The sequence below is a fragment of the Asticcacaulis sp. genome, assembly GCA_024707255.1.
In the GTDB taxonomy this organism is placed as follows: domain Bacteria; phylum Pseudomonadota; class Alphaproteobacteria; order Caulobacterales; family Caulobacteraceae; genus Asticcacaulis.
On sequence record JANQAC010000002.1, the window covers coordinates 968,244 to 1,025,914 of the forward strand.

The 57,671-nt window shown below is 60.1% G+C and carries 47 protein-coding genes, 2 tRNA genes and 3 pseudogenes (2 of these 52 cut by a window edge); 28 read left to right on the forward strand and 24 right to left on the reverse strand.

Annotation, left to right across the window (positions count from 1 at the left end; translation table 11 throughout):
* The 5 genes from NVV72_15855 to NVV72_15875 all read left to right on the forward strand — a co-directional run.
* Positions 1–387 carry the 3' portion of a TonB-dependent receptor gene (locus NVV72_15855; protein ID MCR6660740.1) on the forward strand. Its footprint begins 2,673 nt before the window's first position, so only the last 387 of its 3,060 coding nucleotides appear in the window; its start codon lies off the left edge, out of view; its stop codon occupies positions 385–387.
* A gap of 108 nt (positions 388–495) precedes the next feature.
* A complete protein-coding gene (locus NVV72_15860) occupies positions 496–2,052 on the forward strand; it encodes a tryptophan 7-halogenase (protein ID MCR6660741.1) in 1,557 nt (518 codons plus the stop codon).
* Between the two features lies 1 nt (position 2,053).
* Positions 2,054–2,770, forward strand: a complete 717-nt coding sequence (locus NVV72_15865; protein MCR6660742.1) for a SapC family protein — start codon at positions 2,054–2,056, stop codon at positions 2,768–2,770.
* On the forward strand, positions 2,763–3,782 hold the full coding sequence (locus NVV72_15870) for a cupin-like domain-containing protein (protein MCR6660743.1): 1,020 nt from the start codon (positions 2,763–2,765) through the stop codon (positions 3,780–3,782). Before NVV72_15865 ends, NVV72_15870 begins: the two co-directional genes overlap by 8 nt.
* Positions 3,779–5,263: a tryptophan 7-halogenase gene (locus NVV72_15875; GenBank protein ID MCR6660744.1), complete on the forward strand. Its 1,485-nt coding sequence runs from the start codon at positions 3,779–3,781 to the stop codon at positions 5,261–5,263. Before NVV72_15870 ends, NVV72_15875 begins: the two co-directional genes overlap by 4 nt.
* 182 nt (positions 5,264–5,445) lie before the next feature.
* Here the strand turns inward: NVV72_15875 and NVV72_15880 are convergent, their stop codons facing one another.
* The gene (locus tag NVV72_15880; GenBank protein ID MCR6660745.1) at positions 5,446–5,637 is read right to left on the reverse strand and encodes a hypothetical protein; all 192 of its coding nucleotides are present in this window, start codon (positions 5,635–5,637) and stop codon (positions 5,446–5,448) included.
* A 563-nt stretch (positions 5,638–6,200) separates the two neighbouring features.
* Between NVV72_15880 and NVV72_15885 the strand changes: the two genes are divergently transcribed.
* Positions 6,201–6,887 carry a hypothetical protein gene (locus NVV72_15885; protein MCR6660746.1) on the forward strand — a complete coding sequence of 229 codons (687 nt, stop codon included), beginning with the start codon at positions 6,201–6,203 and terminating at the stop codon, positions 6,885–6,887.
* A 226-nt stretch (positions 6,888–7,113) separates the two neighbouring features.
* Here NVV72_15885 and NVV72_15890 read toward each other — a convergent pair.
* A tRNA-Asn gene (locus tag NVV72_15890) sits at positions 7,114–7,189 on the reverse strand.
* A 346-nt stretch (positions 7,190–7,535) separates the two neighbouring features.
* Here NVV72_15890 and NVV72_15895 point away from each other — a divergent pair.
* A complete protein-coding gene (locus NVV72_15895; GenBank protein MCR6660747.1) occupies positions 7,536–8,831 on the forward strand; it encodes a methyl-accepting chemotaxis protein in 1,296 nt (431 codons plus the stop codon).
* 118 nt (positions 8,832–8,949) lie between these two features.
* Here NVV72_15895 and NVV72_15900 read toward each other — a convergent pair.
* A tRNA-Cys gene (locus NVV72_15900) sits at positions 8,950–9,023 on the reverse strand.
* Between the two features lie 202 nt (positions 9,024–9,225).
* Here NVV72_15900 and NVV72_15905 point away from each other — a divergent pair.
* The 4 genes and pseudogenes from NVV72_15905 to NVV72_15920 all read left to right on the forward strand — a co-directional run bounded on the left by NVV72_15905 (position 9,226) and on the right by NVV72_15920 (position 15,201).
* A complete protein-coding gene (locus tag NVV72_15905) occupies positions 9,226–9,855 on the forward strand; it encodes a protein-L-isoaspartate O-methyltransferase (protein MCR6660748.1) in 630 nt (209 codons plus the stop codon).
* A gap of 249 nt (positions 9,856–10,104) precedes the next feature.
* A complete protein-coding gene (locus tag NVV72_15910; GenBank protein ID MCR6660749.1) occupies positions 10,105–11,502 on the forward strand; it encodes a TolC family outer membrane protein in 1,398 nt (465 codons plus the stop codon).
* 189 nt (positions 11,503–11,691) lie between these two features.
* A complete protein-coding gene (locus NVV72_15915; protein ID MCR6660750.1) occupies positions 11,692–12,243 on the forward strand; it encodes a DUF2497 domain-containing protein in 552 nt (183 codons plus the stop codon).
* A gap of 121 nt (positions 12,244–12,364) precedes the next feature.
* A pseudogene (locus NVV72_15920) lies at positions 12,365–15,201 on the forward strand (valine--tRNA ligase).
* Between the two features lie 39 nt (positions 15,202–15,240).
* Here the strand turns inward: NVV72_15920 and NVV72_15925 are convergent.
* The gene (locus NVV72_15925; protein ID MCR6660751.1) at positions 15,241–16,464 is read right to left on the reverse strand and encodes a hypothetical protein; all 1,224 of its coding nucleotides are present in this window, start codon (positions 16,462–16,464) and stop codon (positions 15,241–15,243) included.
* A complete protein-coding gene (locus NVV72_15930; protein MCR6660752.1) occupies positions 16,464–17,684 on the reverse strand; it encodes a hypothetical protein in 1,221 nt (406 codons plus the stop codon). The genes NVV72_15925 and NVV72_15930 overlap by 1 nt, the downstream gene beginning before the upstream one ends.
* Before the next feature lie 314 nt (positions 17,685–17,998).
* Here NVV72_15930 and NVV72_15935 point away from each other — a divergent pair.
* Positions 17,999–18,382, forward strand: a pseudogene (locus NVV72_15935) (glycosyltransferase).
* A 166-nt stretch (positions 18,383–18,548) separates the two neighbouring features.
* Positions 18,549–19,076, forward strand: a complete 528-nt coding sequence (locus NVV72_15940; protein ID MCR6660753.1) for a GtrA family protein — start codon at positions 18,549–18,551, stop codon at positions 19,074–19,076.
* Between the two features lie 167 nt (positions 19,077–19,243).
* Here the strand turns inward: NVV72_15940 and NVV72_15945 are convergent, their stop codons facing one another.
* The 3 genes from NVV72_15945 to NVV72_15955 all read right to left on the reverse strand — a co-directional run bounded on the left by NVV72_15945 (position 19,244) and on the right by NVV72_15955 (position 20,939).
* Complete coding sequence (locus NVV72_15945; GenBank protein ID MCR6660754.1) at positions 19,244–19,675, reverse strand: glycine zipper domain-containing protein; 432 nt, start codon at positions 19,673–19,675, stop codon at positions 19,244–19,246.
* Between the two features lie 160 nt (positions 19,676–19,835).
* On the reverse strand, positions 19,836–20,318 hold the full coding sequence (locus NVV72_15950) for a glycine zipper domain-containing protein (protein ID MCR6660755.1): 483 nt from the start codon (positions 20,316–20,318) through the stop codon (positions 19,836–19,838).
* A 192-nt stretch (positions 20,319–20,510) separates the two neighbouring features.
* The gene (locus NVV72_15955; protein MCR6660756.1) at positions 20,511–20,939 is read right to left on the reverse strand and encodes a hypothetical protein; all 429 of its coding nucleotides are present in this window, start codon (positions 20,937–20,939) and stop codon (positions 20,511–20,513) included.
* Positions 20,940–21,110: 171 nt separating this feature from the next.
* On the opposite strand from NVV72_15955, the gene NVV72_15960 reads away from it, so the two are divergent.
* Positions 21,111–22,367: a class I SAM-dependent RNA methyltransferase gene (locus tag NVV72_15960; GenBank protein MCR6660757.1), complete on the forward strand. Its 1,257-nt coding sequence runs from the start codon at positions 21,111–21,113 to the stop codon at positions 22,365–22,367.
* Complete coding sequence (locus tag NVV72_15965) at positions 22,364–23,107, forward strand: glycosyltransferase (GenBank protein ID MCR6660758.1); 744 nt, start codon at positions 22,364–22,366, stop codon at positions 23,105–23,107. Before NVV72_15960 ends, NVV72_15965 begins: the two co-directional genes overlap by 4 nt.
* Here NVV72_15965 and NVV72_15970 read toward each other — a convergent pair.
* Both NVV72_15970 and NVV72_15975 read right to left on the reverse strand, forming a co-directional pair.
* Positions 23,031–25,247 carry a transglycosylase SLT domain-containing protein gene (locus NVV72_15970; protein ID MCR6660759.1) on the reverse strand — a complete coding sequence of 739 codons (2,217 nt, stop codon included), beginning with the start codon at positions 25,245–25,247 and terminating at the stop codon, positions 23,031–23,033. The two genes, NVV72_15965 and NVV72_15970, sit on opposite strands and share 77 nt — an antisense overlap.
* Before the next feature lie 250 nt (positions 25,248–25,497).
* Positions 25,498–26,163 carry a uracil-DNA glycosylase gene (locus NVV72_15975; protein MCR6660760.1) on the reverse strand — a complete coding sequence of 222 codons (666 nt, stop codon included), beginning with the start codon at positions 26,161–26,163 and terminating at the stop codon, positions 25,498–25,500.
* 297 nt (positions 26,164–26,460) lie between these two features.
* Here NVV72_15975 and NVV72_15980 point away from each other — a divergent pair, with 297 nt between their 5' ends.
* The 4 genes from NVV72_15980 to NVV72_15995 all read left to right on the forward strand — a co-directional run bounded on the left by NVV72_15980 (position 26,461) and on the right by NVV72_15995 (position 30,930).
* Complete coding sequence (locus tag NVV72_15980) at positions 26,461–28,149, forward strand: electron transfer flavoprotein-ubiquinone oxidoreductase (protein MCR6660761.1); 1,689 nt, start codon at positions 26,461–26,463, stop codon at positions 28,147–28,149.
* Positions 28,150–28,239: 90 nt separating this feature from the next.
* A complete protein-coding gene (locus NVV72_15985; GenBank protein ID MCR6660762.1) occupies positions 28,240–29,760 on the forward strand; it encodes a hypothetical protein in 1,521 nt (506 codons plus the stop codon).
* Positions 29,761–29,794: 34 nt separating this feature from the next.
* Entirely contained in the window at positions 29,795–30,031 is a 237-nt protein-coding gene (locus NVV72_15990; protein MCR6660763.1) for a hypothetical protein, read from the forward strand.
* 5 nt (positions 30,032–30,036) lie between these two features.
* Positions 30,037–30,930, forward strand: coding sequence for a 4-(cytidine 5'-diphospho)-2-C-methyl-D-erythritol kinase (locus NVV72_15995; protein MCR6660764.1), 894 nt, complete (start codon positions 30,037–30,039; stop codon positions 30,928–30,930).
* Here NVV72_15995 and NVV72_16000 read toward each other — a convergent pair.
* Both NVV72_16000 and NVV72_16005 read right to left on the reverse strand, forming a co-directional pair.
* Positions 30,868–31,335, reverse strand: a complete 468-nt coding sequence (locus NVV72_16000) for a DUF6157 family protein (GenBank protein ID MCR6660765.1) — start codon at positions 31,333–31,335, stop codon at positions 30,868–30,870. The two genes, NVV72_15995 and NVV72_16000, sit on opposite strands and share 63 nt — an antisense overlap.
* A gap of 61 nt (positions 31,336–31,396) precedes the next feature.
* Complete coding sequence (locus NVV72_16005; protein ID MCR6660766.1) at positions 31,397–32,710, reverse strand: permease; 1,314 nt, start codon at positions 32,708–32,710, stop codon at positions 31,397–31,399.
* A 128-nt stretch (positions 32,711–32,838) separates the two neighbouring features.
* On the opposite strand from NVV72_16005, the gene NVV72_16010 reads away from it, so the two are divergent.
* From NVV72_16010 to NVV72_16030, 5 genes are all read left to right on the forward strand, one after another.
* Positions 32,839–33,762, forward strand: coding sequence for a glycine--tRNA ligase subunit alpha (locus NVV72_16010; protein ID MCR6660767.1), 924 nt, complete (start codon positions 32,839–32,841; stop codon positions 33,760–33,762).
* A gap of 2 nt (positions 33,763–33,764) precedes the next feature.
* Entirely contained in the window at positions 33,765–36,041 is a 2,277-nt protein-coding gene (glyS, locus tag NVV72_16015; GenBank protein MCR6660768.1) for a glycine--tRNA ligase subunit beta, read from the forward strand.
* Positions 36,042–36,128: 87 nt separating this feature from the next.
* Positions 36,129–38,795, forward strand: coding sequence for a pyruvate, phosphate dikinase (gene ppdK, locus NVV72_16020; protein ID MCR6660769.1), 2,667 nt, complete (start codon positions 36,129–36,131; stop codon positions 38,793–38,795).
* A gap of 134 nt (positions 38,796–38,929) precedes the next feature.
* On the forward strand, positions 38,930–39,823 hold the full coding sequence (locus NVV72_16025) for an OmpA family protein (protein MCR6660770.1): 894 nt from the start codon (positions 38,930–38,932) through the stop codon (positions 39,821–39,823).
* 127 nt (positions 39,824–39,950) lie between these two features.
* Positions 39,951–40,622, forward strand: coding sequence for a hypothetical protein (locus tag NVV72_16030; GenBank protein ID MCR6660771.1), 672 nt, complete (start codon positions 39,951–39,953; stop codon positions 40,620–40,622).
* 16 nt (positions 40,623–40,638) lie between these two features.
* Here NVV72_16030 and NVV72_16035 read toward each other — a convergent pair whose 3' ends face one another.
* Together NVV72_16035 and NVV72_16040 are read right to left on the reverse strand one after the other, a co-directional pair.
* On the reverse strand, positions 40,639–41,592 hold the full coding sequence (locus NVV72_16035) for an NAD regulator (protein MCR6660772.1): 954 nt from the start codon (positions 41,590–41,592) through the stop codon (positions 40,639–40,641).
* Between the two features lie 4 nt (positions 41,593–41,596).
* The gene (locus NVV72_16040; GenBank protein MCR6660773.1) at positions 41,597–42,235 is read right to left on the reverse strand and encodes an HD family hydrolase; all 639 of its coding nucleotides are present in this window, start codon (positions 42,233–42,235) and stop codon (positions 41,597–41,599) included.
* Between the two features lie 139 nt (positions 42,236–42,374).
* On the opposite strand from NVV72_16040, the gene NVV72_16045 reads away from it, so the two are divergent.
* Positions 42,375–43,217 carry a universal stress protein gene (locus NVV72_16045; GenBank protein MCR6660774.1) on the forward strand — a complete coding sequence of 281 codons (843 nt, stop codon included), beginning with the start codon at positions 42,375–42,377 and terminating at the stop codon, positions 43,215–43,217.
* Between the two features lie 6 nt (positions 43,218–43,223).
* On the opposite strand, the gene NVV72_16050 is transcribed toward NVV72_16045, so the two are convergent.
* The 4 genes from NVV72_16050 to NVV72_16065 all read right to left on the reverse strand — a co-directional run bounded on the left by NVV72_16050 (position 43,224) and on the right by NVV72_16065 (position 47,792).
* Positions 43,224–44,381 carry an FkbM family methyltransferase gene (locus NVV72_16050; protein ID MCR6660775.1) on the reverse strand — a complete coding sequence of 386 codons (1,158 nt, stop codon included), beginning with the start codon at positions 44,379–44,381 and terminating at the stop codon, positions 43,224–43,226.
* Positions 44,382–44,537: 156 nt separating this feature from the next.
* On the reverse strand, positions 44,538–45,188 hold the full coding sequence (locus NVV72_16055; protein ID MCR6660776.1) for a hypothetical protein: 651 nt from the start codon (positions 45,186–45,188) through the stop codon (positions 44,538–44,540).
* A complete protein-coding gene (locus tag NVV72_16060) occupies positions 45,158–45,913 on the reverse strand; it encodes a tetratricopeptide repeat protein (GenBank protein MCR6660777.1) in 756 nt (251 codons plus the stop codon). Before NVV72_16060 ends, NVV72_16055 begins: the two co-directional genes overlap by 31 nt.
* On the reverse strand, positions 45,903–47,792 hold the full coding sequence (locus NVV72_16065) for a tetratricopeptide repeat protein (protein ID MCR6660778.1): 1,890 nt from the start codon (positions 47,790–47,792) through the stop codon (positions 45,903–45,905). The genes NVV72_16060 and NVV72_16065 overlap by 11 nt, the downstream gene beginning before the upstream one ends.
* Positions 47,793–47,992: 200 nt before the next feature.
* On the opposite strand from NVV72_16065, the gene flbT reads away from it, so the two are divergent.
* Entirely contained in the window at positions 47,993–48,388 is a 396-nt protein-coding gene (gene flbT / locus NVV72_16070) for a flagellar biosynthesis repressor FlbT (GenBank protein ID MCR6660779.1), read from the forward strand.
* Positions 48,378–48,770 carry a flagellar biosynthesis regulator FlaF gene (gene flaF, locus NVV72_16075; GenBank protein MCR6660780.1) on the forward strand — a complete coding sequence of 131 codons (393 nt, stop codon included), beginning with the start codon at positions 48,378–48,380 and terminating at the stop codon, positions 48,768–48,770. Before flbT ends, flaF begins: the two co-directional genes overlap by 11 nt.
* 56 nt (positions 48,771–48,826) lie before the next feature.
* On the opposite strand, the gene NVV72_16080 is transcribed toward flaF, so the two are convergent.
* The 3 genes and pseudogenes from NVV72_16080 to NVV72_16090 all read right to left on the reverse strand — a co-directional run bounded on the left by NVV72_16080 (position 48,827) and on the right by NVV72_16090 (position 54,647).
* A complete protein-coding gene (locus NVV72_16080; GenBank protein MCR6660781.1) occupies positions 48,827–50,221 on the reverse strand; it encodes an efflux transporter outer membrane subunit in 1,395 nt (464 codons plus the stop codon).
* Between the two features lie 2 nt (positions 50,222–50,223).
* A pseudogene (locus NVV72_16085) lies at positions 50,224–53,398 on the reverse strand (efflux RND transporter permease subunit).
* 88 nt (positions 53,399–53,486) lie between these two features.
* A complete protein-coding gene (locus NVV72_16090; protein ID MCR6660782.1) occupies positions 53,487–54,647 on the reverse strand; it encodes an efflux RND transporter periplasmic adaptor subunit in 1,161 nt (386 codons plus the stop codon).
* A gap of 257 nt (positions 54,648–54,904) precedes the next feature.
* Here NVV72_16090 and NVV72_16095 point away from each other — a divergent pair, with 257 nt between their 5' ends.
* Positions 54,905–55,504 (forward strand): TetR/AcrR family transcriptional regulator, encoded by a 600-nt coding sequence (locus NVV72_16095; GenBank protein MCR6660783.1) that lies wholly within the window; start codon positions 54,905–54,907, stop codon positions 55,502–55,504.
* A gap of 11 nt (positions 55,505–55,515) precedes the next feature.
* Here the strand turns inward: NVV72_16095 and NVV72_16100 are convergent, their stop codons facing one another.
* The 3 genes from NVV72_16100 to NVV72_16110 all read right to left on the reverse strand — a co-directional run.
* On the reverse strand, positions 55,516–56,307 hold the full coding sequence (locus NVV72_16100; protein MCR6660784.1) for an alpha/beta hydrolase fold domain-containing protein: 792 nt from the start codon (positions 56,305–56,307) through the stop codon (positions 55,516–55,518).
* Positions 56,308–56,586: 279 nt separating this feature from the next.
* Entirely contained in the window at positions 56,587–57,042 is a 456-nt protein-coding gene (locus NVV72_16105; GenBank protein MCR6660785.1) for a hypothetical protein, read from the reverse strand.
* Positions 57,042–57,671, reverse strand: partial view of an amidohydrolase family protein gene (locus NVV72_16110; GenBank protein MCR6660786.1) — the 3' end only. 2,676 nt of this gene lie beyond the right edge of the window; the window shows 630 of its 3,306 coding nt (coding positions 2,677–3,306); the start codon falls outside the window, past its right edge — the gene reads right to left on this strand; the stop codon is at positions 57,042–57,044. The genes NVV72_16105 and NVV72_16110 overlap by 1 nt, the downstream gene beginning before the upstream one ends.

Here is a 57,671-nt window from a genome sequence, read left to right on the forward strand (position 1 = left end):
GTCATCCTCAACTATACCAAGGTGGATGGCGATGCGACCTACGATCCGAGCAAGCCGTGGAATGTCACCCAGTTCGCCCTCACGGGCCTGAGCGACAGCGCCAACGCCGTAGCCTTCTATGACAAGAACGGCATCCAGGGGCGTATCGCCTATAACTGGCGCGCCAAGTTCCTGGCCGGCACCGGTCCGAACCCGACCTATGTCGATGACTATGGTCAGTTCGATGCCAGCGCAAGCTGGGAGTTCAAGCCCGGCCTGACCGCCTTCATCGAAGGCATCAACCTGACGAACGAGAGCCGTCGCGTGTTTGGACGCTCATATAACAACGTCAAGTTCGTGGCGCCTGGCTATGCCCGTTACTCGGTGGGCGTGCGTTACACCTTCTGATGAAGTTGGTGTAAGGCGTAAATGCGGAGAGAAGCCATCCCATGCGTGGGGTGGCTTCTCTTTCCTGCGCACGGTGATATGGTTTCACCGCGAGGATTAAAGAGTTAAATGGATAACCTTGTCAGGGACATCGTGATTGTGGGGGGCGGCACGGCCGGCTGGCTGTCAGCCTGTGTGCTCGCGGCTTCGGTGGCGCCCGGACTTTCGGTTACCCTGATTGAATCGCCTGATGTGCCGACCATCGGCGTGGGGGAGGGCACCTGGCCCACCATCCGCCAAACCCTGGCGCGTATCGGTATCAGTGAGGCCGAGTTCCTGCTGGCCTGTGATGCGTCCTTCAAGCAGGGCTCACGGTTTGATGGCTGGCGCGACGGTACGCCCGGCGATCATTATTACCACCCCTTTGTGCCGCCGCCGGAAAGCGGGTCCGGCGATTGTGTCGCCCTCTGGCGCGACAAGGGAGCAAATCAGTCGTTTGCTGATTTTGTCGGTCCGCAACCGGGCATCTGCGCGATGGACCTGGCGCCGCGACAACGCGCCATGCCGGACTATGCCGGCGCGCTCAACTATGCCTATCACCTTGACGCCGGTAAGCTGGCCCGGCTGCTGACGCGGCACGCCACGCAAACCCTGGGCGTGCGCCATATATCCGACCACGTCACAGAGGTGACGATGGCGGATAATGGCGATGTGGCGGCCGTTCAGACAAAGACCCATGGGGCCATCAGTGGCGATCTGTTCATCGACTGCACCGGCCATGCCGCCCGCCTGATCGACGGCTGCTATAGCGTGCCCCTCATCGACCGGCAGGCTGAGCTGTTCAATGACCGCGCCCTGGCGGTTCAGGTGCCAGTCGCGCCGGGCAGCGCGATCGCCTCGCAGACCACGGCGACGGCCCATGCCGCGGGCTGGACATGGGATATCGGTCTGCCGACGCGTCGGGGGATCGGCTGCGTCTATTCATCGGCCCATATGAGCGATGCCGAGGCCGAGGCTACGCTGGATGCCTATCTGCGCGCCAGGGCGGCGACCTCGCTCAATGCCGTGTCGTCGCGTCTGCTGAGTTTCCGTTCCGGGCATCGTGAACGGTTCTGGGAACGTAATTGCCTGGCTATCGGGCAGGCGGCGGGCTTCCTTGAACCGCTGGAGGCTTCAGCGATCGTGATGATCGAACTGTCTCTCGATGCTCTGGTGCGCAATTTTCCGCGCGATCTCGCCGCCATGGATGTGCAGGCGCGGCGCTTCAATACGCTGTTCCACTATCGCTGGGATCGCATCGTCGAATTCCTGAAGCTGCACTATATACTCAGCCGCCGTGAAGAACCCTACTGGCGGGCGCACCGCGCAGCGGCCGGCATTCCGGCCCGGCTGGCCGATCTGCTGGAGGTCTGGAAATACCAGCCGCCATCGACATTTGATTTTCCGCAGGTTGACGAGGTCTTCCCGGCGGCCAGCTACCAGTATGTGCTCTACGGCATGGGCTTTCCGCCGCCGGCAGCGGGCAGCATGAAAACCGGTGACGGTGAGGTGACCGGGCATGCCATAAGCCAGGCCACGGCGCGTGCGCGCGGGCTTGCGGCCGGTTTGCCGGGCAACCGCGCCTATCTCGATGCCCTGCGGGAAGCCGCTATGTTAACACCTGTTACTCAAGACCTGAAAGGCTGATATGTCCAACCACGCGATCCTGACCGCCGAAGCGCACCGTGACCTGCGCGTTTCAACGCACCGTGGCGCCGAGTTCGGTGATGACGTGATGTGCTGCATGACCGTGCCGGCCGAATTCAGGCAGGTGCAGAACGAATACCCGATCCTGTTCCGCATGAATGCGGAGCGGAACGGCTTTTCCGCCTTTGCGCTGTTCGGTTTCGAGAACGGCGAGAACCTGTTTCTTGAGGGCGGGCGCTGGGAGGCGCGTTACCAACCGCTGGCCATGGATATCCAGCCCTTCCTGATCGGCCGGTCGTCGCAGGACCAGGATTCCGGACAGGTCCATATCGATCTTGGCAGTGCGCGTATCGCCAAAATGGAAGGCACGAGGGTCTTCGACGAACTGGGCCGCCCGACCCCTTACCTGGAAACGATCGCCGAAAAGCTGGGCGAGCTCGATGAAGGCTACCGCGCCTCCGGGGATTTCTTCGCCACCCTGATGACATATAACCTGCTGGAACCGCTGGCGCTCGATATCACGCTCGATGACGGTTCAACCCACCGCTTCGTCGGTTTCCACGTCATCCACGAGGAGCGTCTGCGCGCGTTGCCGCCCGAAACCGTGGCCGAACTGCACGCCAAAGACTATCTGATGCCCGTCTACATGGCGCTGGCCTCGCTCTCCAATATCGGTCGCCTGGTCGAGCGCAAGAACAAGCGTCTGACGCATGGCTGATATTTTTTCCGGCCTAGCGCAGATACCGGAAATCACCGTTGCGGACGCGGCCGCGCTCGACGCCCTGCTGAAGGTGGCGGAAAAGCCATTTGTCGTGCGCCGGCTGGTGTCGGGCTGGCCGCTGGTCCAGGCCGGACGCAGGTCTTTCCGGGAAGCACGCGAATACCTGGTGCGTCATTGCCGCGACACCGGCTTTGTCGTGTCAGTGGGGGATGCGAAGTCGGACGGTCGGCTGTTTTATAACCGCGACATGGGCATGAATTTCCGCATGATGAAGGCGAAACTGCCGGAGATATTCGCGCAGATCGATGCGGTGGGGGGACAACCGGACATCCCGCCGGTCTATCTGGCCTCTATCGATGTTCATCAGTTCTTCAACGGCCTGCATGAGGAAAATCACGTCGATCTCGGCGACCGGCAATGCATGGCCAGCATCTGGATGGGCACGCAGACGCGCATCGCCGCCCACAACGATTTCCCTGACAACCTGGCCTGCGTGGCGGTGGGGCGTCGGCGTTTCACCCTGTTCCCGCGCGAACAGTTCCGCAATCTCTATCTCGGGCCGGTGGACAATACCCCGGCGGGGCGCGCCGTCAGCATGGTCGATTTCCACGCGCCGGATTTCGAGCGCTTTCCGCGGTTCCGTCAGGCCCTGGACCATGCGCAGATGACGGTTCTGGAAGCGGGAGACGCGCTCTTCATACCGGCCATGTGGTGGCATCATGTCGAGGGGCTGGAGGCTTTCAACGTGCTGGTCAATTACTGGTGGCGCGACACGCCGCGCTGGCTGGGCCAGCCCCAGGACGCGCTCAACCTGGCAATGATGACCATACGCGACCTGCCGGAGGACGAGCGGCAGCACTGGCGCGACATGTTCGACTATTACATTTTCCACAATGGCCCCGAGGTCGTCGACCATATTCCGGCGGAGGCGCGCAGCGTGCTGGCCCCGCTGACGCCGGAAAGCGCGGCGCGTATTCGCGGATTTTTGTTAAGGCAGCTCAGTCAATGAATGAAAAGTCCCCTTTGCACATCGTCGTGGCCGGCGGTGGCACCGCCGGCTGGATGGCGGCGGCGGCGATCGCCCGGACCATGGGCAGAACAGTCGATCTCACCCTTGTCGAATCCGACGCCATAGGCACGGTGGGGGTGGGGGAATCGACCATTCCGCCGATGGTCACCTTCAACCGGCTTTTGAACATCAGCGAAGCCGAGCTCATGCGCGCTACCGAGGCGACCTTCAAGCTGGGTATCCTGTTTGAGGGTTGGAAGGATGTGGGGACGCGTTATTTCCATTCGTTTGGCATTACCGGCAAGGATCACTGGTCGGCGGGTTTCCAGCACTTCTGGCTGCACGGCCTGCAAAACGGCCACACGGCGCCCTATGACGATTATTGCCTCGAACTGGTGGCGGCACTTCAGGGAAAGTTCGCGCACCTGCCGGAAAACCGGCTGAACTACGCCTATCAACTCGACGCTACGCGCTTCGCCGGTTTCCTGCGCGGTATAGCCACCGCTGAAGGCGCCCGGCGGATTGAGGGCCGGATCGCGCGGGTCGAGCTTAAGCTGGAGAGTGGCGATATAGCAGCCCTGCATCTGGAGTCTGGAGAGCGCATCGAGGGCGACCTGTTCCTCGACTGCACAGGTTTCCGGGCCTTGCTGATCGGTGAGGCCCTGCACGTCGGCTATGACGACTGGACGCACTGGCTGCCCTGTGATGCCGCTATCGCCGTCCAGACTGAGAATATCGCGCCGCCCAAGCCCTATACCCAGGCCATGGCGCATGACGCCGGCTGGCAATGGCGCGTGCCGTTACAGCACCGTACCGGCAACGGCATTGTCTATTGCAGTCGCTACCTGTCGCGTGAGGCCGCGCTTGAGCGCCTGCTGGGCAACCTCGACGGCAAGGTGATCACCGAACCGAACAATCTGCGTTTCACCACGGGGGCGCGCCGCCGCCAGTGGCATCGCAACTGCGTGGCCATCGGCCTGTCCAGCGGCTTCATGGAGCCCCTGGAGGCCACCAGCATCCACCTGATCCAGCGGGCGATCCTGCGCCTGATCCGGATGCTGCCGCAAGGCCGGATCAGCGAACGCGATATCCTGGAGTTCAACGACCAGCAAGATCAGGACATGATACAGATCCGGGATTTCCTGATCCTGCATTATCATGTCACCGAACGGCGCGACAGCCCGTTCTGGCGGCATTGCGCCTCCATGCCGATCCCCGACAGCCTGACCCAGAAGATCGAGCTTTTCCGCGAAACCGGCCGCGTCTTCCGCCGCAATGAGGAACTGTTCGCCGAGAATAGCTGGGTCCAGGTGATGATGGGGCAGGGCATCGTGCCGCACAGCTATCACCCCATCGCCGGAAAGCTGACGGAGGATGAATTGAACCGCCTGCTGACGGGCCTGCGAGACTCCGTGACCCGCACGGCGGCGTCCCTGCCGGAACATGCAACCTATGTCGCCCAGTATTGCGCAATGAGTTGATCGGGTGTTGCCTACTGGTATCGAAACCGGCTCCGCGCGTCGGACGCCGATAGACGGGCAAAACCCTGTAATAAGCTGAAGATTTATATGCGGTATGCAAGTATTGTAACGTGGTGCAATCTGTGGCGTATATGCGAATGGCTTTTATCAATGATGCCGTGTGGATGGCAAAACGTCACTATTCAGAAACTTTTGGATTGAACAATCGCGTTGTCGCGGGTTCCTAAACCGGACAAAGACGTCTCCAAGTACGAAAAATGCAGCTTTAAGGGTAAAGTAATGACCGTCTCATCTTCTTTTCCGAAGGTGTTGCGAAGCTTCATCTGCATGTCCGTTTGCGCTTTCGGTGGTGCTGCGGTCGTGGGGTGCAGCATGATTGAGCACGCCACAAAAATAAGAGTGACTGGACGGGTTTTGGTGAATGGCAAACTATATGAAGGTTCATCGGTCCAGGAGTACCGCTGTACAAAGGGCGGTGGACTCCTCGGGTCAATGAATGTTGCGCGCTGTCGTGTGCGGGGGAGGCCGTAGCTGTCGATATGGGGGATAGAGGAACGCTATTCATTACCTTGAAGAATAACGCTGACACGAAAAGTACGTTCGACCGGATGATGAGGGCGAAACCTTACTTGATAAGCAGGAGTTGGCCGCTGCCCGCTGATTCGATCCCTTTAATGGTTATGTTCAGGGACAAGGCAGACCCAATGTCTGTTATGAAGGTATCACCAGGCCACCTGGAAGCGGCGTTTGGGCCCGGTGTCCGGTTAGAAGCAGTAAGAGTTTCATACAGTGCTTCGTTCGTGACCCACGGAAGAATCGAGGAGCGGCTACCGTGGTTGAAACGGGTGGGCACTCGACCAATTTCCGGTCGCTTGACCCGCGTGTCTGACGATCTGTCGGATAATCTGTCTATCGTAGACTTTATCGGAGAGGCGGGATGATCGAGCAGGAGCTGAAGGAAGCTGCACGGCATTTGGCGCTTTGGCTGGAGCGGTTAAGCATTCGCTATGTTACGGCCGGTGTATTTCTGGCCGGGACAGTTACTTTAGGCGGATGCAGCTCCATTCACTGGCCGACTAAGTTAAAGCTGACCGCAATCATTGAAGTCAACGGTAGAGAGTACAAGGGGGCTTCAGTCCAAGAGTATTGGTGCGCAAAAGGTGGAGGAATAGTACGTTCCTTAAGTGTCCGAAATTGCTTGGTAAAAGGTGAGGCCGTCACAGTGGATCTGGGAGACGGACGATTTATATTTATACCGTTCTATGGTCGGAAAGACCTGACGGGTACATTTTATCAGTATATGCGACTTAGGCCTTCGGCTCTGAGCCGTCGCTGGGAAATACCAAGCGATCACGTTCCTGCCATCATATTTTTTAGAAACATAAATGATCCAAAATCTGCGGCCAATTTATCCCCGCAGCTTCTGCACGTAACGCTTGGTCGCGGGGTGCGCTTTAAGAAGTTCAGCGTAGAATATTCAACCGAAGCTCTGACGCGAGGGCGCGTTCAGGCCGCAATTCCATGGATTATCAAGCTCGACAAAACGCTTGGTGGGAACAATGTAATATTACCCGGCGCTGGTGTGTTGAACTACGATAAATCAAGCTTTCTCGGGGCTAAGTGATGTCCAGGGACGCAGGCCAGTGCTTGGTCTCATGATCTTGCCGTAAGCTGCCTTGTATGCCGCCTGAATGTCGTGAGGGATCACTACGGCTGGCCCATGAGCCTGATTTATGCCGCTCTAACTTCACCATGCGCACTGCCATTTGCTCTCCTGATTTGCACAGGAGCAAGACTAAAAATCTAACAATATTGGCAAGTTGTTGATATGCCTAAGACATAAGCCTTGCTGGCTCCCCGAACAGGACTCGAACCTGTGACAAGTCGATTAACAGTCGACTGCTCTACCAACTGAGCTATCGGGGAACACGCTGGCAAGGCGCGCCCTATAGCAAGGGTTTGAACTGCATGGCAAGCCCTAAGCTGAAAGTTTTGCACAATTCTGTGCGTGAAGTGGCTTTGCCCTGATTTCAAACGAAAAAAAGCCCGAAAAGAGCTTTCGGGCCTTTGGAGTTTGGTGATGGTGGGTGTCTTCAGATAAGCAAAGACAACGCCGTTATGAAAGGAGTCGGGTTAATGAGGGGTAAATGCGCCTGTGAGGGGAAAAATAAGCCGTAAGCCTGTTAGCTGTCGTCGTGCGGTAATTTATTCATGACAATTTAACCATGAGCAGAAAAGGGTCATTGCCTGAATAAAAGATAAGGAATCACCCGTGCGTCTGCCCCCGATCAAGGTTCGTATCCGTGCGCTGCTGGCGCTGTTTTTTGTGGGGCTCGGCCTGGCGACATTCGTGGCGCTGCATCACACCTCGACAGTCGGACATCTGCTGAACCATGGCCAGGGGGACTACATCAATCAGGTGCAGAGCCTTGAGAAAGGTTTTGCCGGCCTGATTTTGGCGGCGTCGGTTCTCGTCGGCCTGGCGGGGCTGGCGGCCGCCATCTATTTCGACCGCGAGGTTTTCTCGGTCATTGACCGCCTCAGCCACTATACCGACCGGCTGGCGCGCCGCGAATTCGATACGCCGGCGGAGGGCGCGCATCGGTCCGACGAAATCGGCCGTCTGGCCGCGGCGCTCGATGTGTTGCGCGCCAACGGCCAGAAGCTTGTGGGTCTGGAAGATGAGGCGGCGCGTCACGCTGAGGCGATCGCTGCCGAACGCCGGGCGGCGCTGCACGAACTTGGCAACAAACTGGAAAGCCAGGTGTCGGCCCTGCTTGAGGGGCTGACGCAGTCCTCGAAGGCCATGATCACCTCTTCGGACACCATGAGCCAGTCGGCCTTCGCGGCATCGGAAAGCGCCGCCAAGGTGGCCTCGGTGGCGGTCACGACCTCCCAAAGCGCGCAAAAGGTGGCTTCCACGGTGATGGAGTTGTCGCAGACCGCCAATGAAATTGCCGGTTCGACGCAATTATCGACCCAGGTGTCCGCCCGCGCCTCGGCGGAGGCCGAATCGACCTCGGCCCTGATGAGCCGCCTTGGCCGCAGCGCCGACGAAATCAGCGCGGTGGTGGACATGATCACCTCCATTGCCCAGCAGACCAACCTTCTGGCGCTCAACGCCACCATTGAGGCAGCACGGGCAGGGGAACACGGCGCCGGCTTCGCGGTGGTGGCCGCCGAGGTCAAGACCCTGTCGCAGCAGACGGAAAAGGCGACCCGCGAGATCACCGCCAAGGTGCAGCAAATCCAGAACGACGCCATGGAAGCGACGGGCGCAATAGCTGGCATTGTCAGCACCATATCCGAACTGCGCTCTGGCGCCGACGATATCGCTCGTTCCGTCGCCGCCCAGCAGATGGCCACCAGCGAGATCGCCGAAACGGTCGAACTCCTGGCGGAGGGGTCGCAAAGCGTGGGTAATGATATCGATTCGGTGCGCGATGTCGCCGATGAAACCGGGCAGGTGGCCAGCGTGGTTTTTGAAGAAGCCAAGTCGGTCAGCCGCGCGTCGGACCAGTTGAAGATGGAACTGGCCCGGTTCCTGGCCAATATGCGCGCGGCTTAGTTAGATTTCAGGCGCGGGACTAGGCGTGTCCCCCATGGCGCCTCGCAAAGGCTGGGGCGGCCAGTCGGCCTTGCCAAGTCCAGGGACTTGGAGTTCGACATTATTTTTTGGGAAAGTGTGGAGGCCTGACCCGGAGTCGAACCGGGCTTCACGGATTTGCAATCCGGTGCGTAACCGCTCCGCCATCAGGCCTCGCATAGAGCGGATGCGTTCGCTACCAGATCGCATCATCGCCCGCAATGATCTCAGGTGCAAATTTTCGGATAAATGTGCATAAGCCCGCGCGATTGTGCGTTTTTTGCCGGTGAATCTCAGCTTATGGCGATTGAAGCGCGCGCCGCTTGCTCTTATAAGCGGTGCAAAGCGTTCGATTAAGCCTCCAAGGATCAGCATTATGGATTTTCACGCCGCCCGTCAGAATATGGTCAGATCCCAGGTTCGCGTGAATGATGTCACCGACGCGGCCTTGCAGGTGGCCATGCGCCATATCCAGCGCGAGCGTTTGTGTGCGCCTTCTCAAGCGTTTGGCGCCTATGGCGAGGTCGAAACCCCGATCGCACCGGGCCGCGTTTTGATGAAGCCGCGCGATATTTCCAAGCTGTTGCAAACCGCCGAGCCCAAAGCCGGCGAAACGGTCCTGGCTTTGGCCGCGCCCTATGCCGCTGCCGTTTTGCAGCACGCCGGCCTGACCGTGACGGCGCAGGAAGCCGATCCGCGCGTCATGGCGGTGGTCGAGCCCTATCTCAAGGAACAGGGCGTCACATGCGTGACGGCTGATCTCAAAGCGCCGGCCGGTTCCGGCTATGACATCATCATCACCGAAGGCGCCGTGGCCGAAGTACCCGCCACATGGCTGAAGGCGCTCAAGGTCGGCGGTCGCCTGGCCGTGGTTGTGAAGGATGGGCCCGTGGGCCGGGCGCGCCTCTATCTGCGCATTGAATCCGGCATTTCCGAGCGCGATGTCTTCGATTCGGCACCATCGACCCTGCCGGGCTTCGCGCGTACCCCGTCATTCGAGTTCTGATACTGACAGAATTCGTCGGGCGGGCCCTTAGGGTGCGACATTAAAGTCGCCACCGCGCGTTGAATTTTGTGTATACTGGTAAAAAGCCGAACGTGAAAAATCCGTAACTCGCCAAGCCTGTAATCTTCTGGCAGTAGGATTTCAGAGGTAATCTTTAGCTTATTGCCGCAGCCGGGCCGCGCGTACATGCGTCTGGAAGGCAACAGGGCAGGCGTGTCGCCTGCCTTAATGACGTGGGGACATCTGTTTATGACGAATTCCAAGTTTGCGACCTTCGGCCTGGCCGCCGCGGTTTCAGTACTGGCGCTGACAATGGCTGTCAGCGCCCAGGCGGAAAGCCTGAACGACGCCATCGCCCAGGCTTATGCCCAGAACCCGACGCTGCTGCGCAGCCGCGCCACCCAGCGCGCCACCGACGAAACCTATGTCCAGACCCGCTCGCAACTGGGGCCGTCGCTGAGCGCCAGCGCCTCGGCCACCTATAATGACCTGCCCGGCTTTACCGGCGATCGCTCGTCCACCAGTGCCGGCCTGACTGCCAACCAGACGGTCTTCGCGTCCGGCGGCATCGCCTCTTCGCTGAAAGCCTCGCGCGCCAATGTCATGGCGGGCCAGGAGAACCTGCGCAGCACCGAGTCCGGCGTCCTGCTCGATGTCATCAGCGTCTATACCGCCGTCCGCCGCGACCAGCGCGCCCTGCAAATCTCGCATGACAATTACGATATCCTCAAGCAGCAGCTTGACCAGACCCAGGCGCAGTTCGATGCCGGCCAGTTGACGCGGACCGACGTGGCCCAGTCTCAGGCGCGCCTGTCGGCCTCGGCGGCAGCCCTGGCTTCGGCCCAGGCGCAGCTTGATTCCGATCGCGCCTCCTATGTGGCCATCGTCGGCCAGTCGCCGGTGGCGCTCGAAGCCGAGCCGGATCTGCCGGGGCTTCCGGCCGATTTTGATACCGCTCTGGCGGCGGCTGAAAAGAGCAATCCCGACCTGCAATCCGCGCAGTATGCGGCCGATGCCGCCAAGGCACAGGTGCGCGCCGAGCGTTCGGTCTTCGGTCCCACGATCGGGCTGTCGGCCAGTACAGGCGGTACGCAATCCGGCCTGGGCGTCGGAGATATTACGGATAACGATTCGTCGTCGGCCACGCTTCGCCTGTCCATTCCCCTGTTCAGCGCCGGTCTGAATGGCTCGCGCGTCCGCCAGGCGACGGAAAACTACAATGCCCAGCTTCAGGTGGTTGAAACCGCACGCCGGCAGGTGATTTCGTCGGTGTCGCAGGCCTGGTCGCAGATGCTGGCGGCAAAATCGGCCGTGGCCTCTAACCAGGAGCAGGTCAAGGCCGCCCAGGTGGCCGCCGACGGCGTCAAGGTCGAGCAGCAGGTCGGGCTGCGCACCAATATCGAGGTTCTGAATGCCCAGCAGGAACTGAAATCGGCGCAACTGGCGCTGATCGAAGCGGAGCGCGGGCAATATGTGGCGGGCAGCCAGTTGCTCTCGGTCATGGGGGGACTGACGGCCAAGGCGTTTGTGCCGGATATCCAGGTCTACGATCCGCAGGAACACTTTGACGACGTTAAGTCGAAGGGCTGGACGCCGCTTGAACCGGTGGTTCATGCACTGGACGGCCTGGCAGCCGGCGGCAACTAATCCGCATTGTGCCTTTATATTGGTCTGGAGAGGCCCACCGGGGAACTGGCGGGTTTCTTCACAAAAAATTCTTCGCCTCGGTGAAATTTGGCGGCAAAATCCGCCTAAACAGTTGCAAAATGCGGCGAACACGTGTCACCCTCTCCAAGGTTTCAGTTCCCGAACCCGATTCGCAGCAGTTAAAAAAACATGGCAGAACAATCCGCACACGAACCGACAATGGAAGAAATCCTCGCTTCCATTCGCCGCATCATCTCGGAAGATGACGCGCCGGAAGACGCGGCGGCACAGGCTGTAGCCGAACCTGAGGTCGAGGAGGAAGACGACGCCTTCGCCGCTGCGGCTGAGCCGGAAGCGGAGAGCGAAGAGGCGGCTGAAGACGATGTGCTCGAACTGACCGAAACCTATGAGGCGCCGGAATCGGTGTCCATCGGTGATATCGATGCCTACACACCCGCTGCCGCGCCAGAACCGGCTCCGGCACCGAACCCGGCACCCGTTCTGGCCCCCGCATCCGTTGGCGGCCTCGTTAGTGAGCGGACTGAATCGATTGCCGCATCGTCTTTCGGCGCCCTGACCAGCAACCTGCTGGTGCCGCACAGCGACCGCACTCTGGAAGATGTGGCCAAGGACCTGCTGCGTCCGATGCTGCAAGCCTGGCTCGACCAGCACCTGCCGGCGATCGTCGAGGAACAGGTCCGTCTTGAAGTCGAGCGGATTGCCCGCCAAAGTCGCCGCTAATCCATAGATTCTTTTGAGTTCATTTGTTAAGAGAGCGGCATCACAGCGGTGAGCCGCTCTTTTTTTAATTTAACGTTGCCCTACCGCTTCGCGGCTTGAGGGCTTTATCTTTGTCGAGACCATGCTGGAAAAAACCTTCGATCCCGCCGCCGTTGAGCCCCGCCTGTATAAAAAGTGGGAAGACTCCGGCGTATTTTCCCCGTCGGATGCGAAGGAAACCTTCTCCATCGTCATCCCGCCGCCCAATGTGACAGGCTCGCTGCACATCGGTCATGCGCTTAATAACACGCTTCAGGATGTGCTGACTCGCTTTGAGCGGATGCGCGGCAAGGCGGCCCTGTGGCTGCCGGGCACGGATCACGCCGGCATCGCCACACAGATGGTGGTGGAGCGGCAACTGGCCGCTTCGGGTACCAATGTCGGTCGCCGGGAGATGGGGCGCGAGGCTTTCGTCGCCAAGGTGTGGGAATGGAAGGCGGAATCGGGCGGCACGATCGTCAAGCAATTGCGACGCCTGGGCGCGTCGTGCGACTGGTCGCGCGAGCGCTTTACGCTCGATGATGGCCTTTCGGCGGCGGTGCGCAAGGTCTTCGTCACCCTGCACCAGCAGGGGCTCATGTACCGCGATAAGCGCCTGGTCAACTGGGACCCGCAGTTCCAGACGGCGATTTCCGACCTCGAAGTCGAGCAGAAGGAGATCGACGGCCATTACTGGCATTTCGCCTATCCGCTGGCCGATGGTGTGACCTTCGATTATCCCGTCAAGGATGAAGAGGGTAACGAGACCCTGGAAAAGCGCGACTATATCGTTGTCGCCACCACGCGCCCGGAAACCATGCTGGGTGATAGCGGCGTGGCCGTGCATCCGGATGATGAGCGCTACAAGGATCTGGTCGGCAAGTTTGTTATCTTGCCGATCACTGGCCGTCGCGTCCCGATCGTCGCCGACGACTACGCCGATCCGGCCAAGGGCTCCGGCGCAGTCAAGATCACCCCGGCGCATGACTTCAACGATTTCATGGTTGGTAAGCGCCATGATCTGGAGCAGATCAATATTCTCGACACCCAGGCTAATCTGCTGGCACTCGATCCGGTGCCGGAAGCCTATCGCGGCATGGAACGCTTTGCTGCCCGCAAGGCGATCATAGCCCGTGCGGAAGAAGAAGGCTGGCTGAAACAGGTCGAGAAGACGAAGCACATGGTGCCGCATGGCGACCGTTCCGGCGTCGTTATCGAGCCCTTCCTGACCGATCAGTGGTACGTCAATGCCGGGGAACTGGCCAAGGAAGCCATCAAGGCGGTCGAAGACGGCCGGACAGTCTTTGAGCCTAAGAACTGGGAGAAAACCTATTTCGAATGGATGCGCAATATTGAGCCGTGGTGTGTGTCGCGTCAGCTCTGGTGGGGCCATCGCATCCCGGCTTGGTATGGCCCGAAATTCGTAGATGGGATTCAGCGAGTAGGTGAGCTTGAGTGTTTTGTTGCGGAGACTGAGGCTGAAGCCTTCGAGCAAGCAAAGACTTACTATGCTGCTCATGACAGAGAAGTGTTTCTTGGTGATACTCGCGTGGACGGTTTAACGCAGGCGCAGAAAGCATCACAAGGGCAGAGAGCCGAAACTGAATGGACTTTTGTCGGAGATAAAATCCGTATTTCTCGTGACGAGGATGTGCTCGATACCTGGTTCTCGTCAGCGCTGTGGCCGTTCTCGACCATGGGCTGGCCGGATAATACCGAAGACCTCAAGCGCTTCTACCCGACGCACACCCTTATCACCGGCTTCGACATCATCTTCTTCTGGGTGGCCCGGATGATGATGATGGGGCTGCATTTCACCGGCCAGGCGCCATTCAAGCGTGTCTTCATCAATGCCCTGGTGCGTGACGACAAGGGCCAGAAGATGTCGAAGTCCAAGGGCAATGTCATGGACCCGCTGGTCCTGATCGACGAGTTCGGTGCCGATGCCCTGCGCTTTACGCTCACCGCGATGTCGGGGCAGGGGCGCGATATCAAGCTGGCCAAGCCGCGCATTGAGGGCTACCGCAACTTCTCTACCAAGCTGTGGAACGCCACGCGCTTCACCCAGATGAACGAATGCGCCCGTGTTGAGGGTTTCGATCCATCTACCGCCAAGCTGACCCTCAGCCGTTGGATCAGGGGCGAGGTGCAGAAGACGCTGGTGGCCGTGACCGGGGCGTTGGAAGCCTGCGCCTTCGATGATGCCGCCAATGCGCTCTACAAGTTCATCTGGAATGTCTTCTGCGACTGGTATCTCGAACTGGCCAAGCCGATCCTCAATGGTGACGATGCCGCCGCCAAGGCGGAAATCCGCGCTATGACGGCCTGGGTGCTGGATCAGGCCATGATCCTGTTGCATCCGGTCATGCCATTCATCACCGAAGAACTATGGGAAAAGACCGGTCACAGCGACATGCTGATCGCGCATAGCTGGCCGAAAGCCGATGCCGGCGCCATCGATGCCGAAGCCGATGAGGAAATCAACTGGCTGATCGACCTGATCAGCGGATTCGCTCGATCCGGTCGGAAATGAACGTGCCGGGCTCGGCGCGCGCGCCGCTCTCTTTAAGCGGTGCCTCAGAGGTAACGGCCAGCCGTTTGAAAACACATGAGGATTTGATCCTTTTCTTAGGTCGTTTGTCAGAGGTGAAGGTGGGCGAAGCGGCCACCGGTTCGGTTCCCTTCTTGGCCGGCGAAGCGACTGCCCATCTGGCGATTGCCGAATTTATCGACCTCAAGGCCGAACAGGTGCGCCTCGCCAAGGGCATTGCCGATTTCGACAAGACGATCGACGGCGTTCGCCGCAAGCTCGACAATCCGGAATTTGTCCGCAAGGCGCCGGAAGAGGTCATCACCGAAAACCGCGAACGCCTGGAGGAGGCGGAAAACGGCAAGGCCAAGCTTGCTGCCGCGCTGGAGCGGCTCAAGGCCGCCTCGTAAAACAAAAGCCCCGCAACCTGATGGCTGCGGGGCTTTTTTTTATATGCGTTGCGCCAGAATATCCTGCAGGACCGGCAATGGATTGCGGAACCAGCCGCGGATTCGTGCCCGTTCAGGCCAGGCAGTTAGCCCGGCGACGGCCAGCAGGATCAGGCCGTAGGCGAAGACCGCGACCGGCGCGCGATGGATGGCACGGATTTCCAGAATATTGCAGACGACGCAAAAGATCAGCGTGCCGGCGAAGGCCCAGCTTACCCATATGAAGGTTTTCTGGCCCAGCGGCTTCGCCATCATGACCACCATGGCCATGCAAGGCGCCAGGGCGAACATGTCATAGTCCATCAGGCGCGGATTGAGGAACTGCGCCGCGCCGAGACCGAATATGATTCGCTCTTTCGCCGTCAGGCCGCCCCATTCCGCCAGGACCAGGCTGGCCAGCCCCATGCCGATGACGAACAGGCCAAGCCCGATCAGGGTGATGGGCGAAGCCGTGCTCAGGCCCAGGGCCGAGGTGGTGGCGAAGAAGCCGATGCCGGGCTGTTCGAGGATGACGATGGCATTAAGCGCCGCGTGCCAGTCATCGCTGAAGCGGCCGGCGGTCAGGAACAGGGCCAGCAAAGCACTGACGGCCACTGTGGCTGATAACAGGAAGGTGCGCAGCCGGGCCATGAGGGGCCTGTCCTCAAGCAGCAGAACGATCAGATAGGTAACAAAAACCGGCTTGATCAGGGCGCCGCAGATAACGATGGCGATATAGGGCAGGCGCGATTTCGACATGTGCAGGGCGGCGAGAATGGTGAGCGCATGCAGCAGCAGGCCGATATTGCCGCAGGACATGACGCTGCCGACCATGGCCGCCAGGGTCATCAGGCGGAAATGCCAGGGCGCCTTTTCCATGGGTTTCATAATGGCATACCAGAACAGCCACAGCATGGCCGGCATATAGACCAGTGCAAAGGCCCAGCGCGCGCCTTCCAGTCCGAAGACCTGTTCGAGCGGCGCGAAAAACTGCCCCACCTGCGGGGCATAGACATAGGGCGTGGGGCGGATGCCGTCGCATATCGGATGCAGGCTGTAAGGGGATATGCCGCGCGAAACATTATGCGCCCCGCAGATCAGGGCATCGAAATCCGGCAGCCAGTAACGCGCCTTTGTCAGGCGGCTGATCAGGTTGCCGACCAGAGGAAACAGGAAGAACAGTGAGAAAAACCACAGATTTCTTTTGCGGGCGGTGAAACGTTCAAACCAGGTAAGCGAGTCCATCAGTTCACCGCCGTTTCGGATTTGCGTGCGAACGTCACATACGGCGCCAGGATGTGCGGCAGGCGCGTGCGGATCGTGTGCTGACCAAGCCAGAGCACGTACAGGCAAAGGCCGAGCAAGGCGATGGGCTCGCTGTAATCGGCCAGACCGGTCATGGCGCCGGCAAGGGCAAAGACGCACAGCGCCAGGATAAGGCCGCGGCCATTCCTGTGCGCATTTTGACCTTGCCCGGCCAGATTGGCACTTTTGTCGGCCAGGATCAGCAGACCTGGTCCGATGAGGCAGATATCCTCGCTCATGATACGCGGAATAAGCAGGGCGGCGAGGCTGAGGCCCAGCCAGATGCGCTCGCGGCGGTTCAGTTGCAGACCCTTGACCAGGGCCAGGCCGCTGAAAGTTATCAGACCGGCAAAGACGAGATAGGCAAGTTTGATGCTTACATGCGCCGGGTCCAGGCCAATCAGGCTGGTCCAGCCGAAGAAGCCGACGCCAGGCGTGACCTCGTAAACATAGTGCGACAGCAGAGCGTACCATTGCTGGGTCAGGGCGCCGCCGGTCAGGATGAAATGACCCAGCGGCAAGAGGCCGATGATGACGCCTGAGGCCATCAGACCGATACGACGCCTGAGCGGGATGTCGAGCAGCAGAATGACCATCAGGTAGGTAAGGAAGGTCGGCTTGACCCAGGCCGCTATGGCCACTGCCGCAATGAATAGCCACGGGCTGATCTCGATCGCCAGCGCGCCCACAAGGACAAGGCCATGCAGGATGACGGCAATATTGCCGAGCATGAAGGCGCTGCTGCTTAAGAAAACGGCAAAGGGCAGTTTGTCACGCCAGTGGCCGGGTGTCTTGCGGGTGAAGAGGGGGACATAGATTAGGGCCGCCGCCGCGGCCAGGTAAAAAACCAGGTAAAGCATCAGGAAGCCGGGCTCGGTAAGGAGGCGCTCTAAAAAGGCCGCCACCTGGGCCACGCCCGGCAAATACACGAAACTGGCGGCGCGCATTCCGGGGCATTGCAGATCCAGCGCATAGATGGGCGCGCCCTGTAACGCTTTCAGCCCGGCGCAGGCGACGGACTGGTATTCGGAAAAGATATATTTTGATCGATAGAGTTTGGCGATGATGCCAACGATCAAAGGCAGGAAGAAAAGAATCGACAACCAGTAAAGTGCTGGCGAAGTGTGGCCGGGGAGGCGGGGGAGGTTGAGTTTGACCATTGAACTCTTGGCTCTAAGCGGATATTGAGCATTTCTTGTTTGGGACTTATCGAGTCCGGACGGCGTTAGTTTGGCCTGATTGTTTCAGGTCTGATGCGGGTGTCGAATGGCCGGGTGGGGGGCCACCATAGATTTGCCATCCTCTGCGGTCTTAAGAGGACCAGGCGTTTTTTATTGAAGGCGGGAGGCCCTGACGGGCGGGGCGCCGGGGAGTTTCTTTTTTGACGAATATCGAGCGTGCTTCGGCCTTTACGGGCCAACCGGATCTCAGCCTGATCATCTGCACCCTGAATGAAGGCGCGGCCATTCGCAGTGTGGTCACAGAGATCAGCGATACCCTGGCGGGCATCAGTCATGAAATCATCGTCGTGGACGATAACTCGGCCGATAACACCGCCGCTGAAGTGCTTGATCTGGCCCGGACCCACCCACATGTCCGGCTGCATGTGCGCGTCAATGAACGCGGCCTGTCCTCGGCGGCCATCAAGGGCTGGGATATTGCCCATGGCAAATATCTCGGCGTCATGGATGGCGACGGGCAGCACGACCCCAAGGCGATCCGCGCCCTGGCCGAGATGATCATGAAGGGTGACAAGGACCTGGTTTGCGTATCGCGCTATATCGGCACCACGGAAACCGGCCTGAGCGGCATTCGTGACCTGGGCTCGAAGGCGGCGACCTGGGCCACCGGCCTCGTGCTGAAGGTGCCGCTTTCTGATCCGATGAGCGGTTGCTTCCTGATGACGCGCGAATATTACCAGTCGGCAAGGCCCAGGCTGACCGGCATCGGCTTCAAGATTTTGCTCGATATCGCCGCGTCCGCCCCAAAGAAACCGCGCTTCGGCGAGGTCAAGGCGGCGCTGCGTGAACGCCGAGGGCGGCGTTTCCAAGCTCGACCTGCGCGTCGTGCTCGATCTCGGCGCCCTGCTGGTGGAAAAGGCGACCGGCGGGCTGCTGCCGGCCAAGTTCGTCCTGTTTGCCGGCGTCGGCCTGAGCGGCGTGGTGGTCTACACCATCCTGCTCTATCTCGGTCACCACTTTCTGACCATGCCCGGCCAGTTCCCCATCTACCGCTACCAGTACAACAAGGAAGACCTGGTCAATTACAGCCTGGCGATCTGGCTTTCCATGACGTGGAACTTCTTCCTCAACAACCTGATCACCTTCCGCGATCGCCGCCTCAAGGGCTGGCGCATGTTTGGCGGCCTGATCCGTTTCTACATCGCCTGTTCGCTGGGCGCGCTGATCAGTCTGTGCCTGTCGCTGTTCATGAAGGATCAGTTGCATATTCATTATGTGGTGGCCGGCATTATTGCGACGCTGATTTCCAGTGTCTGGAACTACTGGGCGTCGACCCTGCTGTCGTGGCGTGACAAGAAGACCGGAGGCTGAGCCACCGGTTGCGATTAGAGCCCGACCCGATATGATGGATCTGGATCGTGCTCTAAGTTTTTGTTTTGACGCGCATCTTTGTCCAAAAAGTGCGTCACACTTTTTGGGATACGCTCTAAAAGGCCCGGACCAATCGGTTCCGGGCCCTTTCTCTATTGGGGAAATGCTTACCAGCGATCGTCGTCGCGGTCGTGGTGATCGTTGCGGTCGTCCCAGCGCTCGTGACGGCGGTCTTCGCGGCGATCCTGACGGTAGTCATAACGATCATAGCGATCATACCGGTCATATCGATCGCCACGACGGTCATCGTAGGCATAGCGCTTATCGTAACGGCACTTGGTATTGTTCTTGGCGATGGAAGACCCGACAGCCGCCCCGACAACGGCGCCAATCACCGTGCCGGTGCCCTTGTTGCGGGTATCCGCGGCGCTGCCTCCGATCAGGCCGCCGGCCACGGCGCCCAGCACAGCGCCTTCGGTCTGCTTGCCTTCGCAGGGGCGCGACCGGGCCGCGGCCATGCCGGGCAGGGCCAGCCCCGCCATGGTCGTTGCGATCAGAGCGGGAACAAGGATATGTTTCATGGAGGAGAATGGGGTCATCGCCTGGGTTCCTGTTTGCCCGGCAGAGTGCCGGTTTCATAATAGTCACCCTAGCGGGCTCAAGATGAACGGGACTTGATAAGTTCGTTCATCTCCGTTCATCTATGAGGCCGGTTAAAGAAAACCTCCGAACCTGAGGTTCGGAGGTTTGGCAGGTCAGTTACCAATGATCGTGGTGACGGTCATGGCGGTCATCCCGATCGTAGCGATAATAGCGATCACGACGGTCGTAGCGATCATGACGATCGTAGCGATAATAACGATCCCGGTAGTAGTAGCTGCGCGGTTCTACGTAAACGGTTCCGCCGTAATAGGGCCGTGACTGACGGTAGTAGCGGCGGTCGCTGTAACCATAGTCGTTATCGTAGCGATAGCCGTCATCATAGCGGCAATTGTCATTGCTGTCGTCGATGGCCGCGCCGGCGACGGCCCCGATCACAGCCCCGGCGGCCGTACCGGCGCCTCGGTCATGACGACCGGCGGCGGCGTTACCGATAGCGGCGCCGGCAATGGCGCCGACAATGGCGCCATCGGCATTGCTGTCGCGGTAGCACTGGGCGGCTGCGGGCAGGGCCATGGCGGCCGCAGCCGTGACGGCCGCGGCGGAGAGGACCAACTTGTGAGTCAATGTCATCCTGGACATGAAAATCTCCTTCTGTTACGGCGCAGATAAGCAAAATGGCGTCGTTGTGATGACCTTTATACAGGAAGCCAGATGAACGGGATTTGAGTGCTTCGTTCATGTCTGTTCATATTTTAACCATACTGCGCCTCCGGACGCGGTGACGAAATAGGCCTTATTGTTTGGCAGAATAAGCAGGGCGTAAGTCATAATTCAGTAATCGCGATCATCATCGCGGTTGCTGTAGCGGCTATGGTGGCGGCTGCTCCGGACGTATTCATGTTCGCCCTTCCAGTTATAGACGCGGTAATAGGCCCCGCGGCCGCAATAGCAGCTATAATCCCGGCCGTTGTAATCCCGCTCGTAGCTGCGGGAATAGCCGTAGCGCCGGCCAGTGCGGTAGGGACGGTCATACTGGGCGTGATAGCTGTCGTCGAGATTGGGGTAATAGCCCAGGCTGCCGCCGGTATAGCGCCCGTCTTCTTCGTAATAATAGGCCGGGCGCCCGTAGCCGTAACCGTCGCGGTCACCAGCATTAGCGGCCGTTGGCAGGAGTAAAGCCAGTAAAATCGCCAGAAGGATGCCGCCTATGAAAAACGGGCCAGCATGTAGCGGGTGGGGGGCATGTGAGAAACGGGACATCTGGTGAAACCCTGAAACTTTAGCGTCGGATATGGTTAATATCTCCCCTGAGGCGAAAAGTTCGGGTTGGCTTGTGATGGCGAAATTGCAAAATATCGATAAAACTTGCTTTTTGACGGCTGTGCTTTAAGCGGGCGTCTTTATTTAGCTTGGGTTTGGCTCGGAAAGACTATGGCGGAATTTGAAGCGCTCATCGGCAAGGTCGGCTTTCAGGGCGACGGCCTGACCGCCGGTGGCCTGGTTGTCCCCCTGACCCTGCCGGGCGAACGCGTGCGGGTGCGGCAGGGCAAAGCCAACGCTTCTAATGAGAATAAACTGGAACTGGTCGAGGTGCTGGAGGCCAGCCCAGACCGGGTAAATCCGCCCTGTGTCCATTTCTCAGCCTGCGGGGGCTGTGCCCTGCAACACTGGGATATCCCGGCCTATAGCGCCTGGAAGCGCGATATGGTCGGCAATCTGTTGCAGCGCGCCGGGCTGGAAACCGAACTGGCCCCCATCCTGACCACACCGCCCGCAAGCCGCCGTCGCGTAGGCCTGCACGCACGAAAGGTCGGAAAAAACGTCGAACTCGGTTTCAAGGCCCGCAAATCATGGAACCTGGTCGCCATCCGCGAATGTCCGGTCAGCGATCCGGCGATTGTCGCCGCGCTGCCGCAGCTCAAGGCGCTGGCGGCCTATCTGTTCGAACACCCCAAGTCCGCGCCGATCCTGCATATTACGCTATCACTTACGGGCCTTGATATCGATATTTCCGGCGTCGAGCATTCGAAATCCGGAGGGCTATCGGCCGATGCGCGCATGAACATTGCCATGTGCGCCGCCGAAGCGGATTTCGCCCGCGTCTCCATGGGCGAGGACATGCTCTACATGGCGCGCACCCCCAAGGTGCGTTTTGGCAAGGCCATGGTGGGCCTGCCGATCGGCCCCTTCCTGCAGGCCAGCGTACCGTCGGAAAGCGACATGGCGCGGCTGGCCATCGAGGGCATAGGTGAGGCGAAGAAAGTGGCCGATCTCTTCTGCGGTGCAGGCACCTTCACCTTTCCGCTGGCCGAGAAGGCTGTGGTCTATGCCGCAGATGGATCGGCGCCGGCCATTACCTCGCTTAAGGCGGCGATCGGCACGGCGCCCGGCCTCAAGACGATCACCGCAGAGATGCGCGACCTGTTCCGCCGGCCGATGCTGGCCGAGGAGATGAAGGGTTTTGACGCAATTGTTTTCGATCCGCCGCGCGCCGGCGCCGAGGCCCAGGCCGCCGAGATCGCCCGCTCGAATGTGCCGCGCGCGGTGGCCGTATCGTGCAATCCGTCGACTTTTGTGCGCGATGCTAACATCCTTGTGAAGGCCGGGTTTTCGCTGGACAGGGTGACGCCGATCGATCAGTTCTTGTGGTCCGGTCATGTCGAACTGGTGGGAGTGTTTTCGCGTTGATTTCCGTTGTCATGCCGACCCTGAATGCCGAAGACCACCTGGCGCGCACACTCTCCGCCCTGGTGCCGGGGGTGGTGCAGGGGCTGATCAAGGAGGTCATAATTGTCGATGGCGGTTCTGATGATGCCACGCTGGAAATCGCTGACTCGACCGGCTGCCGGATCATCCGGACGGATCACGAGCGCGGCCTGCAACTCTGGCAGGGCTGCCGGGCGGCGCGGGGCGACTGGCTGCTGATCCTGCATCCGGATCTGCAACTGGGCGAGGGCTGGATGGATCAGGTCCAGGCGCACATGAAGAATTTTCCCTTGCGGGCCGGATACTTCCACCTGCGCTTTGATGATCCGTCGATCCTGGTCGGGCTGTGGGCGGAAATGCTGGCCCTGCGCGCCCGCTGGCTGGCCATGCCGAGCGGGGACCACGGTCTGCTGTTGTCGCGGGCGCTTTACGACACGACCGGCGGCTACAAGGATCAGGTGGCGTTCGAGGATGTGGCCCTGTCGATGGCGCTCGGCCGCGCCCGTCTGCGTCCTATGGGGGCGTCGCTGACAACCAATGCCGACCGTTTCCATGCCAGGGGGCTTTATGGCGCGGCATTGCCAAGAGCTTTAGGTTCCTCGCCTATATGTTTGGGTTTCCGCCGAAACCGCCGGTCAAAAAAGCCTAGTTTTCGGCTAATGCGACATCACCGACCGGCGCGGCACCGGCTTCCTGTACCGGCGAGTCGGCCGAGAGGCTGATGATCTTCGCGTCGCCGGCCGCCTGGGCCAGGGTCTTGCTGTCCTTGCCCATGATCTGGCGATAGATCCAGTAGTTGGCGACGACTTCCTCGACATATTGCCGGGTCTGGGCCACCGGAATCGATTCCATCACCAGCAGGGAATCGGCGTCGCTGCCCAGGGAATCGACAGCGTCCTTCACCGGGCGGGCGCCCGCATTATAGGCGGCGATGGTGCGCAGCAGGTCGCCATCGATGATCGAGGAGTTTTGCAGGCGGTTGATATAGTTCTGGCCGACGCTGATATTGACGGCGGGGATAAGCAACTGCTTCGGCTTGGAGTTGAAGCTGTTGTCGCCCTGAACCAGGGCAGCCGTGGCCGGCATCAGTTGCAGAAGACCGTAGGCGCCGGCATAGCTGTGGGCCTGGGCGTTGAACTTGCTTTCCTTGCGGGCGATGGCAAAGATCAGCGCCTTGTCGACCTTGTAACCGCCTTTGGGGGCGATGTCGGGGATCGGATACAGCGACACATCGAACAGGTGGTCGGTCGGCTTCAACTGGTTGACGCGGATATGGGTCTTGGCGCCGAAAGCCAGCCAGCGGTCGCGTTCCTCGCGGTTGGGCGACGACTGGATCGCGGCCTGAAGCTCTGATTTGGCGTCTGAGTTAAGACCCACCTGGACGAGGGCATTGAGGCGCTGGGCGCGCGGATGGTTTTGTGTCCAGCTAAAGTCTTCGGTCAGGCTGGCGGTCAGCGCCGAGCGCTGCTCACGGCCGAAGGTGGGCGGCAGGCCTTTTTTCGCCAGGGAGATGGCCGAATCGACGCCCAGGCGTTCTTCGGCGAGCAGGCCGTAGAAGGTGAAGGGGAAACTGGCGGCCAGTTGCAGGAAGGTTTCAGCATCATCGGTGCGGCCCAGCTTTTGCGCGCTGCGGGCGGCCCAGTAGGCGCCGCTCGATTGCGTCCAGGCATTGGTGCTGGGATCGGAACTGACGAATTTGAATTCCGCCAGGGCTTCCTCATAGCGCTTGAGCCGCCAGCAGGCGAGGCCAGCCACCCAGTGGTCGCCGATCTGGCGGCCGAGCGTGACGGCCTGGGGCAGTTGCCCATTATTGTAGGCCGAACGCGCCGACTTGGGTGTCAGGTCGGTATCGCTGGACGGGGCAGCGGCATCGGGGCGGCTGACTGCGGTGCTGTCGGCAAAGCTTGTAGAGGCGGCGAGCTGGATGCCCGCGCCGCCGGTCAGGGCATCGCTGCGTTGGGCTGTGGCATTGGCCGCGAGCAGCGGGAAGGCCGGATCCGGCGCGCCTTCGGGCTTCTTGCGCTTGGCCAGTCCCCAGACCTTCATGGCCATGGGATGGTCGCCATAGGCGGCCAGCCAGGCGGTCAGTTCCTCATAGGTCGACTGATAACCGGCGCTGAACAGCTTGTGATAGAGGGCGTAGCCCATCAGGCGCTTGTCGGTCACCTGCGCCAGTTGCGCGTCGGCGCCGGCGTAATCGGCCTTGTCCATCAGATCGAAGGCCGTGCGGTAAAGCGCGGCGTCGGCGGGCGACAAGGCATCGGTCAGGGGAGAGGGGGCAATCGGCGTGCCCTGCCCGGCAACGGCATTGTAGGGCACGGGACCGGCGCTGACGGTCACAACCGGCGCTTCCTGTTTGGGGAAGAAAGGCGCCGGCAGGAAGGTGATCCGCTTGGATGCTTCAAGTTTGGCCACCAGTTCGCGGTCGGCCTTTTTCTTCTCGGCCTTTGCGGCGAGCTGGGCAACCTTGCATTTTTTTGTCTTGAGCTTGGCCTTGGTGCCGCAGGCGTCCGCCACTTCGGTCCGGCTGTTTGTTTTAGCGCCCGTCTTTTTCGATGTCTTCGCATCAGCGACATCGGTTTTTTTCTTTTTGCCCTTTGTGGGCGTATCGTCGGCAAGCTCGGTCTTCTTCTTGCCTTTTACCGGCGTCTTGTCGGCGATGTCCGTCTTTTTTTGCGTTTTGCCAGTGGACTTGGTGCTTGCCTTTACCGTCTTGGCGTCATCCGATGATTTCTTGGTGCTCTTCGTCGTTTCGGGCTTTTTTACTGCCGCCTTTTCCGTGGCGGGTTTCTTTTTCGCCGACGCGGCGGTTCTCAATTCAGGTTCGTGCTTTGTGGCCGCCCAGCCAGGCGTCGAGGCCATGAGGGCAAATCCAAGAACGGTGAGGCTGATGAAGGCGCGGTGGCGAAACGTCAAAACGGCTTCCCTTTGCTGGTGGCTGTCAGGCGCAAACAGGGCAAGCCTGACGCATTTACAAAAGCCGGGTGAGCTTATCTAAAATTAACTTTATGGCAACCCGCAAGGATTGCCCGTTAATAACTATATGTCATTGAGGTCACAAATAAGGCAACTCACGGAACCTGTGAGTTGTATCACAGTCTGTTGATACCGCTCACAGTTTAGCGCCGACCACCAGTTGCAGCAGGTCGCGCCAGAAAAGGCCCTTAGCCTGGGGCTGTTTCAGCAGGAAATTGGGCGGATAGCTGGCCATCACGGGCAGGGGCGTCTCGGTGCCGTAGCTTACCTGGCGACCACGCAGTTTAGCCAGGCTCTGGTCGAGGTTGAGCACGCAGGAAACGGCCGAGGCGCCCAGCAGCAGGATGGCCTTCGGCGCGGCCAGTTTGATCAGGGCGTGCATAAAGGGGGCATTGAGGGTGACGTCTTCCGTCGTCAGCGGTCGTCCGCCGGCCGGCCGCCAGAAGACACATGGCGTAAGCATGGTCTTGTCGAACACGCCCGCGGCTTTCAGCGCCTTGTCCATCATCTCGCCCGGCTTGCCGGCAAAGGCGCTTGAAGCTGTGTCCTCGTCCTCATCCGGGCATTCACCGATCACCAGCAGGTCCGGATCGGGATTGCCGCGAAAACGGACAATGCCTTTGCCGCCTTCATGGCTGAGCGGCATATGCTGGAAGGCGGCGAGTTCGGCGTAAAGTTCATCGAGCGTCCGTGCCGCGGAGGCGCGCTGGCGGGCTTCGTGCAGTACCATGGCCGGATCAAGGCTGGCCAGGCTTTGCGGCTTGAGCGCGCTCACATTGCTGCCAGAGGGCGCGGATGTCACATGAATTTGCGCAGGTGCCGCAGGGGCACGCTTAAATGCCTGTTTATTTTCGGAGAGAGTCCGATTAAGAGGCTCTGTTTCGTATGCGTCTTCCAGTTCATGATCGATCAGAAAGCCGAGATAGCTTTCGATCTCTGAACGGAGGTCATCAGACGGAATCATAACGGGCAGGGGCCTTGGCAAAAACAATGCGTTCACTCTTATCGGGAGCCGGACCAAAGTTCAAAGCAAAACCGATCTCCCTGAAACCGAAGATGTATTGAAGGCGCCAGGCGCCGTTTCAGGAGCGAGTGTTTGATGTCCGATACCCCAGAGACCGAACCGGTGATCGAACGCGAGGCCATGGAATATGACGTGGTCATCGTAGGCGGTGGTCCGGCGGGCTTATCCGCGGCAATCCGGCTGAAACAGCAGGCGCAAAAGGCGGGGCAGGACATCAGCGTCGCCCTGCTGGAAAAGGGCTCCGAAATCGGCGCGCATATTCTCTCGGGCGCGGTGATCGATCCGTCGGGGCTGTCGAAGCTTTTCCCCGACTGGAAAAATATGGGCGCGCCGCTGGAAACGCCGGTGACCGACGACAAGTTCATCTATCTCGGTCCTCAGGGCGCCATGGATATCTCGGCCCTGCCCAAGCCCGGCTATATGAGCAATCACGGCTGCTATATCGCCTCGCTTGGCAATCTGTGCCGCTGGCTGGCGGAGCAGGCCGAGGGGCTGGGCGTCGAAATTTATCCGGGCATGGCCTGTTCGGAAGTACTTTACGATGCCGAAGGCGCCGTGGCCGGTGTGGTGGCCGGTGTGTTCGGCATAGCTAAAGACGGTCATCACAAGCCGGATTATCAGCCGGGCCTGGAACTGCGTGCCAAATACACGCTGTTTGCCGAAGGGGCGCGCGGCTCCCTGTCGCAGACCGTCATCCGAAAGTTTGAACTCGACGCCAAAAGCGATGTGCAGAAATACGGCATCGGCCTCAAGGAATTGTGGAAGGTCAAACCCGAAAAGTTCAAGCCGGGCCTGGTGCAGCATACCCTGGGCTGGCCGCTGAATGACAAGACCGGCGGCGGCTCCTTCCTCTATCACTTCGGCGATCACTATGTTTCGATCGGCTTTGTCGTCCATCTCAACTACGAAAACCCCTACCTCTCGCCCTTCGATGAGTTCCAGCGCTTCAAGCTGCATCCGTCGATCCGCGAGGTGCTGGAAGGCGGCGAGCGCGTGGCCTATGGCGCCCGCGCGATCAATGAGGGCGGTTATCAATCGGTGCCGCGCCTGGTCTTCCCCGGCGGCGCGCTGATCGGCTGCTCGGCCGGGTTCGTCAATCTGCCGCGCATCAAGGGCAGCCACAATGCCATGAAGACCGGCATTCTGGCGGCGGATGCCGTGGTCAAGGCGCTGGGCTCAGTCGAGGCGCCGAAGGTGCTGGAAGGCTATCAGAAAGCCTATGAACATTCAGATGTGGCGAAGGAACTGAAACTCGTCCGCAACGTCAAGCCGATCCTGACCAAATTCGGCACCAATCTCGGCACCCTGATCAGCGGTGTGGAAATGATGCTGACCAATCTGATGGGCGGTTTTTCTTTCCTCGGCACCTGGCACCACAAGAAGAGCGATGCGCATTCGCTCAAGCCGGCGGCGCAGTTCAAGCCGATCGCCTATCCCAAGCCCGATGGCGTGGTGACCTTCGATAAGCTGTCCTCGGTGTTTATTTCCGCCACCAACCACGAAGAGGACCAGCCGGTCCACCTGAAGCTGAAAGATCCGCATATCCCGATTGACATCAATCTGGCCAAATATGCCGAACCGGCGCAACGCTATTGCCCGGCCGGGGTTTATGAGATTGTCGGCCTGGAAACGCGCGAACCGCGCCTGCAGATCAATGCGCAGAATTGCGTCCACTGCAAAACCTGCGACATCAAGGATCCGACCAATAATATCGTCTGGGTCTGTCCGGAAGGCGGCGGCGGCCCCAATTATCCGAACATGTAAACTTTTATGTTACGTATTTTAGCCCTATATTGAATGTATGTTTTTAAAAACGGGCATCAGGCAGAGGCAGATCGTAACGTGAAAAAGAGTGTGCTGCGGACATCCGGTTTGGGAGTGGTGCTGATCGGATTGGCCCTGGCCGGACAGGTTTATGCCAGTGAGAAGGTGGCGCCGCCGCGGGTCATCTATGGCGATGCGCGTCAGGAACTGAGCGTCTATCCCAGCCCCTATGCCAACTATCTGATCGGCCGTTTCGCCATGGCCCAGGGTGATGTCTCGACCGCCGCCCAGGCGATGAGTGCCGCTACGCTGGCGGACCCTTCCGACGGCGACCTGCGCGAAAAAGCCTTCCTGATCAGCATTCTGGGCGGCGATATCGACCGCGCCGCCACCGTGGCGCAGGGCATGACCGCGACCACGGATACCAGCCGGCTGATGGTGTCGCTGATTGGCGCCGTCAGGGCCGTCAAGTCGGACAAGGCCGCGCCGGCTTTGAAAGACATCGACGCCCTGCTCAAGGTCAACCCGCACGATCGCAATGGCCTGCTGTTGCGCCCCTATATACTGGCGATGAACGGCCAGTGGAAAGCGGCGCTGGATGAGTCGGGCGATGCGGCCCTGCAGGGCAATGACCGCGACCGCCTGTTGTCCTACCTGATCAAGGCGGACCGGGCGCGGATCAATGAACTGAAGGGCAATGCGGCCGAGGCCGAGGCGATCTACAAGTCGCTGTATCAGCCGGGCGCCGCCACTTTTATCTTCGGGCCTGACTATGCCGCTTTGCTCGAACGCCAGGGGCGCAGGGATGAGGCGAAGGTCATTTGGCAGGCGATTGCCGACCAGACTGGAGATGCCCTGGCGGTGCAGGCCCTGAAACGGCTGGCATCGGGCGACAGCAAGGCGCCGGCCTTGCCGGGACTGGCTGAGAGCATGTCACAGGCCCTGTTTGTCTCCTCGACCGTTTCGTTCAGCGAGCATGACAGTGAATTCGCCCTGGCGAGCCTGCATCTGTCCATGTACCTCGACAATAGCTCCGACCGCGAGCGCATCTTTCTGGGCCAGGTCCAGCAGGAACTAAAGGATAGCGAAGCGGCCGATGCCGCCTGGGCCAGTATCAAGCCGGGCTCGCCGTTCTATAATGAGGCTACCCTGCGTCGCATCTGGGCGATGCGAAATGACGAAAAACTGGATCAGGCGCTGGTGCTGGCCAACCAGGGGCTTGAACACGATCCGGACAATCTCAGCCTGATCGTTGAAAAAGCCGGCATCCTGCACGCCATGGACAAGGACGCGGACGCTTTGGCCTTGCTGGATGCGCGGATCGGGCGTGTGGGTGACAAGGACTTCGGCTGGCAGGCGCTCTACACCCAGGCTATTGTCTACGAAGGGCTGGATCGCTGGAGCGATGCCGAGGCCGCCATCACCAGGGCGCGGGCTATGAACGGCAATCAGCCGGAAATCCTCAACTTCCTGGGTTATGGCTGGGTTAATCGCGGTGAGCAGGTCGATCAGGGTATGGATCTGATCCGGCAGGCGCTGAAGGTCAGCCCCAAATCTGGTGCGATTATCGATCTGCTGGGGTGGGGCTATTACAAAAAAGGGCCAATATGACCAGGCGCTCGATTTCATCGAGCAGGCGGTTCAGATGGAGCCGGCCGACCCGGAAATCAACGAGCACCTGGGTGATGTTTACAAGGCGCTTGGTCGTGACACCGAGGCCGGCTATGAATGGCAGCGTGTCCTGACCCTGAAGACGACGGAAAAGCAGGCACAAGCCGTGCGCCGCAAGCTTGACGCCAATGCCGCCAGTCTTAAAATGGCCGGCAGCAAACCAAAGGCGACAACGACGGCGCTGAACGACGAGCGTAAATCACGCCCGTGACGACGATGCTGGCGCCATCCATGCTGGCAAGGGCCAAGGTCAATCTCTACCTGCATGTCGCAGCACCCGATGCACGCGGCTATCATCCCTTGCAAAGCCTGGTGGTCTTCGCCGATATCGGCGACGACGTAACATTTTTACCTTTTCAATCAGCGGGTTTGGCTGGTGGCTTAACGCCACACCTGAACATTGAAGGGCCGTTTGCCGAAGGGCTGCAAGTGGATGAAGGCAACCTGATCCTGAAGGCCGTGCGTCGCTTTGAAGCCGTCGCTGGTGTAAAGGTAGGTGGTCACGCCATACGCCTTACCAAGAATTTGCCGGTAGCGTCCGGGATTGGTGGCGGGAGTGCCGATGCCGGCGCAACCCTGCGCGAACTGCGGGCGCTTTATGCCCCGGATATGGCCGATAGCGTCCTGGCGGCCATTGCCGGGGCGATCGGCGCGGATGGCGTCATGTGCCTGTGGAGCCAGTCGGCATTCGCGGAAGGTTATGGCGAAAGGTTGACGCCGGTAGCACTGCCCGCGGTGCCGGCCGTCCTCGTCAATCCGGGCGTCGAATGTGCCACGGCCAGGGTTTATGGCGGGTATGATGCGGTTGGGCGATTCAACGAGATTGAGGCGATGTCCGGTTTTTCAGACGTAACGGATGCCCGCCAATTGGTCGCTGCACTGAGCCACACGCGTAATGACCTGCAATCCCCGGCCATTCATTTGCAGCCCATAATCGCCGAGGTGCTGACGGCACTGGAATCGCAAGACGAAACCCTGTTTGCCCGCATGTCGGGTTCGGGCGCCACCTGCTTTGCCCTGTGTGAGACGGATGAAGCGGCAAATGCCTTAAGCGTGCGAATGCAGGCGATGATGCCTGCCGCTTGGGTGCGCGCCTGCCGCTTGGGATGAGGCTGGGCGCTTTGAGCGCATGGCCATCTCGACCCTGTTCTCAGGATCATTGAGCAGTTTACGATAAGCGACTGAATCAACAGGATAGATAGCTATCTTTCCGGCGCTGTTATAGTGCGCGCCGAAGCCATGCGTCTTGGTCAGGGGCGAGGCGCGCATACAGGGATGCCCTTTGGAAAAGAAGGCTTCGCGGTGGCTCTCGCGGTCGACTTCGTCAATATCATTGCGCCGGCACCAGATTTCAAAATTGAAGCTGTCGAGGTCGTATTCGTAGGGATGTTCGGCCAGCAGCTCATAGTGCATTCGCGCTACACTGGGTTTGCCGTCCTTGACCTTGGGGATCATGCCAAAGGTGGCGGTGCTGTCATCGGCCTGGGCGATAAAGGTGTTGGTGATAGTCTTCATGTGGCGCTCCCCTTTTTGACGGCGATTTAAGTCCCGGTCGCATAAAAAGACCATATGAATATCAGGACGAGAATACGCCTTTTTGCCGCAGTCGCCAGCACAGGAACAGGCAGGGCAGCCCGATTGTGGCAGTAGCGATAAAGAAGACTGAATAGGCGTTGAAAAGACCAAAGTGCGGCGTCATCAGATCGACGGTCCAGCCGGTGAAGCCCTTGAGTATCTTTCCGGTCAGAGCGGCCACAGAATACATCAGGGCGTAATGGGTGAGGGTGTGCTCGCGGCCCTGCTCACTATTCAGCACCTGCTGGGTCATGAAGGCGACAAAGGCCGTTTCGGCGATGCCGTTGGCGAAGTTGTCGCCGATCAGGGTAATGGCGAATACCATTGGATCGCCGTGCGCGACCGACATCCATGAGAAACAGATATTGGATATGGGGCCGAGCAGGGCGCCAAGCCAGAAGGTGCGCTGGACGCCGATCAGCAGCAGGCATGATCCGCCGGCGGCGATTCCGGCAAACGACGCCGCCAGACCGATGGTGGCGCGCATGGCCGCTATGGTGTCAGAATCCAGTCCGGTATCGACATACATGGCGCCAGCGATATTGGTCAGGTAGTCCGGGAGGCGGTAAAGCGCCAGGGTGAGCAGGATCAGGCCGGCCGTGCCTTTGTGTGCCTGAAAGAAACTGACGAACGGTTCGATGATCAGCTCATACAGGCTTTTGGTTCTGGTATGTGATTGCGCCTCGATGGTGCTTCGCGGCGAAAGCAGGGTGACGGTCACGCCGATCAGCATGGCCAGCGCCAGTATCTGATAGGACAATGGCCAGCCGACGCGCTTGGACAGAACCAGGATCAGGGCGTCGGTCGTCAGGATGGCGATACGGAAACCATAGGCGTAAAAGCTGGGATTCAGCGCCTGATCGGCGGCATTTTCGGTCTGTTCGACCCGCCAGGCGTCGATGGCGATTTCCTGTGACGCGGCGGCGAAGGCGACAAACAGGGCGGCGCAGATAAAGGCGGTCAGGTGATGCGGGCCGTAAATAGCCATCAGGCTCAGTCCGACGGCGACACCGAGTTGCGACAGCAGCATATAGCTGCGTCTCTGGCCGAGCCAGCGATAGAGCAGGGGCAGACGCAACTTATCCATCCACGGCGCCCACAACACCTTGGCGCCATAGATGATGCTCACGGAGGTGATAAAGCCGATCAAGGTCAGGGAGATACCTGAACTTCTTAGCCAGAAACTTAAAGTTCCGCCGACCAGCAGGAAGGGCAGGCCGGCGGAAAAGCCCATGCCAAGCAGCAGCCATGAGGTCGGCTGTTTCAGGGCCGTGAAGACGGCTTTCAGGCGGTTTTTGGTATCGCTGGCGATCATATGCGCAGTGAAGCCAGATTCTCGGTCACAGGCACAGGTTTTCTTTTAAATTACCGGGTCTTTTGGCTTGCCGGGGCGCGGTCGTCCCTCTATGTTCGCGCCAAATTTCCGCTATTTGCAGATTGATTATGGCTGACGCCCCAAAAGAGCCCTTGTCCTTTCAGGATCTGATCCTGACCCTTCACAGCTACTGGTCCGAACAGGGCTGCGCGATTCTCCAGCCCTATGATGTCGAGGTCGGCGCGGGGACGCTCCATCCGGCGACGGTTCTGCGCGCGCTCGGCAAGAAACCGTGGAAGGCCGCCTATGTACAGCCGTCGCGCCGCCCAGTCGATGGCCGCTATGGCGAGAACCCCAATCGTTTGCAGCACTATTACCAGTATCAGGTCATCCTGAAGCCGAATCCGGAAAACCTCCAGGCCCTCTATCTAGGTTCGCTGAAGGCCATCGGGCTTGATCCGCAACTGCACGATATCCGCTTTGTCGAGGACGACTGGGAAAACCCGACGGTCGGCGCCTGGGGGCTTGGCTGGGAAGTCTGGTGTGACGGCATGGAAGTGACGCAGTACACCTATTTCCAGGGTGTCGGCGGCATTGAGGTTGATGTGGTGTCGGGCGAGTTGACCTACGGGCTGGAGCGTCTGGCTATGTACGTCCAGAACGTCGACAACGTCTACGACCTGAAGTTCAACAAGGCCGGCGTCAAGTATGGCGACATCTTCAAGGAACAGGAACGCCAGTTCTCGGCCTTCAATTTCGAGGCCTCCGATGTGGCCACGCTCAAACGCCAGTTCGAGGACATGGAAATCCAGGTGAAGCGTATTCTGGAAACGAAAAATTCTCTCGGTTATCCGCTGGTTTTGCCGGCCTATGACCATGTGCTGAAGGCGTCGCACCTGTTCAACCTGATGGATGCGCGCGGCGCCATCGCCGTGGCCGAGCGCCAGAGCTATATCGGCCGTATCCGTGATCTCTGTAAGGCCTGCGCCCTTGAGTGGGCCAAGCAGGAGGAGGCGCGCTTGCCCTCAAGCAACGAAGTGGTAGGGCGATAATCATGGCTCAACTGTTGATCGAACTGTTCTCCGAGGAAATTCCGGCCCGTATGCAACTGGGCGCGGCGCGCGATTTCGAACGCCTGTTTGGCGCGAAGCTCTCGGCCGCCGGTTTGAGCCATGAGGGCCTGAAAGTCTATGTCGGCCCGCGTCGTTTGGCTCTGGTCGTCGATGGCCTGCCGACCGAAACCGCCGCCGTGACCGAGGAGGTCAAGGGGCCCAAAGAAAGCGCGCCGGCGCAGGCCATGGAAGGCTTTCTGCGTAAGGTAGGGCTAACTCAAGGTCAGTTGGTTTTGGAAAACGGCGTCTGGATGGCGCGCATTGAAAAGCCCGGTGTCAAGACCGCCGATGTGCTGGGTGATATGCTGCGTGAGGTGATCCTCAGCTTTCCGTGGCCGAAGTCGATGCGCTCCGGCACTTCGACCTTCCGCTGGGTGCGCCCTCTGAAGCGCATCCTTTTCCTGTTCGATGGCGCGGTTATTCCGTTCGAACTGGAGGGGCTGACCGCATCTAATCTGACCGAAGGGCATCGTTTCCTTGGCTCAGGTCAAGCGTTGATGGTTAGCGATTTTGCCAGTTATCGGAAAGTGTTGGCCGATAATTCTGTCATTCTGGATCATGCTGACCGTCAGAAGATCATTCTCGAACAGGCGAGGGCCGTCTGCGCCGCAGCCGGATGTGAACTGATTGAGGATCAGGGGCTGCTGGAAGAAGTCGCCGGCCTGAACGAATTCCCCGTGCCGCTGCTTGGCGATATGGACCCGGCCTTCCTGACCCTGCCGCCGGAGGTCATCAGGACTTCGATGCGTACGCATCAGAAGTATTTCGCTGTGCGCGACAAGGCCGGCAAGATGGCGGCAAAATTCGTCATCACCTCGAACATGAAGGCGGTCGATGGCGGCGCTGAAATCAAGCGCGGAAACGCCAAGGTTTTGGCTGCACGACTTTCCGATGGCGTCTTCTTCTGGAAGGAAGACAACCGCGAAGGCAATTTCGATCAATGGTTGATCAAGCTTAATGGCGTGACCTTCCATGCCAAACTCGGTACTATGGCGCAGCGCGTGGCGCGCATTGAAGCCTTGGCGAAGGCCATAGCCCCATTTGTTAGCGCTGATCCGGTTCTGGCTGGTGAGGCGGCACGTCTGGCCAAGGCGGACCTGGCGTCCTACATGGTCGGTGAGTTTCCGGAACTGCAAGGCGTGATGGGCGGTTACTATGCCGATGCCGCCGGCCTGAAACCCGAAATCGCCAATGCCATCCGTGAGCACTACAAGCCGCAGGGGCCTTCGGATTCTGTGCCCGAAGTGGCAGTTTCGGCAGCGGTCGCCCTGGCCGATAAGATCGACACCCTGATTGGTTTCTTCGCCATCGATGAAAAACCGACCGGCTCGAAAGATCCGTTTGCTCTGCGGCGTTCGGCGCTCGGCATCCTGCGTATCCTGCGCCAGCACAATGTCCGCGTGTCGCTTAATGAACTGGCGGGCTTCTGGTACAAGAGCCTGCTGATCTATGCTGGCGCTGGCCGTGCCGTGTATGTCGATACCGACAACTGGCGTGGTTCCGCCGGTCCACGCGTAGCCGAGGGCGACGGCGAGATATTCGACAATTACCTGCGCGATTTCCAGCAAGGCCTGCTGGAAAGCCCGGTCTGGGTGATCCGGACCGACCGCGATTACGATCTCGATATCATGTATGAGCATGTACCGAATGTGCCGGAGGTCGAAAACGCTTTGCTGGCCTTCCGCAGCTATACAAGCGTGGCGTCGGAGTTTGAAGACTTTATGGCCGATCGTCTGAAGGTACAATTGAAGGACGAGGGGCGTCGCTTCGATATCATCGAGGCCGTGTTTGCGCTCAAGGATGGCGATATCGTGCGTCAGACCCTACGTATCGCCGCTGTGGAAACGATCCTGAAGACGACACAAGGCGATGATCTGCTGGCGGCTCACAAGCGCGCCGCCAATATCCTCGCTGCGGAAGCCAAAAAGGGTGATTTGCCGTCAGGTGAGCCCAAGGCCATGCCTGGCGCGCCTTCGGTTGAAGCGGCGTTGTTGACGCAACTCAACACCGCCAGACGCGCGGTTGGCACAGCGCTTGAAGCGGAAAAATATATTGACGCCTTGCATCTTATTGCTGCAATGCGGCAAGGTGTAGACGCCTTCCTTGACGGCGTGCTGGTCAACGCCGAGGATGCGGCCGTCAGGTCCAATCGTCTGATGATTTTAAAAGCTGTGTGTGATCTGTCCGGTGACATTGCCGATTTGAGCAAAATCGCCTGATTGAATTTTTATAATAATAAGGAAACCAAAGAGTTTTCGTAAGCACTTCGCTTAAAGATTAAAGTTGTGACTGAAAAGGGAAAGTTCATGTCAAAGCACTGGGTTTATGCTTTCAAAGCCGGAAAGGCTGATGGCAATGCCACAATGAAGGCCCTGCTGGGCGGCAAGGGGGCCAATCTGGCTGAAATGTCGTCGCTTAACCTGCCGGTGCCGGCCGGTTTCACCATCACCACAGAAGCCTGCGTTCACTATTTCAGGAACGAGCAGGCCCTGCCGGATGGTCTGGTCGATGAAGTCGAAAAGGCGCTGGCCGATTTGGAAGCCAGCACAGGCAAGGGCTTCGGCAAGGTTGAAAATCCACTGCTGGTCTCTGTCCGCTCCGGGGCGCGCGCCTCGATGCCGGGCATGATGGACACGGTGCTTAATCTGGGATTGAACGACGAAACGGTTGAAGGTCTGGCGACCCTGACCGGCGATCGCCGCTTTGCGCTCGATTGCTACCGCCGATTTATCACCATGTATTCCAATGTGGTGCTGAATGTCAGCCACCACAGCTTTGAAGATATTCTCGACGACCACAAGGATCGCCTGGGCGTCACTGTCGATACCGACATCACCGACAAGGATTGGGCCAAGATCATTGCCGACTACAAGGCGATGGTGAAATCCGAACTGGGTGAGGATTTCCCGCAGGATCCGAAAGAACAGCTCTGGGGCGCGGTGAAGGCCGTCTTCAGTTCGTGGATGAACGATCGCGCCAAGTTCTACCGCAAAATGCACGACATCCCGGAAGACTGGGGCACGGCCGTCAATATCCAGTCAATGGTCTTCGGCAATATGGGCCAGACCTCGGCCACCGGCGTGGCCTTCACGCGCAATCCTTCGACTGGCGACGGTGATCTCTATGGCGAGTTCCTGCTCAATGCCCAGGGCGAAGACGTGGTGGCCGGTATCCGCACCCCGCAGGCTCTGACGAAGAAGGCCCGCGAGGAGATGGGCGAGCGCGCGCTTTCGATGGAAGAATCGCTGCCGGAGGTGTTCAGCCAGTTCAAATCAACGGTTGATACGCTGGAAAACCACTACCGCGATGTGCAGGATGTCGAGTTCACGGTCGAGCAGGGCAAGCTCTACATGCTCCAGACCCGCAATGCCAAGCGCACCTCCAAGGCGGCGCTCAAGATTGCGGTGGACATGGCCAAAGAGGGCCTGATCACGCCGGAAGAAGCCCTGATGCGCATTGATGCCTCGGCGCTCGATCAACTGTTGCACCCGATGCTCGACCCGAAGGCCGAGAAGGTGGTGATCGCGCGCGGCCTGCCGGCCTCACCTGGTGCCGCTTCGGGCAAGATCGTCTTCACCGCCGATGACGCCGTGCGCTTTGCCGCGGCCGGCGAAGATGTCATCCTGGTGCGTGACGAAACCTCGCCGGAAGACATTCACGGGATGCACGCCGCCAAGGCGATCGTTACGGCGCGGGGCGGCATGACCTCCCACGCGGCGGTCGTGGCGCGAGGTATGGGACGGCCTTGTGTGTCCGGTGCCGGCGAAATGAATATCTATGCCGAGCGCGGTGAGTTCGTTTCGCGTGGCCAGACCTTCAAACACGGCGAAATCATCACGCTTGATGGTTCATCGGGCGAGATCATGAAGGGCGCCATCCGCATGATCGAACCGGAGTTCTCGGAGGACTTCCACCAGATCATGAAGTGGGCCGACGAGTATAAAACGCTGGCCATTCGCACCAATGCCGAAACGCCGGCGGATGCCCGTACGGCCATCGGGTTCGGCGCGGAGGGTATTGGCCTGTGCCGGACCGAGCATATGTTCTTCGATGACGAACGCATCTCGGCGGTGCGCGAAATGATCCTGGCCGATGATGAGGCGGGCCGTCGTAAAGCGCTGGAAAAGATCCAGCCGATGCAGAAGGCCGATTTCGCCGAACTGTTCCAGATCATGGACGGTCTGCCGGTGACGATCCGTTTGCTCGATCCGCCACTGCATGAATTCCTGCCGCATACGGCGGAAGACATGAAGGCCGTGGCGGAAGCCTCGGGCGTGGGCGAGGAAAAGCTCTACAAGCGCACCAAGGAACTTTCCGAGACCAATCCGATGCTGGGCTGGCGCGGCTGCCGTCTTGGCGTCACCTTCCCGGAAATCTACGAGAGCCAGCTTCGCGCCATCTTCGAGGCGGCGGTGGAAGTGGCGGCAGTTGGCGGCAATCCCAAGCCGGAGATCATGCACCCGCTGGTCGCCACGCGTGAGGAAATGGCCTACCTGACGGGAATGACGCATCGTATCGCCAAAGAAGTCTTTGCCGCCAAGGGCAAGACGGTTGCCTATATGGTCGGCACCATGATCGAACTACCGCGCGCCGCCCTGCTGGCTGACAAACTGGCGGAGACGGCCGAGTTCTTCTCCTTCGGCACCAATGACCTGACCCAGACGACATATGGCATCAGCCGCGATGACTCCGGCCGCTTCCTCAACCCCTATATCGAAAAGGGCATTTTCGAGAAGGACCCGTTTGTCTCGCTCGACCAGGATGGCGTCGGCGCGTTGATCAAGATTGCCGCAGAAAAGGGCAAGACACAGCGTCCAGATATCAAGATGGGTATCTGCGGCGAACATGGTGGCGATCCGGCGTCCATCGCCTTCTGTCATGGGGCGGGTCTCGCCTATGTCTCCTGTTCGCCCTATCGCGTGCCGGTGGCAAGGCTGGCTGCGGCACAGGCGGCGATTGCCGCCAAAGGCTAGTACTGCGTTACATCGAAAGCACATTTGGGAGGGGGCAATTTATTTGTCCCCTCTCAGTTGTTTTGGGTGGTTGTTTGTTGCGCCCGCACGCGATAAAAAGGTTAACGCAATCTGAATTCGTGTGGGGGTAACCGATGACAGTCAAGGCCGTATGGATCGCAGGGTTTTCTAGCCTGGCTGTTCTCAGTGCTGTCGGACTGTATCGTGTCCTGCCGGCCATGGAAGCCGATCTGAAGAGCAGCGTAGACCAGGCCCTTGCGATGAAAGGGTTGCATGAGGTCAAGGCCGGGGTTTCGGGCCAGACTGTGACCCTGAAGGCTGTGAACAATACGCCGGAAGCCAGGGCGCAACTGACACAAGCCGAGGCCACGCTGGCAGATGTGACGATGAATGAGCCCGTCCTGCCGGGTGGCAAGCTTGTCAACAGCCCGATCAGCGCGGTTCAGGTGATCGCTGCGCCGACCGTCCATGCGGCAGTTGTCATGAACCCGCCCGCCGCGTCCACTTCGGCCGTGCCTGCCAGATCAACCGAGAAGGCGCCGGGCATAGAGATCATCCACGGCGATGGCGCCACAGCCGTCGCCTCACTCAATACGTCTGCCAGTGACTTGCCGCGTGTTGCCGGGGATAATGCCCTCGATGCCAGCACTCAGGCGGCGCGGTCCTGCGACCAGGATATCGCCGCTGCCGTCTCTAGCCGCCAGGTCAGCTACAAACCGGGCACTTATGACCTGACGCCGGAAAGCCAGGCGCTGATCGGCGATGTCTACAAGGTCGTAGCCGCATGTCCGGTGCAGGTGCGCCTGACCGTCTCCGGTTATACGGACAATCTCGGCGACGGCATGGTTAACCAGACGATTTCGCAGGCCCGCGCGCAGGCCGCCGCCGATGCGCTGATCGCAAGGGGACTGGCGCCGGATCGCGTCATTGTGCGTGGGTTCGGCGGCGCACTGCCGGTGGCCGATAACCTGACGGCCGAAGGGCGGGCAAAAAACCGCCGGGTCGTCTTTACCGTCAACGCAGGATAGGGGGCAAATATGCTGCATCTGGTTATGGAATTGCGCTGGCTTCTGGCGGGGGCGGCCGGTCTCGGCCTGATCACGGGTTTTGTCGCCAAACGCGTCAGCAAACCGAAACTGAAGCGGTAAGGGCAAAATGATCATCCTGATCCTCAAATCCCTGGGGCTTATGCTGGGGGCCTTTTTGATTTCGGCCTGGCTGGGCTGGAACCTGTCACGCCGTGTCCAAAGCCACCACAGTGCCTTCGAGGGGCGGCCGCGCGTCAGCTTCGATGAAGAACCTGTGGCAGCGCCCGAACCGGCAACCGCACCGCCGCCGCAGCCTGTCACCTATCTCGATGCCGCCGCCGAAGCCTTTACGACCGGTGTAGTGGTGCCTTTTACCGCGCCAAAAGTAACGGAGGCCGATAAGGCGCCCTATGCGCCGCCCCAGCCCGCGCCACGCCTGGATACGGCCGCCACCAATGTGCTGATCCGTCGCGAGGACAACAGCCTGCAAAGGCGCGTATCGAGTCTGGCCGCGATGACGCCCGAAAGCATTCAGGCGGCGGTGCAGCAGGCCGGTACCGGGCTGGAGCCGATCCGCGTAGGTGTGCCGCAAAGTCCACCGGATGACCTGACGGTCATTTCCGGCATCGACTCCGCCCGGCAGCGTGAACTGAACAGCCTCGGTATCTTCTACTACTGGCAGGTCGCCGGCTGGTCGCCGGAAAATGTCGCCTGGGTCTCTAACCGCATCCTGTCGCCTGAGCGGGTTGCCCGTGAGAACTGGATGTCGCAGGCGGCGCGTCTGGCCAGGCTGCACTAACAGCTAAGCCTGGCAGCTAGGCCCTGGGCAGGCTCAGGCCCAGGGAGGGGGCGAATCTGAACTGTTCCTGGTCATAGGCATAAAGTTCAGCGGGGCGCCCGCCGGTATCTTCGCGCATAATCCCCAGCGGCTTGACGAAGCCGGTGCGTTCCAGACCGCGCCGGAAATTCTGCTTGTGAAGTCGCAGGCCGCAAAGCGCTTCGATCGATTTCTGCAATTCAAGCAGGGTAAAGCGCTCAGGCATAAGCTCGAAAATGACCGGGCGGTATTTCAGCTTGCCGCGCAGACGTGACAGGCCGGTCGCCAGGATACGGCGGTGATCCGAAGCCATGGGTTCGCCGGCGGAAACGGTGCCTTGGGCCCCATCCGCCCGGTGGGCCTCGGCCGCCAGTCCGGCATTGTACAGCAGTTCATAACGGTCGAGAACGCGTTCTTCGTTCCAGTTGTCGAACTCTTCAGGAAAAAGCGTCGCCACCCGTCTGAGCCTCAGCGCACGCTCATTGGCGTTTTCGGCGCTTTCACACCATTTCGCAAGAGCCGGACGCAGGGCTTCCAGGTTGGGGCTCACCTCGTTGTTGCGCCAGTCCTCCCAGGGAAAGAAGCGATGAAACGGCACCCAGGCCGCATCGAACCGCGCCTGATTGCCGGCCTGCGGCGTTAGCGCCAGATAGCCGACCGATACGACGCGGTCGACCTCCGGGTCATTGGCGGGCGCGGTGGCGGCAATGCCTTGCCGGCCGTCGTCGCCAAAGCTGTAAAGCTGCTCGACATAGCCGATGGCGAAGCCGGTCTGTTCACGCACGAAGGCCCGCAGCGCCAGATCGAAGGTGCGGTGACTTTCCGGCAGGAAGGGACCGGAGGGCAGGGCATAGGCTTCCGGACTGGTCTTCGGCAGGTTCAGACACAGGACCAGGGCTTCATTATCCCGGACCGTCACAACCACCGCCGAAAGTTCGATTGCTAAAGACATGCGCTCAGCCCTTCATCTTCATGAGCGCATCGAAGCGGGTGACGAAGGCTTCACGCGCCAGCTTGTCGGGTAGGGGCGTGATGGTCAGGCCGTACCCCGCCGGCGGTTCGCCGAAATACTGTCGTGCTTCGCTGTCAGTAAAACCGGCGAGTTGCGTCGCTTCGAAATAGGCGCAGGCATGATCGGCCCGTTTGATCAGTGTTTTGACCGGTGCTGGCATGACGGCCGGCAGGCCAAAGCGGATAAAGATTGATTGCTCAAGGTGAGTCTCGAAGCGGCGGTAATCGAAGCCGAGCGCCGCCTTGAAGGGCGAGATCATGTCGCCGATCACATATTCTGGCGCGTCATGCAGCAGGGCCATCAGACGGTGCTCGGGCCTGAGCGCAGGATTGATATGGACGCAGATATCATCAACCACCAGACAGTGCTGGGCCACGCTGAAGCCAAATTCGCCGAGGGTCTGGCCGTTCCAGCGCGCCACGCGCGACAGGCCAAGCGCAATATCGTCGATCTCGATATCGATGGCCGCCGGATCAAGCAGGTCAAGCCGGCGGCCGGAAAGCATACGCTGCCAGGCGCGCGGCGGCAGGGCGGCGCTAGCGCGGCTTCTGATGGCAGGAGATTTGGCTTTGGCTGTCGGCATCGGGTTTCGCAAACTGGCTATAATCGGCACTTGCCGAATTTGTCGCATCGGGTTTTTATCCCGAAAGGTATATAAGTATAGCACAGGCGGAGATTTGAGCCGCCAAATGCAAATCTATACACAAAAAATGGAGGCGCTGATGTCGGATGCAATTGCCCAAAAGCAGACCCAGGGACAGGCATGGTCTCGGATCAGCGTGCCGGTCAGCGGCACCGCCAGCGAGTCCCTGTCGCTCGAACTGGCCGCACAACTGGCCGCCGCCTTCCAGGCGCAGTTGAATGTCCTCTTTACGCCGCCCGATCCGGCGGAACTGGCGCCTTGGCTGGGGGAGGGCTTCATGGGGACGGTCCAGATGGCGACTATGGAAAGCCTGAAAACAGCCGCAGAGGAATCCGAACTGGCGGCGCGGGCGCAATTCGCCGCGGTCGAATGCCCTGGCAAGACCTTCACCGCCCTGAATTCTCCGGTGTGGCAGGATCTGGCGATGGAAACGCGCCTGTCGGACCTGATGGTCTTTTCCGATGTCAGCGCCAGGGGACAGGGGATGCTTTCCGAAGCCTTCCAGCAGGTGCTGATGGAAGAACGAACGGGCGTTTTCATTGCCCGCAAGCCGTTCAACATCAATGGTACGGCCGTCGTGGCCTGGGACGGTAAGGAGCCTTCGTCACGCGCCGCCCGTCGCGCGCTGCCACTGCTCAAGAAAGCGTCACGGATCGTGATTATCGGGGCGCCCGTGGGGGATCAGCCGCCCGAACTGGAGCGCCTGGCGGCCTATTATGCGGCCCACGGTCTCAAGGCCGAGGTCGATAGCCTGCCGAAGGGAGATGTCGTCCAGGCGCTGACGGCGGCAGCCGAGCGGTACAAGGCCGATTATATGGTCGCCGGCGCCTATGGCCGGTCACGGCTGCGCGAATTTGCTTTCGGCGGCACGACACGGGCGCTTTTGCAGCATACACAGCTCAATCTCTACATGGCGCATTAAGCCGGATCAGAGCGCGTAGATGACCGTATCGTAGATGATCGGCGAGTAATGGCGCAGGGTGAGGCGGTAATCGGTCCGCAGGTCTGAGAGCGTGTCGAGCAGGGTCTGGAAGTCGTCGGCCCGGTGATAGGCGCTGATCGCCAGCTTTGGCTTGTAATTTGCAATCAATCTGCGCGCGCCTTGCAGGGCCTGGACTTCAACCCCCTCGACATCGAGCTTGATCACGCTGACCGGGCCGAGATCGAGATTATCCATGGCATCGAGCGGTACCATCGTGGTTGACGTCTTGCTGATCCGGCTGCCATCGTCCGGACGATGCTCGATGCCCATTTCCGTTTTTTCATTCCAAAGCCCGACTCGATGAAGCGTTACATTTGGCGTGTCTTGCGTTTTGAAAGTGAAGGCGTCGGCATTGGCCGGGTCGATTTCAAAGGCATGGATATGGTCGTACTGGCCGCCTGTGCGGGCGCTGAACGACCGCACGGTATCGCCATCATAGGCGCCGCCGTCGACGAGGATTTCGTGCTCGCCCAGCGGCATGGCCTCCGGTTCGAAATAGATGGCTTTCTCGGGCCGGGCGATGGCGGCGATATAACGGCTGTCCCAGGTCAGGCGGTACATCATGATGGCGTCGAGCGTTTGGCGGCTTAAGGCGTCGGTAAAGACGGCCTTTGCTTTTTCATGCAGGGCCATGACCAGATCCGCATCCGAAAAGGATGGCATGAAACCGAGGCGATGGCCGGCGGCCTCGGGCGGCAACTGGCTCAGGACATCGAAATAGCTGAGCAGCGGTTGCGGACGTTGGCCCCAGATGCCGGTGAAATAGACGATGGCATTTTCAGACCCGCAGCACAGCACGCCGATTGCTTCAGGTGCTTTGGCGAGCAGGTCGGGCAGGGCGGCATCGCCCGCATAGGGAATACCATGCAGGTCCTGCCCAGCGCGGGCATTGTCGATCAGGGCCACGACCTTGCCGTGGGCAATGGCGTAATTGACAAAAGGCTGGGCCAGGACGGACCCGGCGCCCAGCAGGATCAGGGGATGCTTCAGGATATCCCGTGACGTTCTGCTCTCGGCGTGGTCCTTGAGCCATGCCTGCACCGGCATGTCGTTGAAATCGAGGCTTCCGAGCGAGACTGGCAGGAGAGGGGCGGCCTGTATCATCTTAGTGTTCCTGTAAGCGGAATGTGTCTGTCAGTGCGTCGCGCGCGCGGTCGAGCGCCGATTTCCAGTCGATCAGCGACGAAGGGGCAAACAGGCGTACGCCCGGATACCAGGGATAGTGATCCTGCCCCAGTTGCAGCCAGCTTTTGGCAGGGCTCAGGAACCGGTGGGCACGCCGCAGGCGGCGGCGATATTGCTGGTAGCGTTGGAGGGCGACAGGATGACATCCATGGCCGAGCATAGCGCGGCGAGATCATCGAGATCATCTTTCAGATCGATGCCTTCGGGCGTCTGGATGCTGAAACCATTCTCGGCCGCCCACGCCATTTCGGCGTCGCTGTCGCCATATTGCAGGTTGATGAAGGTGACGCCATCCAGCCTGAGGAGATCGGCCCAGTCCTCGAAAGCTGGGAAATAGCGGTCGCGCTGGGCGCCGGATTTCAGGCTTTTCCACAGGATGCCGATCTTGGGTTTGTCGCTGATGGCGGCCATCTGTTCCCGCCAGTAAGCGACCCGTGCCGGATCGGGCTTGAGAAAGGCATTTTCCGCCGGGAAATCGCTGACCCGCCGGCGATAGAGCGGCAGGAAATCACCCATGACGGCCCATCCTTCGGTCGCACCATTTTCCAGATACGGGAAACTGCGTTGCAAAATGCCATCGATCATCTGGGTGCGGTGCGCGATCACGCGCGCTTCCGGAAAGCTTCGTTGGAAAAGCGTTTTCAGGCGCGGTTCCACGGCCAGCCACAACGCGCCTTCCGGACCGATATCGCGGATCAGATCGGGCAGGATGGAAGCAAACAGCACTTCATCGCCAAGGCCCTGCTCGCCGCTGACCAGAAGCTTGCTGTTTGCAAGGGGCTGACCTTCCCGCCAGCGCCGGGACCACAGCGAATAGTGAACCTGGCGGGCTGTGCCGTAGCGCTCGCGGCCTTCATAGGCGCGCCAGCCGGCTTCCAGTTGCCCGGATGCCAGCAACGCCTGGGCATAGGCAATCTGGGCTGAGGACAGGTTATCCGGATCATCGAAGGCGTCGGCGCAGGCGGCCAGGTCTTCCAGGCCGGCGGTCTCGTTTCCTGGTCGATCAGGGCGCAGCCGCGGTTGAAACGGGCGTGCAGGTTATCGGGCTCAAGGCGCAGGGCCTCGTTGAAAAAGGTCAGGGCATTATCCGTATCGCCCTGCGCCGCCATGACCGTGCCGAGACCTTCCCACAGCGATGCTTCTTCCGGTCGCCGGTTCAGGACGGTTTTCAGCACATCGACGGCTTCGTCATATTTCGACTGTTCGCGCAAGGAAGCGGCATAGCCGGTAATGATCGCCATCTCATGGATGCCGTGGGTGATCAGGTGGGCGTAGAATTTCTCCGCCATTGGCCACATGTTCAGCCGGAAGGCGAGCACCGCCAGGCGTCCGGCGATTTCGAGCGAGTCCGGCGCCAGTTTCAGCGCCTCCTCGTAGGTATCGAGCGCCCTGACCAGGTCGAGATTGGCTTCGGCTTCGGCCGCCCTGGCGACCAGGGTTTCAACCGACATCGACAAAGGTCTCGATCAGTGCGGCCTTGATACGGCCCATAACCGGCGCCCAGTCGAGCAGGGATTCCGAGAAGAAGACGCGGGTCGATGGATACCAGGGGAAATAGTCCGTGCCGAGGCAGATCCAGGCATCTTTCGGCGTGATCAGCCAGACCGGGGCGCCGGCGGCGCCGGCGATATTGCTGGTGGCGTTGGCCGGGCACAGGATGCAGTCCATGGCGGCGCACAGGGCCGACAGGTCATCGAGATCGTTCTTCAGGTTGATGCCGGGGGGCGTCCAGATATCCAGCCCCATCTCCTTCGCCAGGGCCAGTTCTTCAGAGGTATCGCCATATTGCAGGTTGACGAACTGGATGCCTTCGATGCGCAGGATGTCTTCCCACTGCGCAAAGGGGGAGTAGTAGCGGTCGCGGCGCGAGTGCCTGATCAGCGATTTCCACAACAGGCCGACCTTGGGCTTAGCGTTGACGGCGGCAAGGGTCGCTTTCCAGTAGGCAATGCGCTCCGGATCGGGCCTGAGCCAGCTATGGGGCTTGCCATCCTCAAAGCGCGGAAAGTCCTCGATCTTTTTACGATAGCGGCCGAGGAAATCACCCATGATGGCCCAGTAATCGTAGCTTTCCCAGTCAGTGACATCGGGGAACAACCGGACCGGCAGGTTCTTGTGCTTGGTCGTATGGTGTTTGACGACGGTGGCCTGCGGAAAGGCTTTCTGGAAAATCGGCACCAACCGCGGTTCGACGCCGATGGCGAGGTGGCCGTCCGGGCCGATTTCGCGCTGCAGGTCGGGCAGGACATTGGAGAACATGATCTCATCGCCCAGCCCCTGCTCGGCGGAAACGAAGACGCGCTTGCCTTTCAGAGGCTGATCTGGTGTCCAGCGTGGCCGGTTGATCAGGTAATGCACCTTCTCGGAGGTATTGTCCTTGTCGCGCGCTTCATACCATTTCCAGCCTTCCTCGTAATTGCCGAGGTGCAGGTGGCAGAAGGCGATGCTGAGCTTGCAGGTGTGGATATTGAGCGGGTCGGTGAAGAGCGGCAGGGCGGCCATCAGGTCTTCCAGCCCTTCCTCGACGTGGCCGACCGACGCCTTGGCATTGCCGAGATTGTAGCGGGCATGGACGTGTTTCGGGTCATGCCGCAGGCCCTCTTCATAGAAGATGACGGCATTGTGCAGGTCGCCCTGGGCGTTGACCACCGTGCCCAGCGCATTCCACAACTGCACATTGGTTGGATTGGCGCCGATAGCATCACGCAGCAGGTCTACGGCGTCATCCAGGCGGTTCAGTTCGCGCAGGGCGCTGGCCAGGTTGTTGATCGCCTCGACATGTCCGGGGCTCTTGTTCAGGAAGAAGCGGAAGAACTTCTCCGCCAACTCGTTCAGCCCCATCTTATAGGCCAGCCGGCCGAGGTCGTTGGCGATGGCCGGGTTTTCCGGTTGCAGCCTCAGCGCCGTTTCGTAACAGGTGATGGCGCTGGCGAAATCGTTGCATTTGTCGCGCGAAACGGCGAGGATATGCCAGGCTTCGCCGCTTTTCTCATCGATATGCAAGGCCTTCAGGGCGCATTCGCCGCCGCCCTGCCAGTCGTCCTTGCGAAAGAGATCGAGCGCCTCCCTTAGCAGTTTCAGCGTGTCGGTGCGCTTGATGTGCTCGGTGGCGCTAAGCAGAATTTTCAGTGCCTCGGAAGAGCCCGAATCGCCCAGGATCTGGGCGGCTGGATTGAACACCTCCACCGGTTTGAAGATCGGGGCCTCAGCGCCGACAGGCACGGCGGGCGGTGTAAAGGACGCCGGTGTTTCCTGTGCAGCACCGAACAGCAAAAGGCCCGATTGGGTCTTGGTGTTTGATTTCTTTTGCTGTTTTACGCTGAGCGACATGACTAGCTCCGAGGGCACTGACGTGCCATTCTGTAGACAGAGATTCGCTTAAAACTCCCTAAAGAAATATGGGTGCGCCATCTTGAGGGAGATCAAATTCCCGGCATATTAACTTTAGTTGAAACCTGCTGTTAACTCGACATGCGCTATAGGCTTGCGGTACGGGCCTGTGCGTTTCGGCAGACCCGAAGGAAAAAAAAATGCCCTTAAAACTGTCCTTGAAGCCTGGGGAAAAGTTCGTTCTGAATGGCGCCGTCGTGCAAAACGGCGACCGCCGCTGTTCGCTGGTCCTGCAGAACAAGGCTTCGGTGCTCCGCGAAAAAGACATCATGCAGCAGGAGGACGTCAACACGCCGGCGCGTCACGTCTATTTCCCGGTGATGATGATGTATCTCGATGAGGCGGGCGCCGATAAATATTACGATGAATTCCTGCGCCGCATGTCGGAATTCATGGGTGTGATCTCCAATCCGGTTATCCTGGCGGAATGCGTCGCTATTTCCAAAAGCCTCATGGCGCGGGAATACTACAAGGCGCTGATGAGTTGCCGCCGGCTGATAGAGTATGAAGACGAAAGATTAGGACATGTCGCTTAAGGCGTACCAGACCACGGCTGCCCGCGCAGAAGACCCTCGCCAGACGGAATACCGCCTGTTCGGCCAGGTTACGCGCGCGCTGATGGAAGCGGAACAACTCGACCGGAGCTTCATCCGCGAGCGCATGGATGCCCTGGACTGGAACCGCCGCATGTGGTCGATGCTGGGGGCGGATTGCTCACTGGCCACCAACGGCCTGCCTGAGCAGTTGCGCGCCAATATCATTTCGCTGTCGATCTGGGTGAACAAGCACACCTCGCTGGTCATGCGCAACAAGGAAGACTTCGGACCGCTGATCGATGTCAATCGCATCATCATGCAGGGCCTGCTGCCACAGGAGCAGGCGCAGCCAACAACCACGGTTCGCCAATCCTACGGCTGATTTTGAGCCATATATCCGAAGGAAAAGCCCTTGCCGCTGATGCAAGGGCTTTTTTATTATTCGGCCAGGTAACCGCCGCCCAGCGCGGCGTAGAGGTTGATGAGGTTCAGCGACCGCACCAGACGGACAGCGATAAGCTGTTGCTGTGCGCCGTAAAGCGTGCGCTCGGCATCGGTCAGGGCCAGGCGGGAATCGATGCCGCGATCGAAGCGCGCCTGGGCCAGTGTGCGGCTGTCCGCCGCGGCCGCCACCACGTTGGTTTGCGCCGCCAGGCGATCGTCGATAGTGGAACGCGTGGCCAGTTGATCGGCCACGTCGCGGAAGGCTGACTGGATGGCGCCTTCATATTGAGCGAGCGCGATGTCGCGGCTGGCCTTGCTGGCGTTGAGATTAGCCGTATTGGCGCCGCCGGCAAAGATCGGCACGGAAATGGACGGGGAGAAGGCCCAGGTGTCGGTGCCGTCGAACAGGTTGCCGAGATCGGTCGATGCCTTGCCGACGGAACCCGTCAGGGAAATGCGCGGAAAGAAGGCGGCGCGCGCCGCGCCGATATCGGCATTGGCAGCCTTCAGGCTGTATTCCGCCGCCATGACATCGGGGCGTTTCAGCAGGATATCGGAGGGCTGGCCGGCCGGCAGGTCGGCCAGGATGGCGCGATCCGGGAAGGTATCCGGCAGCAGTTCGGGCGCGATATCGCCCCCTGCCAACAGGCGCAGGGCATTCTTGTCCTGTTGCACGGTGGCCGTCAGGGCGGCGACATCGGCGCGCGCCTGTTCGGTCAGCACCTGGCTCTGGCGCAGGGTCATCTGGTCCGTGCTGCCGAGATCGAAACGCTTCTGGGTCAGGCTGAGGCTTTCCTCGCGCAGGCGCAGGGTCTCGGCCGACAGGCGCAATTGATCCTGGTCGGCGGCCAGGTTCATCCAGGCCGAACCGACAGCGGAAATCAGGCTGATCTGCGCTGCTTTGCGGTTTTCCGCCACCGCAAAATAGCTTTGCAGGGCTGCCTGGCTGAGCGAGCGAACCCGGCCGAACAGGTCGAGCTCCCACGAGGCGCCGATATTGGCGCTGTAGAGTTCGGTCGTGCCGATCGGCGTGCCGGTTGAATCGACCTCGCCGGTATTGCCGCGTGTGCCGGAAACCGTGCCATTGACCGCCGGGAACAGGCTGGCGCGCTGGATACGGTACTGCGACCGTGCTTTTTCGACGTTCAGCACCGCTACGCGCAGGTCGCGGTTATTGGCCAGGGCCTGTTCGATGACGCCTTGCAGGCGTTCATCCAGAAAGACCTGGCGCCAGGGCAGGGTTTCCGCCGATTGGCCTTGCGCGGTAGCGGCCGTGGGGAACTGCTCCGGCACCGGCAGGGCCGTGCGTTCATAGCGCGGGGCCATGGTGCAGGCGCTTAAAGCCACGAGGCTGGCGCCGAGCAGGGTGAGTTTAAGAAAAGACGTCATCCTCAGTGTCCCGTATTGTCGGTGTCGGATTTATCGAGCAGGGCCATGGCCTCGCGTTCCAGCGCCAGCTTCTGGAGGTGTTTTTCATCCGCCTTGAATATCTTTTCAATGATAACGAAGAACAGGGGAATGAAGAAGATGGCCAGCAGGGTGGCGGACAGGATGCCACCGACCAGCCCGGTGCCGATGGCGTTCTGGCTGCCCGATCCCGCGCCATTGGCAAAGAACAGGGGCAGGATGCCGAAGGTAAAGGCCAGCGACGTCATGATGATCGGCCGCAGGCGGATACGGACGGCTTCCAGCGTGGCGTCGATCAGGTTCATGCCGTTCTCGTGGTTATGCTTAGCGAACTCCACAATCAGGATGGCGTTCTTCGAGCTGAGGCCAATAATGGTCAGCAGGGCCACCTGAAGATAGATGTCATTGGTCAGGCCGCGCAGCATGGTGGCAAGCAGGGCGCCGAGCACGCCCAAGGGAATGACCATGACGATGGCGATGGGGATCGACCAGCTTTCATAGAGCGCCGCCAGCAGGATAAAGACCACGAAGATCGACAGGGCGTAAAGCATCGGGGCTTCGGCGCCGGACTGCTTTTCCTGAAGCGACAGGCCGGTCCATTCGTAGCTGATGCCGGGCGGCAGGGTGGCGATGATCTTCTCCATCTCGGCCATGGCCTGACCGGAAGACTTGCCGGACGCGGCCATACCCTGGAGGTTCATCGACGGTGCGCCGTTATAGCGTTCGAGGCGCGGCGAGCCGTATTCCCAGTGCGAGGTGGCGAAGGCAGTGAATGGGACCATTTGCCCCTTGTCATTGCGGACATACCACTGGCTCAGGTCTTCGGGCTTCATGCGGAAGGGCGCATCGGCCTGGACGAAGACCTTCTTGACGCGGTTGCGGTCGATGAAGTCGTTGACATAGGCGCCGCCCATGGCCGCCGAAAGGGTGGCGTTGATATCGGACAGGCTGACGCCCATGGCGCCGGCCGCGGCCTGATCGATCTCCAGCTTGAGTTCGGGGGTATCCTCCATGCCGTTCGGGCGGACCGCCATCAGGTTTGGATTTTGCGAGGCCATGCCCAGCACCTGGTTGCGGGCATTGAGCAGGGCCTGGTGGCCCAGTGCCGCCGACATCCTTGAGCTGGAGGTCGAAACCGGACGAATTACCCAGTTCGGTCACGGCCGGCGGCACGATGGCGAACGCCATGGCGTCACGGAACTGGCTGAAGGCCCCCATGGCGCGACCGGCGACGGCGGGCGCCTTCAGGTCCGGTTTGTGGCGTTTCTCGAAATCCTTCAGGCGCACAAAGGCCATGCCGGCGTTTTGTCCGGGACCGGAGAAGGAGAAACCGGACACGGTGAAGGCGGATTCAACGGCCGGGTCCTTCTTGAAATGGTCGGCGATCTGATCGAGCACGACATTGGTGCGTTCTTCGGTGGCGCCCGGCGGCAACTGGACAATGGTGAAGAGGATGCCCTGGTCCTCATCCGGCAGGAAGGAGGTGGGGATGCGCGTGAACAGCAGCACCATGACGCCGACAATGACGGCAAAGACGGTCATGTAGCGTGCCGACTGGCCCAGTATCTTGCGCACCATATTGCGATAGCCGCTGGCGGCGCGGTCGAAATTACGGTTGAACCAGCCGAAGAAGCCCTTCTTAGTTTGGTGTTCGGCATCCGAAGCCCGCAGCAGTGTGGCGCACAACGCCGGCGTCAGGACCAGGGCGACGACAACGGAGAGGGCCATGGCTGAGACCAGGGTGATCGAGAACTGGCGATAGATGACGCCCTGTGAACCGCCGAAGAAAGCCATAGGCACAAACACCGCCGAGAGCACGAGCGCAATGCCGATCAGGGCGCCGGTGATTTCTTCCATCGACTTGATGGTGGCGGCCAGGGGCGGCAGCTTTTCCTCGTGCATGACGCGTTCGACGTTTTCGACCACGACGATGGCATCATCGACCAGAAGCCCGATGGCCAGCACAAGTCCGAATAGGGTCAGCGTATTGATCGAATAGCCGAAGGCGGCCAGCACGCCGAAGGTGCCCAGCAGGACCACCGGCACGGCGATGGTCGGGATAAGCGTGGCGCGCCAGTTTTGAAGAAACAGGAACATGACGAAGAAGACAAGCACAACGGCCTCGATCAGCGTCTTTACGACCTCGTGAATCGACAGGTTGATGAAGGGCGTGGTGTCGAATGGCACGACATAGTGGTAGCCCTTGGGGAACTGCTTCGACAGCTCATCCATCTTGGCCTTCACCGCTTTGGCGGTATCCAGGGCATTGGCGCCGGTGGCCAGGCTGATGGCAACGCCGGTGGCCGGACGGCCATCGTACTTGACGGTGCCGCCATACTGCTGGGCACCCAGTTCGATGCGCGCCACGTCTTCAAGATGGACGACAGCGCCTTCGCTCGAATCCTTGACGATGATCCGGCGGAACTGGTCGATATTGGTCAGGCGGGACTGCGCTGTAATGGTGGCGTTGAGCGCCGTGCCCTTGACGGCCGGTAATCCGCCCAACTGACCGGCGGACACCTGGGTATTCTGGGCACGAATGGCGGCCATGACATCGGTAGGCGTCAGGCTGTAGCTGGTCAGCTTGGCCGGATCGAGCCAGATGCGCATGGCATACTGTGCGCCGAAGTTCTGGATGGTGCCGACGCCGTCGACGCGGCTGATCTGATCGACCAGGGTGGAGGACATATAGTCGCCGAGGTCGGTATCGCTGACACTCTTGTCGTCGGAATAGAGGCCAATGACCATCAGGAAGCCGCTCGACGCCTTGGCCACGGTCAGGCCCTGCTGCTGGACTTCCTGGGGCAGGAGCGGAACGGCCGACTGGAGCTTGTTCTGAACCTGAACCTGGGCGATATCCGGGTCGGTGCCAGCCTTGAAGGTCAGGGTGACGCTGGCCGCGCCGCTCGAATCCGAGGTCGAGTTCATATAGAGCAGGCCGTCTATGCCCTTCATCTGCTGCTCGACGATCTGTGTAACCGAGTCCTCGACCGTTTTGGCTGAGGCGCCGGGATAGAAGGCGCTGACCGACACCTGGGGCAGGGCGATCTGCGGATATTGCGCCACCGGCAGGTTAGCGATCGACAAAAGGCCGGCCATCATGATGACGATGGCGACGACCCAGGCGAAGATGGGGCGATGAATGAAGAAGCGCGAAATCATGCCGGTATCCTTGAGGCCGTATCCGGGCCTGTCTCAGAGGGCGGTGTCCGGGACGGACGGGTTCAGGTTGGACAGGTGTCCGTAATTACTTTTCGGCGGCCGCGCCCATAAAGGCCGGCTTGACCGGCGCATCGGGTTGCACCTTTTGCAGGCCCTCGACAATGACGCGTTCACCTGGCTGGAGACCGCCGGTCACGAGCCATTTGTCGCCGACCGTCTGCGCCACTTGGATGGGGCGAATGGCGGCCTTGTTGTCCTTCGTCACCACCATGACCATGGCATTGCCCTTGGGGTCGCGGGTCACGGCCGGCTGCGGCACCAGTATGCCGTTATTGACCACGCCGGAGACGATGCGTGCCTTGGCGAACATGCCCGGCAGCAGGGTGCGGTTCGGATTGGGGAACAGGGCGCGCAGGGTTACTGTGCCGGTGGCTTCGTCAACCGAAACCCCGGAAAACTGCAACTTGCCTTTCAACGGGTAAACCGTGCCATCCTGGAGAATCAGTTCGACATCGGCCGTATTGGCCTCGCCGACCGTACCCGAAGCGGCGGCGCGCTGCAGCGCCATCAGGTCGTTCACCGATTGATTGATGTCGAGATAGATCTGGTCGATATTCTGTATCTTCGCCAGTTCCGTCGCCTGCGAGGCAGTGACCAGAGCGCCGGGCGTAACCGATGACTTGCTGATAACGCCGGAAATCGGCGCAATCACCTTGGTATATTGCAGATTGATTCCGGCTGTTTGCAGGGCAGCATGGGCCGAGGCGACGGAGGCATCGGCCTGGGCCAAAGCGGCCTGGGCGTCGTCATTATCCTGCCTGGATACCGCGTTGATCTTGACCAGTTCGGCGTAGCGCTCGGCCTTGAGTTTGGCCGTCGTCTGCGCGGCCCTGGCCTGCGCGACAGCCGCCTGGGCGCTGGCATATTGGGCCTGGAAGGGGGCCGGATCGATCTGGTAGAGCGATTGGCCCTGTTTGACGTAACCGCCTTCGGTGAACAGACGCGACTTGATGATACCGCCGACCTGCGGGCGCACTTCCGAGTCCAGATAGGCCGAGGTACGGCCCGACAGTTCTGCGGTCATGCTGACCGGGCCGGACGTGACCACGACGACGCCGACATCGGTAGCGCCGCCCATGGGCATGGCCGCAGGCTTCTTGCCGCAGGCCGTTATGCCAAGACTGATCGCCAGCAGGACCGCCACGGGAACAGCGCTGTTTTTCAGAAAGGAAAGGGGCGGTTTCATGCGGAAAGTCTCCGGATCTGGCGGGCTTTAGAGGGCGGTGCAGCAGGTACGCGGAACTATTTTGCATTGCGGACTGACAAATAAGCGTCAGCATAACTGCATTTAAAGTGAGAGTGAACGATCATTCTCATTTTTCTGGCAGTAAGCAGCTTTTGGGTGTATGTCAATCGGATCGCTACATTAAAAAACATTTAGAACCCTGTGGCGGCAAGGAATTTGCGTAACGAATGAGTAACCCTGTTACAGAGAACGGTGCGATGCCAAAGCCCCGCCTGAGCCGCGAGGAACGTCAGCAGCACATATTGAATGCGGCCCTGCGCTGTGTCCGGCGTTCGGGTTTCCATGGCGCCAGCATGTCAGATATTGCTGCGGAAGCGAAGATGAGCGTCGGCGTCATCTATCGTTACTTCGCCAACAAGGAGGCGATCGTGGAAGCCATTGTCGCCAATGATCTGGCGGAAATGCGCGCCATGTTCGCCGAGTGGGAAAGCGTTCCGGACGACGCATTGCTCGATACCCTGCTGGATACACTGGAGCGGGCGATTGAGCATAAATATACACTGGATAATGCCGGCCTGGCGCTGGAAGTCCTGGCGGAAGCGGCGCGTAATCCGCGCGTGGCGGCCATTGTCGAAAAGGCGGATGCGCAGGAGCGCGACCTGGGGCGCAGTCTGAGCCGCCGGATTTCACCCGGCCGAAATCAGGCGCAGCTTGATGCGCGCGGCGAAATTATCAGCATGATCTTCGACGGCATGATGATACGGGCGATCTCGAATCCGCGGACCGACCGCCAGGCCTTGCTTGCGGCTCTGCGCCAGGTCATGACCGTGCTTTTCACCTTGCCGGATCATGCCTAAAAGTACGTCGGTTACAAGTGTTCGCGTAACCAGGCAGACGTATCTCTGAAGGCTTTTTCGGCAATGTCGGAAATAGAGACGGCTTCCAGAAAGCTATGTGTCGCACCTTCATAAACGACGGCGCGGGTCTCGACGCCGGCGCTGCGCAGGCGACCGTCCAGAAGCAGGCTTTGCGTAGTCAGCACGTCGCACTGCGGCACGCACAGGTAGGCGGGCGGCAGATCATGCAGGTCCGCCAGCAGGGGTACGGCCAGCGGATTTGAGTGGTCCGGGGCGCCAGCGAGGTATTGAGACCAGAAATAAGACATTTCCTCGGCCGTCAGCATATAGTCCGGACCGCCATACTTGCGGACATCGTCCGCCGACAGGTCGATGCCGAAAGCGCCATAGTTGAATACAAGGGCACGCAGCCTGTTGCCGGCCCCGGCGTCGCGCAGAGAAAGGGCGGCGCTCAAGGACAGATTGGCGCCGGCGGAATCACCGCCCAGGGCCAGCCGGTCGGGATTGATATCAAGAGACACCGCGTGGTCATGGACATGACGAACGACAGCGACGACCTGTTCAAGCGCCACAGGGAAGCGCGCTTCGGGCGACAAGGCATAATCGACGCCAATGACGCAAATCCCCGCGCGTGCCGCGTATTCGCGCATAATGCGGTCATGTGTATCGAGGCTGAACATCACCCAGCCTCCGCCATGGACATACATCATGGCGGGCTTATTCGCGGTGCTGTCCGGGTTATAGATGCGGATGCGAACGTCACCGTGCGGGGTCGAGACGCTGTGCTCAACTGTGGAAAACATGACCGGACCGCCGGTAACCCAGGGGCGCGCACCTTTTCAGCCACCAGGCGGGCATTGACGGGATTTTTTGCCAGGCCGGCGCCATGCGTAGCATAGGCTTCACCGGTGATCCGGATAAAATCACGCACGCCGGGATCGAGGTTCGGGCCGGCCTGGGTTGAAGTCGTATTGAGCACAATTGAATCCTGTAACGCGAGTTCAATGACTTTTAGCGGCGCGCGGCCAGGCCGGACTACGATGTGCGGATCAATAAATGTTCCGAACGGGCCAAACGACGGCTTACCGGCTGGCGGTCGCCAGATAGTCGGCGGCGGTCGTCGGGCCTTTTGCGGCCGTGTCGGTGTGTTCGGCGATATATTTGCGGATCTCGAAGAAGAAGTTCGATCCTGACGGTAGGCCGACCTTGTCCCAGGCGGCATCAAGTGCCGCGGCTTTTTCCGGCGGGGTGTGGGCCGGCTGGATGATCATGAAGTCCCAGTCGGCCCCGTCGCTGTGGACGTAGAGCTGGCGGGGCGGCAGGCCGGCGAGTGTGTTGGCCTCGTCGCACTTGGCGATGAATTCGAGGAAGGCCTGATGCTGGCCCGGCGCGATGCGATAGATTTCGACCTGTGTAAGGGGCACCGCCGCGGGGGCAGGGGCGGGATCAACAACGGTGGCGGCGGGCGTTTTGGGTTTGGCGAAGGCAGGCGTGACGACCGTCAGCAGACCGGCGGCGATAAGGATGGACTTGATCATTATTTCGCTCCAGTGGCGGGATATTCATCGGCGAACCACGGCGTGACGGCGGGCACCACATCCGGCCAGACCTGGCTGAGATCATTGGCCTGATAGAGACGGCCGTTTTTCATAACTTGGGAAATCTTCCAGGCATTGGTGATGTCGGTGCGCGGGTCGGCATCGAGGATGAGCAGGTCGGCGAACTTGCCGGGCGTCAGGCTGCCGATCTCGCCGAGGCGACCGATGGTTTCGGCGGAACCGAGCGTGCCGGCGTGCAAAGCCTCTTCCGGCGTCATGCCGCCCATGACATGGGCTTCCAGTTCCCAGTGGAAGCCGAGGCCCGGCGTATTACCATGGGCGCCGATGCCGACGAGGCCGCCGGCGCGCTGGATATCCGCCGCGCCCTTGGCGACGGTCGGGAAGGCGTATTCCGACAAGGGGAGCCACTGGTCGAGGCGCGTGGTCATCTGCGCCAGGGCGAAATGCGGTGTGTAATAGCGGTACTTTTCGCTCGAAGACGGATTGTCACGGGCGATGAAATAATCCTGACCGGTGGCGCCGCCATTGGTGATCTGAAGCGTGGTCGTATAGCTCGTATGGCTCTGCGCCAGAAGCTGGATGACGTCCTTGTAGATCGGCAGGGCGAC

Bases quoted from the DNA above. Each gene is read 5' to 3' on its own strand.
- NVV72_15860 (MCR6660741.1), top strand. From the start codon at position 496: ATGGATAACCTTGTCAGGGACATCGTGATTGTGGGGGGCGGCACGGCC.
- NVV72_15865 (MCR6660742.1), top strand. From the start codon at position 2,054: ATGTCCAACCACGCGATCCTGACCGCCGAAGCGCACCGTGACCTGCGC.
- NVV72_15870 (MCR6660743.1), top strand. From the start codon at position 2,763: ATGGCTGATATTTTTTCCGGCCTAGCGCAGATACCGGAAATCACCGTT.
- NVV72_15875 (MCR6660744.1), top strand. From the start codon at position 3,779: ATGAATGAAAAGTCCCCTTTGCACATCGTCGTGGCCGGCGGTGGCACC.
- NVV72_15880 (MCR6660745.1), bottom strand. From the start codon at position 5,637: ATGCTGCACCCCACGACCGCAGCACCACCGAAAGCGCAAACGGACATG.
- NVV72_15885 (MCR6660746.1), top strand. From the start codon at position 6,201: ATGATCGAGCAGGAGCTGAAGGAAGCTGCACGGCATTTGGCGCTTTGG.
- NVV72_15905 (MCR6660748.1), top strand. From the start codon at position 9,226: ATGGATTTTCACGCCGCCCGTCAGAATATGGTCAGATCCCAGGTTCGC.
- NVV72_15910 (MCR6660749.1), top strand. From the start codon at position 10,105: ATGACGAATTCCAAGTTTGCGACCTTCGGCCTGGCCGCCGCGGTTTCA.
- NVV72_15915 (MCR6660750.1), top strand. From the start codon at position 11,692: ATGGCAGAACAATCCGCACACGAACCGACAATGGAAGAAATCCTCGCT.
- NVV72_15925 (MCR6660751.1), bottom strand. From the start codon at position 16,464: ATGGACTCGCTTACCTGGTTTGAACGTTTCACCGCCCGCAAAAGAAAT.
- NVV72_15930 (MCR6660752.1), bottom strand. From the start codon at position 17,684: ATGGTCAAACTCAACCTCCCCCGCCTCCCCGGCCACACTTCGCCAGCA.
- NVV72_15945 (MCR6660754.1), bottom strand. From the start codon at position 19,675: ATGACCCCATTCTCCTCCATGAAACATATCCTTGTTCCCGCTCTGATC.
- NVV72_15950 (MCR6660755.1), bottom strand. From the start codon at position 20,318: ATGTCCAGGATGACATTGACTCACAAGTTGGTCCTCTCCGCCGCGGCC.
- NVV72_15955 (MCR6660756.1), bottom strand. From the start codon at position 20,939: ATGTCCCGTTTCTCACATGCCCCCCACCCGCTACATGCTGGCCCGTTT.
- NVV72_15960 (MCR6660757.1), top strand. From the start codon at position 21,111: ATGGCGGAATTTGAAGCGCTCATCGGCAAGGTCGGCTTTCAGGGCGAC.
- NVV72_15970 (MCR6660759.1), bottom strand. From the start codon at position 25,247: ATGGCCTCGACGCCTGGCTGGGCGGCCACAAAGCACGAACCTGAATTG.
- NVV72_15980 (MCR6660761.1), top strand. From the start codon at position 26,461: ATGTCCGATACCCCAGAGACCGAACCGGTGATCGAACGCGAGGCCATG.
- NVV72_15990 (MCR6660763.1), top strand. From the start codon at position 29,795: ATGGAGCCGGCCGACCCGGAAATCAACGAGCACCTGGGTGATGTTTAC.
- NVV72_15995 (MCR6660764.1), top strand. From the start codon at position 30,037: ATGCTGGCGCCATCCATGCTGGCAAGGGCCAAGGTCAATCTCTACCTG.
- NVV72_16000 (MCR6660765.1), bottom strand. From the start codon at position 31,335: ATGAAGACTATCACCAACACCTTTATCGCCCAGGCCGATGACAGCACC.
- NVV72_16005 (MCR6660766.1), bottom strand. From the start codon at position 32,710: ATGATCGCCAGCGATACCAAAAACCGCCTGAAAGCCGTCTTCACGGCC.
- NVV72_16010 (MCR6660767.1), top strand. From the start codon at position 32,839: ATGGCTGACGCCCCAAAAGAGCCCTTGTCCTTTCAGGATCTGATCCTG.
- glyS (MCR6660768.1), top strand. From the start codon at position 33,765: ATGGCTCAACTGTTGATCGAACTGTTCTCCGAGGAAATTCCGGCCCGT.
- ppdK (MCR6660769.1), top strand. From the start codon at position 36,129: ATGTCAAAGCACTGGGTTTATGCTTTCAAAGCCGGAAAGGCTGATGGC.
- NVV72_16025 (MCR6660770.1), top strand. From the start codon at position 38,930: ATGACAGTCAAGGCCGTATGGATCGCAGGGTTTTCTAGCCTGGCTGTT.
- NVV72_16030 (MCR6660771.1), top strand. From the start codon at position 39,951: ATGATCATCCTGATCCTCAAATCCCTGGGGCTTATGCTGGGGGCCTTT.
- NVV72_16035 (MCR6660772.1), bottom strand. From the start codon at position 41,592: ATGTCTTTAGCAATCGAACTTTCGGCGGTGGTTGTGACGGTCCGGGAT.
- NVV72_16040 (MCR6660773.1), bottom strand. From the start codon at position 42,235: ATGCCGACAGCCAAAGCCAAATCTCCTGCCATCAGAAGCCGCGCTAGC.
- NVV72_16045 (MCR6660774.1), top strand. From the start codon at position 42,375: ATGTCGGATGCAATTGCCCAAAAGCAGACCCAGGGACAGGCATGGTCT.
- NVV72_16050 (MCR6660775.1), bottom strand. From the start codon at position 44,381: ATGATACAGGCCGCCCCTCTCCTGCCAGTCTCGCTCGGAAGCCTCGAT.
- NVV72_16060 (MCR6660777.1), bottom strand. From the start codon at position 45,913: ATGTCGGTTGAAACCCTGGTCGCCAGGGCGGCCGAAGCCGAAGCCAAT.
- NVV72_16065 (MCR6660778.1), bottom strand. From the start codon at position 47,792: ATGTCGCTCAGCGTAAAACAGCAAAAGAAATCAAACACCAAGACCCAA.
- flbT (MCR6660779.1), top strand. From the start codon at position 47,993: ATGCCCTTAAAACTGTCCTTGAAGCCTGGGGAAAAGTTCGTTCTGAAT.
- flaF (MCR6660780.1), top strand. From the start codon at position 48,378: ATGTCGCTTAAGGCGTACCAGACCACGGCTGCCCGCGCAGAAGACCCT.
- NVV72_16080 (MCR6660781.1), bottom strand. From the start codon at position 50,221: ATGACGTCTTTTCTTAAACTCACCCTGCTCGGCGCCAGCCTCGTGGCT.
- NVV72_16090 (MCR6660782.1), bottom strand. From the start codon at position 54,647: ATGAAACCGCCCCTTTCCTTTCTGAAAAACAGCGCTGTTCCCGTGGCG.
- NVV72_16095 (MCR6660783.1), top strand. From the start codon at position 54,905: ATGCCAAAGCCCCGCCTGAGCCGCGAGGAACGTCAGCAGCACATATTG.
- NVV72_16100 (MCR6660784.1), bottom strand. From the start codon at position 56,307: ATGTTTTCCACAGTTGAGCACAGCGTCTCGACCCCGCACGGTGACGTT.
- NVV72_16105 (MCR6660785.1), bottom strand. From the start codon at position 57,042: ATGATCAAGTCCATCCTTATCGCCGCCGGTCTGCTGACGGTCGTCACG.